General features: G+C 39.0%; 42 protein-coding genes and 1 tRNA gene. 21 read left to right on the top strand and 22 right to left on the bottom strand.

Going from position 1 to position 50,337, the window contains the following annotated elements; all coding sequences use genetic code 11:
• The first annotated feature begins 7 nt into the window (after positions 1-7).
• Positions 8-90, top strand: a tRNA-Tyr gene (locus tag Q0983_RS13340).
• A 167-nt stretch (positions 91-257) separates the two neighbouring features.
• On the opposite strand, the gene Q0983_RS13335 is transcribed toward Q0983_RS13340, so the two are convergent.
• The 4 genes from Q0983_RS13335 to metK all read right to left on the bottom strand — a co-directional run bounded on the left by Q0983_RS13335 (position 258) and on the right by metK (position 4,965).
• Positions 258-1,145 carry an arsenite methyltransferase gene (locus tag Q0983_RS13335; protein ID WP_299554104.1) on the bottom strand — a complete coding sequence of 296 codons (888 nt, stop codon included), beginning with the start codon at positions 1,143-1,145 and terminating at the stop codon, positions 258-260.
• 47 nt (positions 1,146-1,192) lie between these two features.
• On the bottom strand, positions 1,193-1,519 hold the full coding sequence (locus tag Q0983_RS13330) for a metalloregulator ArsR/SmtB family transcription factor (RefSeq protein ID WP_299554101.1): 327 nt from the start codon (positions 1,517-1,519) through the stop codon (positions 1,193-1,195).
• Positions 1,520-1,637: 118 nt separating this feature from the next.
• Positions 1,638-3,449: a hypothetical protein gene (locus Q0983_RS13325; protein WP_299554098.1), complete on the bottom strand. Its 1,812-nt coding sequence runs from the start codon at positions 3,447-3,449 to the stop codon at positions 1,638-1,640.
• Between the two features lie 262 nt (positions 3,450-3,711).
• Entirely contained in the window at positions 3,712-4,965 is a 1,254-nt protein-coding gene (gene metK / locus Q0983_RS13320) for a methionine adenosyltransferase (protein WP_299554095.1), read from the bottom strand.
• A gap of 624 nt (positions 4,966-5,589) precedes the next feature.
• On the opposite strand from metK, the gene ilvD reads away from it, so the two are divergent.
• The 11 genes from ilvD (at position 5,590) to Q0983_RS13265 (ending at position 18,779) form a co-directional block, all read left to right on the top strand.
• Positions 5,590-7,272 carry a dihydroxy-acid dehydratase gene (ilvD, locus tag Q0983_RS13315; RefSeq protein WP_299554093.1) on the top strand — a complete coding sequence of 561 codons (1,683 nt, stop codon included), beginning with the start codon at positions 5,590-5,592 and terminating at the stop codon, positions 7,270-7,272.
• Positions 7,273-7,321: 49 nt separating this feature from the next.
• On the top strand, positions 7,322-9,055 hold the full coding sequence (gene ilvB / locus Q0983_RS13310; RefSeq protein ID WP_299554090.1) for a biosynthetic-type acetolactate synthase large subunit: 1,734 nt from the start codon (positions 7,322-7,324) through the stop codon (positions 9,053-9,055).
• Between the two features lie 37 nt (positions 9,056-9,092).
• Positions 9,093-9,626: an acetolactate synthase small subunit gene (ilvN, locus tag Q0983_RS13305; protein ID WP_299554087.1), complete on the top strand. Its 534-nt coding sequence runs from the start codon at positions 9,093-9,095 to the stop codon at positions 9,624-9,626.
• A gap of 67 nt (positions 9,627-9,693) precedes the next feature.
• Entirely contained in the window at positions 9,694-11,169 is a 1,476-nt protein-coding gene (gene ilvC, locus Q0983_RS13300; RefSeq protein ID WP_299554084.1) for a ketol-acid reductoisomerase, read from the top strand.
• A 132-nt stretch (positions 11,170-11,301) separates the two neighbouring features.
• Complete coding sequence (ilvA, locus tag Q0983_RS13295) at positions 11,302-12,567, top strand: threonine ammonia-lyase IlvA (RefSeq protein ID WP_299554081.1); 1,266 nt, start codon at positions 11,302-11,304, stop codon at positions 12,565-12,567.
• Positions 12,568-12,717: 150 nt separating this feature from the next.
• Positions 12,718-13,242: an azurin gene (locus Q0983_RS13290; protein ID WP_299554079.1), complete on the top strand. Its 525-nt coding sequence runs from the start codon at positions 12,718-12,720 to the stop codon at positions 13,240-13,242.
• 157 nt (positions 13,243-13,399) lie between these two features.
• Positions 13,400-15,019 (top strand): c-type cytochrome, encoded by a 1,620-nt coding sequence (locus tag Q0983_RS13285; RefSeq protein ID WP_299554076.1) that lies wholly within the window; start codon positions 13,400-13,402, stop codon positions 15,017-15,019.
• 11 nt (positions 15,020-15,030) lie between these two features.
• On the top strand, positions 15,031-15,984 hold the full coding sequence (locus tag Q0983_RS13280; protein ID WP_299554073.1) for a PmoA family protein: 954 nt from the start codon (positions 15,031-15,033) through the stop codon (positions 15,982-15,984).
• Positions 15,985-16,023: 39 nt separating this feature from the next.
• Entirely contained in the window at positions 16,024-16,875 is an 852-nt protein-coding gene (locus Q0983_RS13275) for a sugar phosphate isomerase/epimerase family protein (protein WP_299554070.1), read from the top strand.
• A 107-nt stretch (positions 16,876-16,982) separates the two neighbouring features.
• The gene (locus tag Q0983_RS13270) at positions 16,983-18,005 is read left to right on the top strand and encodes an AraC family transcriptional regulator (protein WP_299554067.1); all 1,023 of its coding nucleotides are present in this window, start codon (positions 16,983-16,985) and stop codon (positions 18,003-18,005) included.
• Between the two features lie 21 nt (positions 18,006-18,026).
• Positions 18,027-18,779: a ThuA domain-containing protein gene (locus Q0983_RS13265; protein ID WP_299554064.1), complete on the top strand. Its 753-nt coding sequence runs from the start codon at positions 18,027-18,029 to the stop codon at positions 18,777-18,779.
• 76 nt (positions 18,780-18,855) lie between these two features.
• Here the strand turns inward: Q0983_RS13265 and Q0983_RS13260 are convergent, their stop codons facing one another.
• The 18 genes from Q0983_RS13260 to Q0983_RS13175 form a co-directional block, all read right to left on the bottom strand.
• Positions 18,856-20,814 (bottom strand): plastocyanin/azurin family copper-binding protein, encoded by a 1,959-nt coding sequence (locus Q0983_RS13260; RefSeq protein WP_299554061.1) that lies wholly within the window; start codon positions 20,812-20,814, stop codon positions 18,856-18,858.
• A gap of 16 nt (positions 20,815-20,830) precedes the next feature.
• Positions 20,831-22,738 (bottom strand): family 16 glycoside hydrolase, encoded by a 1,908-nt coding sequence (locus tag Q0983_RS13255; protein ID WP_299554057.1) that lies wholly within the window; start codon positions 22,736-22,738, stop codon positions 20,831-20,833.
• A 351-nt stretch (positions 22,739-23,089) separates the two neighbouring features.
• Positions 23,090-24,463 carry a nucleotide pyrophosphatase/phosphodiesterase family protein gene (locus Q0983_RS13250; RefSeq protein ID WP_299554054.1) on the bottom strand — a complete coding sequence of 458 codons (1,374 nt, stop codon included), beginning with the start codon at positions 24,461-24,463 and terminating at the stop codon, positions 23,090-23,092.
• An 8-nt stretch (positions 24,464-24,471) separates the two neighbouring features.
• On the bottom strand, positions 24,472-25,683 hold the full coding sequence (gene eboE / locus Q0983_RS13245) for a metabolite traffic protein EboE (protein ID WP_299554051.1): 1,212 nt from the start codon (positions 25,681-25,683) through the stop codon (positions 24,472-24,474).
• Positions 25,683-26,843, bottom strand: a complete 1,161-nt coding sequence (locus Q0983_RS13240; RefSeq protein ID WP_299554049.1) for a 3-dehydroquinate synthase — start codon at positions 26,841-26,843, stop codon at positions 25,683-25,685. Before Q0983_RS13240 ends, eboE begins: the two co-directional genes overlap by 1 nt.
• A 2-nt stretch (positions 26,844-26,845) precedes the next feature.
• Positions 26,846-27,736 (bottom strand): UbiA-like protein EboC, encoded by an 891-nt coding sequence (gene eboC, locus Q0983_RS13235; protein WP_299554046.1) that lies wholly within the window; start codon positions 27,734-27,736, stop codon positions 26,846-26,848.
• Between the two features lies 1 nt (position 27,737).
• On the bottom strand, positions 27,738-28,646 hold the full coding sequence (locus Q0983_RS13230; protein WP_299554043.1) for a TatD family hydrolase: 909 nt from the start codon (positions 28,644-28,646) through the stop codon (positions 27,738-27,740).
• A gap of 11 nt (positions 28,647-28,657) precedes the next feature.
• Positions 28,658-29,464: an EboA domain-containing protein gene (locus Q0983_RS13225; RefSeq protein ID WP_299554040.1), complete on the bottom strand. Its 807-nt coding sequence runs from the start codon at positions 29,462-29,464 to the stop codon at positions 28,658-28,660.
• Between the two features lie 12 nt (positions 29,465-29,476).
• Positions 29,477-29,836 carry a transmembrane 220 family protein gene (locus tag Q0983_RS13220; protein WP_299554037.1) on the bottom strand — a complete coding sequence of 120 codons (360 nt, stop codon included), beginning with the start codon at positions 29,834-29,836 and terminating at the stop codon, positions 29,477-29,479.
• Positions 29,837-30,097: 261 nt separating this feature from the next.
• The gene (locus tag Q0983_RS13215; protein WP_299554034.1) at positions 30,098-31,540 is read right to left on the bottom strand and encodes a Gfo/Idh/MocA family oxidoreductase; all 1,443 of its coding nucleotides are present in this window, start codon (positions 31,538-31,540) and stop codon (positions 30,098-30,100) included.
• A gap of 12 nt (positions 31,541-31,552) precedes the next feature.
• Complete coding sequence (locus tag Q0983_RS13210) at positions 31,553-32,476, bottom strand: TIM barrel protein (protein ID WP_299554030.1); 924 nt, start codon at positions 32,474-32,476, stop codon at positions 31,553-31,555.
• A gap of 3 nt (positions 32,477-32,479) precedes the next feature.
• Positions 32,480-33,817 carry a Gfo/Idh/MocA family oxidoreductase gene (locus Q0983_RS13205; RefSeq protein WP_299554027.1) on the bottom strand — a complete coding sequence of 446 codons (1,338 nt, stop codon included), beginning with the start codon at positions 33,815-33,817 and terminating at the stop codon, positions 32,480-32,482.
• Positions 33,818-33,827: 10 nt separating this feature from the next.
• Entirely contained in the window at positions 33,828-34,781 is a 954-nt protein-coding gene (locus Q0983_RS13200; RefSeq protein ID WP_299554024.1) for an SUMF1/EgtB/PvdO family nonheme iron enzyme, read from the bottom strand.
• Between the two features lie 12 nt (positions 34,782-34,793).
• Entirely contained in the window at positions 34,794-35,591 is a 798-nt protein-coding gene (locus Q0983_RS13195; protein ID WP_299554022.1) for a DUF1080 domain-containing protein, read from the bottom strand.
• A 9-nt stretch (positions 35,592-35,600) separates the two neighbouring features.
• Complete coding sequence (locus tag Q0983_RS13190; RefSeq protein ID WP_299554019.1) at positions 35,601-36,203, bottom strand: gluconate 2-dehydrogenase subunit 3 family protein; 603 nt, start codon at positions 36,201-36,203, stop codon at positions 35,601-35,603.
• Positions 36,200-37,903: a GMC family oxidoreductase gene (locus tag Q0983_RS13185; RefSeq protein ID WP_299554017.1), complete on the bottom strand. Its 1,704-nt coding sequence runs from the start codon at positions 37,901-37,903 to the stop codon at positions 36,200-36,202. The genes Q0983_RS13190 and Q0983_RS13185 overlap by 4 nt, the downstream gene beginning before the upstream one ends.
• Positions 37,904-37,923: 20 nt before the next feature.
• A complete protein-coding gene (locus Q0983_RS13180; RefSeq protein WP_299554015.1) occupies positions 37,924-38,553 on the bottom strand; it encodes a gluconate 2-dehydrogenase subunit 3 family protein in 630 nt (209 codons plus the stop codon).
• A 4-nt stretch (positions 38,554-38,557) separates the two neighbouring features.
• Positions 38,558-40,285 carry a GMC family oxidoreductase gene (locus tag Q0983_RS13175; RefSeq protein ID WP_299554013.1) on the bottom strand — a complete coding sequence of 576 codons (1,728 nt, stop codon included), beginning with the start codon at positions 40,283-40,285 and terminating at the stop codon, positions 38,558-38,560.
• 139 nt (positions 40,286-40,424) lie between these two features.
• On the opposite strand from Q0983_RS13175, the gene Q0983_RS13170 reads away from it, so the two are divergent.
• The 9 genes from Q0983_RS13170 (at position 40,425) to Q0983_RS13130 (ending at position 50,158) form a co-directional block, all read left to right on the top strand.
• Entirely contained in the window at positions 40,425-41,468 is a 1,044-nt protein-coding gene (locus Q0983_RS13170) for an AraC family transcriptional regulator (protein WP_299554011.1), read from the top strand.
• Between the two features lie 97 nt (positions 41,469-41,565).
• On the top strand, positions 41,566-42,531 hold the full coding sequence (locus tag Q0983_RS13165; protein ID WP_299554009.1) for a sugar phosphate isomerase/epimerase family protein: 966 nt from the start codon (positions 41,566-41,568) through the stop codon (positions 42,529-42,531).
• A gap of 26 nt (positions 42,532-42,557) precedes the next feature.
• Entirely contained in the window at positions 42,558-43,766 is a 1,209-nt protein-coding gene (locus Q0983_RS13160) for an MFS transporter (RefSeq protein ID WP_299554007.1), read from the top strand.
• 35 nt (positions 43,767-43,801) lie between these two features.
• Positions 43,802-44,950, top strand: coding sequence for a Gfo/Idh/MocA family oxidoreductase (locus Q0983_RS13155; protein ID WP_299554005.1), 1,149 nt, complete (start codon positions 43,802-43,804; stop codon positions 44,948-44,950).
• 32 nt (positions 44,951-44,982) lie between these two features.
• Positions 44,983-46,035 carry a sugar phosphate isomerase/epimerase gene (locus Q0983_RS13150; RefSeq protein WP_299554003.1) on the top strand — a complete coding sequence of 351 codons (1,053 nt, stop codon included), beginning with the start codon at positions 44,983-44,985 and terminating at the stop codon, positions 46,033-46,035.
• A 110-nt stretch (positions 46,036-46,145) separates the two neighbouring features.
• Positions 46,146-47,864, top strand: coding sequence for a GMC family oxidoreductase (locus tag Q0983_RS13145; RefSeq protein ID WP_299554001.1), 1,719 nt, complete (start codon positions 46,146-46,148; stop codon positions 47,862-47,864).
• A 12-nt stretch (positions 47,865-47,876) separates the two neighbouring features.
• Entirely contained in the window at positions 47,877-48,581 is a 705-nt protein-coding gene (locus Q0983_RS13140; RefSeq protein WP_299553999.1) for a gluconate 2-dehydrogenase subunit 3 family protein, read from the top strand.
• 96 nt (positions 48,582-48,677) lie between these two features.
• Entirely contained in the window at positions 48,678-49,397 is a 720-nt protein-coding gene (locus Q0983_RS13135; RefSeq protein WP_299553997.1) for a DUF1080 domain-containing protein, read from the top strand.
• A gap of 5 nt (positions 49,398-49,402) precedes the next feature.
• Complete coding sequence (locus Q0983_RS13130; protein WP_299553995.1) at positions 49,403-50,158, top strand: DUF1080 domain-containing protein; 756 nt, start codon at positions 49,403-49,405, stop codon at positions 50,156-50,158.
• Positions 50,159-50,337: the final 179 nt, after the last annotated feature.

Genomic DNA, 50,337 nt, shown 5'->3' with positions numbered 1-50,337 from the left:
CGGTTTTGGGAAGATACTCAAGCGGCCAACGAGGACAGACTGTAAATCTGTTGGTTTTTACCTTCGCAGGTTCGAATCCTGCTCTTCCCACATTAACTCGAAAAGTCTGCACGGAAGTGCGGACTTTTTTATTTCAAAATATCCGGGAACTGGTTTCGGATTATATTTTCAGGATTGGGAAATAAGGATATGAAACCCTGCTCTTCCCATAAATAAAAAAGGAAGCTAAACAGCTTCCTTTTCTTTATGAAACATAATTAACAACAACCACTTCCGGGGTCACAACAAGCCTCTTGCAATTTGGGTTGCTCTCCTTTAGACTTGTTAGTTTTAGTGCCGGGTTTTTCTGCATAAACGGTAATACTGAAAATACCAACACCGCTGTTATTAAAGTTTTTCACTGCTTCTTCGGAAAGATATTTAGTAAGAATATCATCAGGAATACGAATAGGTTTTTCTTTTTGAAGCGTTATATTCCGGAAGCCCTGACCTTTAATAAATTGTAAGTACTCATCTTTTTGAATAGCTCCGGCAACACATCCGGCATACATTTCGGCATCCTGTTTTAAAGCCTCCGGTAGATCGCCCACCAAAACAATATCGGAAATACTAAAATGGCCACCGGGTTTTAGTACTCTAAAGATCTCTTCTATCACTTGTTGTTTGTTTGGAACTAAATTCAAAACACAGTTACTTACAACAACATCGGCTATAGCATCATTTACAGGCATATTATCTATATCTCCTTCTCTGAATTCCACATTGTTATACTTCAGTTTTTCGGCATTGGTACGCGCTTTTTGAATCATGGTAGGTGTAAAGTCTATACCGATCACTTTGCCTTCGGCGCCTGTTTCATGCCTGGCAACAAAGCAATCGTTACCAGCCCCGGAACCTAAGTCTATTACAGTATCTTCTTTATTTATTTGTGCAAATTCTGTAGGTAATCCGCAACCCAGGCCCAGATCGGCATCCGCTACATAACCTTCGGTTTTTGAATAATCGTCCATCATGATATTATAAACTTTATTTGATGGGGTGGTGGCGCCGCAACAGGATGAGGCATTTTCTGCTTTTCCCTGTTCGGCAATTTTGGAGTATCGTTCTTTAACGATAGCCTTTAACTCTTGTTCTTTTGTATTCATAACTTTATCTGTTTATTGCAATTTTGCGATTAAATAATTCAAATTTTTTAACAACACCCGGAAGAGACATCTAAATTTAAAAACTCAGAGATCACGGCTTTCATAGAACTCCATTGGTCTTTGTTGATGCAATAACAAACACTGGTGCCTTCAATATTTCCCTGAATGAGCCCTACATTTTTTAATTCTTTTAAATGTTGTGAAATGGTAGGTTGGGCCAATCCGATTTCGTCTACCAGATCTCCGCAAATACAAGTGTTTATTTTAAACAAGTGTTGCAGGATAGCAACTCTGGCAGGATGCCCCAGTACTTTGGCTAATTGCGCAATGTCGTTTTGCAGATTGGTGAATTTTTCAGACTTGGTAACACCCATGGACCACTATATTTATTTATTGCAATATTACGATTAATATTTAGATTGGCAAAAAAATTGACAAGAAAAAAGGCTCTGTTAAATTAATAACAGAGCCTTTTTTGATGTATTAATTGTCTTAAAGTTCATCTCTTAATACATGAATAACACCACTAATAGTATGAGGATTACCGTTATAATCTTCATAAGTACCACTAAAGTTAATGTCTATGTATTCCCCAACATCACCTAAAGCCGTGACATTATAAATAATATTATTATTGGTTTGCGAAATACCAATACATTCACCAATATTTATACCGGTGTCATCCTGTACCTGGTAATCCAAATTATCATAAGTTCCGGTATGTGGTGCATCATTTAAGTTTCCAAACAGATAAAAACAATCATTACTTCCTGCTTCTCCCTGACCGGAAATGTTTAAGTTGTTACCGGTACCATTGGAATTGTCGGTTTCACCAAAAGTTGCATTAATATTAGTAGCAATTAACACATTTTCACCGGAATCACCGTCAATATTATATTGAATGAATTCAGTAATGGTATTACAGGACATTAAGTTACCCAGATTGGTTTCCGGGGTGCTGAATGTATAGTTTATTTGTCCTGTGGTTTGCAAATTATCGGTGTCAATAGCTTCTATTGAAAAGCTGTCAGATGTTGAACAACGTAACATATTAATTTCAAAAGTACCATCTTCAACAGTATCAAAGAATTGTTGGTCACCGTAAGTTAATACCACATAACCATTGGTAATTGGGTTTTCGTTACAGTCGGCAAATGTTCCGGTTACTGTTTCATGAATAATATTCGACGTTTCATCAACAATAACCGCTAAAGTATCATCAGAACTAAATGGCCCGATAGTACCAGTGAAAATAACATTCGATCCGCAGATGGCAAAATCATAAATGTTGATCTCTAAAGTTTCACCGCTAGGCACCAATCCGCAAACTTCACCTAACTCATTGGTATAACCACTTCTGGTCCCGAAAGTAGCACTTGTAATGGTTACTTTTGTATTGGCAAAAGCTGTTTCATCCACGTTCATTACAGTAACGCAAAGGTTAGTGGCTTCGGCCGGAATATCGCAATTCCAGAAAGAAAAATGAGCCACCGTACCAATGTAGTGGTTTCCAACTAAGGTAGCTTCACCTTCTTCTATCCAATACCCTTTGTCTTCATCAAAATACCAAAGCGGAATGGTGTTTGGCGCCATGGATAATAAACTGGCATCCACAGGGATTTTAATTTCGGCTGAACTGCCTTCAGCAATGTTTAAATCTTCCCCACCGCTTCCTCTTAATTCAACGGCCAGCATGCCCAAAGTCTGAAGCATCCGTTCTTCGTTATCTTCATTTTCGGCATATAACATCCCGGGCATCTGAAGTTCAACAGTTTCGTCGGTAGGGTCCAGGTGATGAATGATCACGTCTAAACTACCGGAATAAGGAGAACCGTCTTCTTTGATATAATCTCCTTCTAAACTTACCGAAGCCCCATTGGCTATGGAAATGGTCTCCTCGGTTCCGCTGGTAGTAGAGCCTGCAACGGTTTCTTCTAAAAGCATAATAGTTACCTTGTTAACGCCGTTTGAAGGTGTTAACGAGCGTGACCCATGAATGTAACCGTCTTTTTCCGCCTTTATATAAGCGAAACGTTCGTTGACCTGAGCATCTTTAATAATAAAAACACCATGCTCGTCTGTTAGAACGTTATCGTTACCAATTGAAATTGTCGCATTTTCAATGGGATTTTGATTGCTGTCGATAACATTACCAATAAAAGTCCGGGTAATTTCACTTCCGAAATTCTCATGAAAGTCAGATGGTGTGTCGTTGTTGTTCTGTGCGTCATTAGGTAAACGGTCTTTGTTGCAAGACACCATAATACCTATGAAGCATAGCATTAAGAATAGTTTTGTTTTCATAATCATAATGATTTGTAGGTTAAAAAATATGGGTGATGACTGCCTAAGCAGTCATCTGCTTATGTAACAGTTAGCTAAAAGAAATTCCTACCCTTGAAGTGAAAAAAAAGAAAAAGCTGTCTAAAAGAGACATAAAACTGTCATTCTGAACTTGTTTCAGAATCTCATTACTCCTGTTATAGGTAATATGAGAACCTGAACCGAGTTCAGGTTGACAAAAATTATGATTTTTAGACAGCTCTTGGAATATGTTCTTTGGATTTTATAGCCCGAAAACTTTCTTTACTTTATCTACATAATCCAGTTTTTCCCACGTGAACAACTCAACATCCAGCGTCACACTGTTTCCATTGGCTTGTGAAAAAGTTTTAGAAACAACTTCATTGGTACGCCCCATATGGCCATAAGCTGCAGTTTCGCTGTACATTGGCGAACGTAATTTTAAGCGTTCCTCAATGGCGTAAGGGCGCATATCAAAGATTTGAGATACCTTTTCTGCTATACCTCCTTCAGTTAGGTTAACTTTTGAAGTTCCGTAGGTGTCAATAAAAATCCCCATAGGTTCCACAACCCCGATTGCATAACTTACCTGAACTAATATCTCATCAGCAACGCCTGCAGCTACTAAGTTTTTAGCAATATGACGTGTGGCATAAGCGGCACTTCTATCTACTTTACTTGGATCCTTTCCTGAAAAAGCACCCCCACCGTGAGCACCTTTTCCTCCGTAGGTGTCCACAATAATTTTTCTTCCGGTTAAACCGGTGTCGCCATGCGGGCCACCTATTACAAATTTACCGGTTGGATTGATGTGGTATTTAATATCATCGTTAAACAGGGCTTGAGTTGCCTTAGGCAGTTTAGCTACCACACGCGGAATTAAAATATTTTGAATGTCCTCTCTGATTTTAGCCAACATAGTATGATCATCGGCAAACGCATCGTGTTGTGTGGAAACAACAATAGCATCAATACGTTGCGGAATGTTGTCATCACTATATTCAATAGTAACCTGGCTTTTAGAATCGGGTCTCAAATAGGTGATGTCTTTATTCTCACGACGTAGATCCCCCAGTTCTTTTAAGATACGATGCGAAAGGTCTAAAGCCAAAGGCATATAATTTTCGGTTTCGTTAGTAGCGTAACCAAACATCATACCCTGATCGCCGGCACCTTGTTCTTCTTTAGTACCGCGGTCCACTCCCTGGTTAATATCCGGAGATTGCGGATGTATCGCTGAAAATACCCCACAGGAATTGCCATCAAACATATACTCGCCTTTGGTATAACCTATTTTGTTAATAGTCTCTCTGGCAATTTTTTGAACGTCTAAATACGTTGTAGACTTTACTTCACCGGCAAGTACTACCTGTCCGGTAGTTACCAAAGTTTCACAGGCTACTTTAGATTCTACATCAAAAGCTAAAAAATTATCAATAAGGGCATCACTAATTTGATCAGCTACTTTATCCGGGTGTCCTTCAGAAACACTTTCCGAAGTAAATAAATATGGCATTTTTTAAAATTTACGAGTAGGATTTGACGAAAACGTCTCAGGAAGTTAACACTGCCTTTAGCATTTTTGTTTATGCTGAACTTGTTTCAGTATCTGCTTATACAAGGTTCAACATAAAGAGGTTGCAATCAGTCAAATCTTTCCTCTATTATTGTGAGCGCAAAATTAAAAAAATTAAAGGAAAGACAAATCAATTTTTATTTTTTTAATCTAATTTTTGGTTAAAAGATTTTAATTATAAATATTTGTGGTGTTCAAGTATGAAAAACCAGTTTTTAAATATCATTTCTATTATCGTCATTGTGATTATATCGCAACGATAGGGAGTGCTATTTAAATAAATATTATACAGATGAAGCCTTCCTATAATTACGGAAGGTTTTTTTTATGATTTTTTTTAAGTATTGGGCATCATAAAAATATGAAGTTAAATTGTTGTAAATCAAAATAGTAAGGTCTTTTTTGAAGCAGTGGATTTAACCTTGATTTACATAAGAAAATGTATGAAAAAAGCTAAACGTTTATTTTCGTTGACCATAAATTAGCATTTTTTGTTAAAACTCTTAAAATCATTGAAATATCACTATAAAAACTGAATAAGATTTAAAATTATTTATAAAAAACATGAGCGAACTTAACAAATACAGTAAAACAGTTACTCAGAATCCATCACAACCTGCATCTCAGGCCATGTTATATGCTACCGGTATGACAGAGGAAGACTTAAAAAAGCCTCAAATAGCAATAGGAAGTACCGGATATGACGGGAATCCATGTAACATGCATTTGAATGATATAGCTGCAGAAATTAAGAAATATATAAATGAAACCGGTCAGGTTGGGCTAACATTCGGTACTATCGGGGTATCTGACGGCATTTCAATGGGTACACCCGGCATGAAGTATTCTTTAGCTTCCAGGGATATCATTGCTGATTCTATGGAAACTGTTGTAAACGGGATGGCCTATGACGGATTAATAGGCGTAGTTGGCTGTGATAAGAATATGCCCGGAGCAATTATAGCCATGCTTAGGCTTAACAGGCCTTCTATTATGGTTTATGGCGGAAGTGTTGCTTCAGGTAAATATAAAGGACGCAAATTAAATATTGTATCGGCGTTTGAGGCTTTGGGACAAAAAATAGCAAGCGAAATCGATGAGGCAGAGTATAAGGAAATTATCAAAAGATCTATTCCCGGAGCGGGAGCCTGTGGCGGTATGTATACAGCCAACACTATGGCTTCTTCAATAGAATGTATGGGAATGGCATTACCTTATAACTCATCTATCCCGGCTGTAAATCCAAATAAACTTACCGAAGCGGAACGTACGGCTCAGGCCATGAAAAATCTTTTGGAATTGGATTTAAAACCAAAAGATATTGTAACCAAAAAGTCTATTGAAAATGCCATTACCTTAGTAAATGCTCTTGGAGGTTCTACCAATGCGGTATTGCATTATTTGGCGATAGCTTATGCAGCCGATATAGAATTCACTTTAGAAGATTTCCAAAGAATAAGTGACAGAACACCGCTTATTGGGGACTTAAAGCCTTCAGGAAAATATTTAATGGAAGATGTTCATGGTATTGGTGGAACACCTAAGATCATGAAATATTTGTTGGACAAAGGGTTCTTACATGGGGACTGTATGACGGTAACCGGTAAAACCTTAGCTGAAAACCTTGCAGATGTGGAGGCTATGGAGTTTGAGGAGCAAGATGTATTATACAGTTTAGATAAAGCTTTAAAATCGTCCGGAAATTTACAAATATTAAAAGGTAACCTGGCTGAAGAAGGTGCAGTTGCAAAAATTTCAGGAAAGGAAGGTTTAAAATTTGAAGGGAAAGCAGTTGTTTATGACAGTGAACCTGAAGCTAATGAGGGTATCTCAAATGGGGAAGTGGAAAAAGGAAATGTCGTCGTCATTCGATATGTCGGGCCAAAAGGAGGTCCCGGAATGCCGGAAATGCTTAAGCCTACCTCTATGATTATGGGTGCTGGTTTGGGTAAATCCGTGGCATTGATCACAGACGGCCGTTTCTCAGGAGGAACACACGGGTTCGTAGTAGGACACGTAACTCCGGAAGCACAAGTAGGAGGGGCCATTGCATTGGTTGAAACCGGTGATATTATTACCATTGATGCTGTAGATAATACTATTACCTTAAATATTTCTGATGAAGAAATGGCCGGTAGAAAAGCAAAATGGCAAGCACCTCCATTAAAACACAATAAAGGCATATTATTCAAATATGCCAGATCTGTTGCATCGGCATCAGAGGGTTGTGTTACTGATAAATATTAAAAATCGTAAAATGCCTTACGCTTTTGCAAAAGGCAAAAAGTTATAAAAAATGAATACTGAAACCAAGGAAGCCAACAAAACGGCAACTACTAAAACAGAGCGTATCACTGGGTGTGAAGCCATCATAAGATGTTTAATAGCAGAAGGCGTAGATATTCTTTATGGTTATCCGGGAGGTGCAATTATGCCGGTTTATGATGAATTATTCAAATATCAAGGTAAAATTCATCATGTATTAACGCGTCATGAACAAGGTGCTGCGCATGCAGCCCAGGGTTATGCCAGAATTTCGGGAAAAGTGGGGGTGGCCATGGCTACGTCCGGCCCCGGAGCTACCAATTTAATTACAGGAATTGCTGATGCCCAAATTGATTCTACACCAATAGTGTGTATTACAGGTCAGGTCCCATCACATTTACTGGGAAGTGATGCTTTTCAGGAAACCGATATTGTTGGTATTTCCACGCCGGTAACCAAATGGAATCACCAGATCACCAAAGCGGAAGATATACCGGAAGTCATAGCTAAGGCATTTTATATAGCCAAAAGCGGAAGGCCTGGACCTGTCTTGATAGACATTACCAAAGATGCACAATTTCAGGAGTTTGATTTTGCTTATGAAAAATGTACGGGTGTAAGGAGCTATAAACCGGTTCCTAAAACTGATATTACGGCTCTTAAGGCTGCTGCAGAATTAATTAATAATGCCAAAAAACCAATGATTGTTTGGGGGCAAGGGATTATTTTAGGAGAAGCTGAAGAGGAGCTTAAAGCAGTCATTGAAAAGACCGGAGTGCCGGCTGCCTGGACTATTTTAGGAGCGTCTGCTATACCAACATCACATCCCTTAAATGTGGGTATGGTTGGTATGCATGGAAATTATGCGCCTAATAAACTAACCAACGAATGTGATGTACTTATTGCCATCGGTATGCGTTTTGACGACCGTGTTACTGGTGATTTGCGAACCTATGCCAAGCAAGCTAAGGTGATTCACTTTGATATAGATCCGGCTGAAATTGATAAGAATGTAAAGACCGATGTAGCAGTTCTTGGCGACGCCAAAGAGAGTTTAGCGTTATTGTTAAATGAAGTAAATGCTAATTCTCATGAAGATTGGCTTCAGGAGTTTAAAAAGCTTTATGAAGTTGAGTATGAAAAAGTAATTAAAGCAGACTTGCTCCCTGAAAAGGAAGGTTTAACCATGGGAGAAGTTCTTAAAGAGATCAATACCCAAACTGAAGGGAATGCTGCGATTGTGTCCGATGTGGGGCAACATCAAATGATTGCCTGCAGATATGCCGAATTCAACAAAACCAAAAGTAATATTACGTCGGGTGGATTAGGTACTATGGGCTTTGCATTACCGGCTGCTATAGGCGCCAAGATGGCTGCCCCGGAACGTGAAGTGGTGGCTATTATTGGAGACGGTGGTTACCAAATGAATATTCAGGAATTGGGCACTATTTTTCAGCAGGAAGTACCTGTAAAAATTGTAGTTTTGAACAATGAATTTTTGGGCATGGTACGTCAGTGGCAACAGCTGTTCTTTGATAAGCGTTATGCGTCTACGGAAATGACCAATCCGGACTTTGTGACCATTGCAAAAGGATATCATATTGACGCCAGGCGTGTCACAAAGCGCGAAGAATTAGCCGATGCTGTTAAGGAAATGATTGCTTCAAAATCATCATACTTTTTAGAGGTTTGTGTGGAAAAAGAAGACAATGTATTCCCAATGATCCCGGCTGGAGCTTCGGTATCAGACATAAGATTAAGTTAACTAGAACATAGACGATAGAATAAAGAACAAAGATAAAATGAGCGAAGAAATAAAAACATTCACCATATCTGTTTATACCGAGAATACTATCGGGTTGTTAAACCGTATATCAGCTATTTTTCAGCGAAGACATATCAATATAGAAAGCTTAACCACATCGCAATCTGAGATTGAAAATGTGAACCGATTTGTCATTGTAGTCAATATGACTGAAACACAGGCCAAAAAAATAGTTGGACAGATAGAGAAGCAAGTAGAAGTAATAAGGGCTTACTACCATACAGATCATGAAACTATTTTTACAGAATCCTGTATGTTCAAAATTAAGTCTGACTTACTATTTGAGGAACCTCAAATCCAAAATATCATTAAAGAAAGTGACACCAGGATCGTAACCGTGAACAAAGAGTTTTTCGTTTTGGAAAAGTCAGGCAGGCGTCATGAAATTGAAGCGTTGCGCAGAGATCTAAACGCGTATGGGATCATGCAATTTGTGCGTTCCGGTAGAATAGCGGTTACCAAAGACGAAATGAAAATAACAGAGTTATTAAGCGAATTTAAAAATCAATAATAAATTAAATTAAACAAGCATCCCGATAGCGGATGAAAAACAAGTATTAAAACAAGAATATTAAAAAATGGAAAATTATTTTAACACACTTACGCTAGCAGGTAAATTAGACCAATTGTCTAAATGTAGATTTATGGATGCATCAGAGTTTGCAGATGGTGTAAATGCATTAAAAGGCAAGAAAATAGTAATAGTAGGTTGTGGGGCCCAAGGATTAAATCAGGGCTTGAACATGAGAGATTCCGGATTAGATATCTCTTATACATTACGTGAAGCAGCAATCAAAGAAAAACGCGCTTCTTATGTAAATGCCACAGAGAATGGGTTTAATGTTGGAACTTATGAAGCGTTAATTCCAACCGCAGATTTAGTATTAAATCTTACTCCGGATAAACAACACACCAATGTGGTTAATGCCGTAATGCCTTTAATGAAAAAAGGAGCCACTTTATCTTATTCTCATGGTTTTAATATTGTTGAAGAAGGTATGAAAATCCGTGAGGATTTAACAGTTATCATGTGTGCACCTAAATCACCGGGTTCTGAGGTACGTGAAGAATACAAAAGGGGATTTGGAGTGCCAACGCTTATTGCAGTTCATCCGGAGAATGACCCGGAAGGAAAAGGTTTAGCACAGGCTAAGGCTTATGCGGTGGCAACCGGAGGAGACAGAGCAGGTGTTTTAGAATCATCTTTCGTTGCTGAGGTTAAAAGTGACTTAATGGGAGAGCAAACCATTCTATGTGGGTTGTTACAAACAGGGTCCATTTTATGTTTCGATAAAATGATTGAAAAAGGTATTGACCCGGGATATGCTTCTAAATTAATTCAATACGGTTGGGAAACTGTAACCGAAGGTTTAAAATACGGTGGTGTTACCAACATGATGGACAGACTTTCTAATCCGGCCAAAATTAAAGCATTTGAATTATCTGAAGAATTAAAGGATATCATGCGTCCGTTATTCCAAAAGCATATGGATGACATTATGGAAGGTGTTTTCTCCAGTACTATGATGGCAGATTGGGCTAATGGCGATGCGAACTTACTGGGGTGGAGAGCAGCTACTGCTGAAACCGCTTTTGAAAAAACACCGGCTGGTGATGTTGAGATTTCAGAACAAGAGTACTATGACAATGGTGTGTTAATGGTAGCATTTGTTCGAGCAGGTGTTGAATTGGCTTTTGAAGCTATGATAGAATCAGGTATTATAGATGAGTCTGCTTACTACGAGTCTTTACATGAAACACCGCTTATTGCCAATACTATTGCAAGAAAGAAATTATATGAAATGAACCGTGTGATCTCTGATACCGCTGAGTATGGATGTTATTTATTCGATCATGCATGTAAGCCTTTATTAGAAGATTTCATGAAAGGAATTGATGTAGATGTTATTGGAAAGCCTTATGCTAAAGATAACGGAGATGGTGTAGACAATGCCAGATTAATTGAAATTAATGCTGTATTAAGAGCACATCCGGTTGAAAAAATTGGAACCTTCTTAAGAGAGTCTATGACTGCTATGAAGCCTATAGTTTAAGAATTAAAAACTCTAAATATAAACCTCATAAGTCTTTGGCTTATGAGGTTTTTTTGTTTTTAATATTTTTGGTGAGAGTACAATTACGTAACTTGCACATCAGTAAATTTAAAGCTTACAAAAGTTATGACAATGCATAAGGAAAACATAATTTATTTTCCTGATATTAAGGATGTCAAGTTAGCAGCAGAAACTATTAAAAAGGTATCGGCAGTTACACCTTTAAGCTATGGTTTAAGGTATTCCAATAAGTTTGATGCGAATATATTTTTTAAGAGAGAAGACCTGCAGCAGGTTCGTTCTTATAAAATAAGAGGGGCCTATAATAAAATAAGTTCATTATCAGATAGTGAATCAAAAATTGGTGTAGTTTGTGCCAGTGCCGGAAATCATGCACAGGGAGTAGCCTTATCATGTAAATTGTTGGAGATAAAAGGGACTATTTATATGCCAACGCCAACGCCAAAGCAAAAGGTGGAACAGGTGAAAATGTTTGGTGGTGAATTCATTGATATTAAGTTGGAAGGTGATACGTATGATGATGCTTATCATGCAGCCGTTTTAGAAAGTGAGCAATCCGGGAAAACATGTATTCATCCTTTTGACGATAAAAAAGTGATAGAAGGTCAGGCCACTATTGGTTTAGAAATCATGGAACAAGCAGAAGCACCCATTGATTATATTTTCATTCCGGTTGGCGGTGGCGGATTAGCAGCAGGGTTATTGTCGGTTTTTAAAACATTGTCTCCAGGCACTAAAATTATTGGAGTAGAGCCCGAAGGCGCACCCTCTATGTCTGTTTCCATCAGAAATAATGAGAATACCGAGCTGAAAGAAATCGAAAAATTTGTTGATGGTGCTGCTGTAAAACGTGTTGGCGATTTAACCTTCCCTATTTGCAATGCTTATTTAGACGATATGATCACCGTTCCTGAGGGTAAGATTTGCGAAACCATTCTGGAACTCTATAACAAAGATGCCATTGTGGTGGAGCCTGCAGGTGCCTTGAGTACCGCAGCACTGGATTTTTATGCGGATAAAATTAAAGGTAAAAATGTGGTTTGTTTGGTAAGTGGCAGTAATAATGATATTACCAGAACTTCTGAAATTCAGGAACGCGCTTTACTATACGCTAACTTAAAGCACTATTTTATTGTGAAGTTTCCTCAAAGAGCAGGAGCTTTAAAAGAATTTGTAGTGGATATTTTAGGGGAAGATGATGATATCACTTATTTTGAATACGCCAAAAAAACTAATAGGGAAAACGGTACAGCAGTAGTGGGCATTCAGTTAAAATCCTCTAAGGATTTGGAACCGCTGATCGCAAAAATGAAAGAGCATAATTTTTATGGTGATTATCTAAATGACAAACCTGATCTGTTTCAATTTTTAGTTTAGACAAATCGTTTATTTTCATTAATGTGCTATTTTTTTGTGATTTTTTTCACTGAAAAATACTGTACTCAAGTATTGGTTTATATTTTTATATTTGAATATCTAAATAGGATTTGGAGTTAATACATTATTTAAACAATTAAAAACACTAAAATGAGCAAACTAAAAATGATAGTGGTTTCCATGATTTTCTTAGGATTATTGGCAAGCTGCGGAGGTGAAAAGAAAAAAGAAAAGGAAAAAGAAGGATTTTCATATGAAACGAAATCTGATGCTAAAGAAGAAGTAAAAGAAGATTCCAATGAGGCTAATATTGTGCTGGTTGGGGATGATTTAATGAAGTTTGATAAAACCGAAATTAAAGCCAAGGAGGGTCAAAAAGTAAAATTAACATTACGTCATAAAGGGAAGATGGATATCAATGTTATGGGACATAATGTAGTTATTCTTAAACAAGGTGTAGATGTTGCTACTTTTGCTGGTAAAGCGGCCACTGCAAGGGATACAGAGTACATTCCTGCCGGTTCTGAAGGCGATATTATTGCGCATACCAAGTTAATTGGTGGCGGACAAACCACGTCTATTGAGTTTGAGGCCCCGGCAGCAGGAACTTACGACTTTATTTGTAGTTTCCCGGGACATTATGCTATCATGAAAGGAAAGTTTATTGTGGAGTAAACACCTGTTTAAATTATATAAAGAAAAGAGGCTCATTTGAGCCTCTTTTTTTATGTTCTTTTTCAAAATATTAAGTTTAAAATCTTGTGGCGGGATATATTAAACATTTTTATTTCAATCATAGCTTAACTTTAGCCATTATTTAATAACGTTGAATATGAAAAAGCTAAATAAGTTAATTTATCCTTTATTGTTGATTACACTAGTGGTCTCTTGTAAAAAAGACTCAAAAAAGGAACGGGTTTTTTCAGAATGGGAAAAAACCATAATCAAAAACACAGATAACACTGTAAAGGTTTATGGCCGTTATGCTGCCATTAAACTTCCAATAAAAACAGGGGTTACGTTATGGAATCCCACAGCTATTATTGCAGGTCCGGAAAATGTAATTTATGCTGCAAATTATACCGGAGAGATATATTCACTTTATGATACGGATGGCGATGGTCTTGAGGATCACGCAAAACTCTATTGCGATGTAAAGAACGACAGTCTCCGCTACCCAACAAGTATAGCCTTTAAGGATAACAAAATGTATGTGGCAACAACCCAGGAAATAAGGGTGTATGAAGACACAAATGAAGACCAGGTTGCGGACAACAGTTATACTTTTTTTGACGATTTTCCCTGGACTTTACATTATTGGGACTGGACCTTTGGTCTTGATTTCGATTCAAAAGGTAATTTGTTTGCAATTCTCTGCACAGATCAATTGAATAACATAGCTGCGCCTGACCCAAATAAATTAAGAGGCTCCATTTTAAAAATTGCTCCAGATGGTAAGTCTTATGAAAGATTTGCCACCGGACTACGGTTTGCATATGGGTTGACATTGAATGATGAGGACGAGGTATTCTTTTCAGATAACCGTGGTAATGAAAATAAGTATGAAGAACTCAATCATGCCGTTCAGGGAAATTTCTATGGCAATAATCCCAAAAAATATCCTGATCAACCCAAAGTTACAGAACCTTTGGTAAAACTAAAATATGGTTTTTCACCAGTAGGGATCGTCTTTAATCCAAAAGACAATGATTTTGATGGGACTGCCGGTGATTTGTTCGTTTCTTATTGGGGGCCTGATGGCCAGTGGAAGGAAGGTTCCGTGTCACGGATTCGTATGACTAAAAAAGAAAATGGAGAATATGAAGCTAAGGAATACCCGATAGCAGATAAAATTGAAAAGCTTTCCGATTTGGATTTCGATGCTAATGGCGACCTATACTTATCTCAATTTGGAACTGAAGGACGTATGCATGTGCCCTATAAAGAGCCTATGGGGGCTATTTATAAAATGGTGGTTGCCGATTGGATAGAACCAGACGACCCCAAAGAAATTTCTGCGGTTATAACCGGTAATGTTACCAAAGGAAAAAGTCTCTTCAAGCAAAGAGCTTGTGCTACATGCCATTCCATAAATGGAAGTGAAGAGATGCTGGGACCGGATTTATTGGGGATAGGAAATCTTTTGACCAAAGATCAAATCATCGAATCTATAGTGGATCCCGATAAAAACATTAAAACTGGTTTTGATCAGATGCGAATCGACACAAAAGACGGTACATCTTATTTTGGAAGAATGTATACCAGTAATACTGAAGAAGTTGTTCTGGTAATAGCTGGAAACGAAAAAGTCTCTATCAAAACCTCAGATATAGAATCAAGAAAATTTATTGATAAATCCCTTATGCCACCAGGGTTATTGGGAGGCTTAAACGATGAGGAAATCCGTGATTTGGTTGGGTATATGCAAAGTTTAAAACTGGATGCTGAATAGCACAAAATAATATGAGACGTCTATTCTACATACTTTTTATAACCGTTGTTATATGCCATATTAGTTGCACCAGTAGGATCGACATTGTTGAATCTGAGCTTTCCACTTCGGTGAAGCATGATGGTAAGTTGTTATGGACCTTAAATCATGACCCATTAAAAGGAAAACCATTTTTTCATCCACTCGCTAACACAGATGGAACCACATTTACAGATTTACCAAAGACAGATCACCCTTGGCACCGCGGACTCTGGTTTTCATGGAAAATTATAAATGGCGTTAACTATTGGGAAGAAAAAGGATATACCGGGGTTCCTGTTGGAGGTTATACCAGGCTACTTTCAAATGAACGACAGGTTTTTAATGATAAATCCATTGAGTTTGTTCAGCATTTAGAATATGCGCCTTCCATTGATTCGGATGCCCTTTTGAAAGAAACCCGAACCATTGTGGTATCGGTGCCCGATAGCGCAGGAAACTATACCATAGATTGGTATGGTGAATTCACCGCCTTAGGTCTTGATCTTTTATTGGATCGGACCCCAATTGCAGGTGAGCCTAATGCCAAACCCTATGGCGGTTATGCCGGATTATCTGTTCGTATGAATAAAAACATGTTAAAAGGGGCATTTTTAAGCGGTAATGGTGTTGAATTGGAAATTGCAGATGCTTTAGAAAAAGGAAACAAGGATGCATTGCACGGACAATCGGCTTCATGGATGACATATCAAAATGAGGATGGCGGAAGCCTTTTGTTCATGGATCACCCATCAAATCTAAATTATCCTTCAAAATGGTATATAAGCCCTGATATGCCCTATTTCAGCCCGGCAGTAATCTATGAGAACTCTAAAGAACTAAAATCCGGAGAATCTTTGAAGCTAAGTTATAGGATTTTGGTTTCACCAAATGGTCTAAATCGTGATTTGGCCAATGAAGCATGGCAGAAGTGGACTTCTAAATAAAAGTGATCAGATATATTTACTAATTAAACAATAAACATTATGGCTATTAAAATAGGATGTTTTGCACTAATCAATCCGTTTCAAACATTAGAACAGCAAGCAGATCAAATACAAGCATGGGGTATAGAATATGCCGATGTAACAGATAATGCCGACGGGGCTTGTTTAGGGTCTCATTTCGGATTTAATGCCGTGGCAAGTTTAGACGCCAACGCCTTTGATATTAGGCGTTTGTTTGAATCACGAGGTATTACATTAACCAGCGTATGTGCGCATGCTACATTATTAGATCCTGCGGCACCATGGCGTTATGGAACATCCCAGATCGTAAAAGCCATCAGAATGGCAGCGTCAATTGGAATCAAGCATGTAATCACTACTGAAGGAGATGCACATACATCTTTTGGAGAAAATTTAACTGATGATGAAGCGATTTTCACCATACGTGAAAAGCTCTATGAGCCATTAAAAATGGCCCAGGATTACGGGGTCCAAATTCTACTGGAACCACACGGAAAATACACAGATTCCGTGCAACATATGGAGCGCATTATTGATGCCTGTAACTCCGACGCTTTGGGAGTCAATCTGGATACGGGAAACCTTTGGTTAGGAGGAGGAGACCCTATTGACATGATCAATAAATTAGGAGATAGAATAGAGCATGTACATTGGAAAGACCTACCGGCAGAATATATAGAACAAAGGGGGAAGGCGTTCGGTTGTGGGATGTCTCTAATTCCTTTAGGGTCCGGGGTTATTGGGATTGAGGACGTTTACAAATCATTAGTTGAAAGTGGGTTTGACGGTTATACTACACTGGAAGTAGCGGGTGAAGAAGCCGTAAAAGCCAGTTACGACTATCTTAAAAAACTTGAGCTCAACAATTAAATAGCGGGGTTTTTGATTAGTATTAATTAAAGAGAATTGTTCTCTTTTTTGTAAATTGAAAGGTCTTACTAAATGAATTAATTACTAATTAGGATCTTTTTGATTTAATGAAAAAAAAGAAGGACAGATATGAAGATTTCTATATGATGTATCAACCGGATCGGTGTGAGCCCCTGGATAATGCAGCTAATTCAGGACAATTGAAAATGCAGGCACTTCGGAGGGCAGATTATCCCGGGATTGACCTTCCCGATCATGTTTTGCCGGGCGTTTATAGCATTGGATATTGGGATGCAAAGATAAATCAGAACTGGGGGTTGGATTGGCATAGAAATGAGGGCATAGAGTTTACATTTTTAGAATCGGGAAACTTAACATTCTGTAGAGGAAGTAATGAACAATATGAACTGACTTCAGGTGACTTTACAATAACCAGGCCGTGGCAACCTCATAAATTAGGGGATCCTAATGTGGCCATAAGTAGATTGTACTGGATAATTATTGATGTTGGTGTCAGGCAGCCACATCAGGATTGGCAATGGCCCGATTGGATCATTCTTGCCAAAGAGGATCTGGATTTTTTAACCAAGGTGCTTAGGCAAAATGAAATGCCGGTTTGGAAAACCAATAAAAAAATTAGAAGTTATTTTACTGAATTGGGAAGGTGCCTGGATAGGTGCGATGTCACTATACCGCATTCCAAATTGAACATTTTAGTGAACGAATTACTTCTGGAACTGGTTGATTTGTTCAAAAAAGATAAAATAGCTTTGGATGAATCGCTTATTATTAATAAAAGAACCGTAGAGATATTTCTAAAGCACCTTGAAACGGACTATGCACGTTATTGGTCGCTTGACGATATGGCGGATTACTGCGGATTGGGAATGACCAGTCTCTCAAAGTATTGTAAAGAATTGACAAATATGACCCCTGTGAATTACCTGATCAATTTAAGGTTGGAAGCTGCTGCGAGAATGTTAAAAGCAAGGGAACCTAAGAGTATATCCGATATTTGTTACGATTGTGGATTTTCCAGTACTCAGTATTTTGCTACGGTTTTTAAAAAAAGGTTCAAGTGTTCACCAAGGCGTTATAAATTGGGGTTCACGGAAGAAGTAAGTTACTAAGGTAATCACTTGATTTTTGTTATGAATTATTTATTGAGACTAATAATCTGTTCAATTTTACTAGGCTTTTTCTTTAGCTGTGTAAAAAAGGACGAAGGAAAACTACGTCTGATCGTTCTTACCGGAACTAATAACCACGATTGGAAAGCCACCACAAAACAATTAAAAACCATGTACAATGAATCGGGGCGATTTGAAGTACATGTAACCGAATCTCCGGATACTTTAGGCTATAATGATTTTAAAAAGTTTGATGTAGTTTTGAGTAACTGGAATCCATGGCCGGAGAACAAGGTGGATTGGCCCGATACAACAAAACAGGGTTTGATGAAATACATAGAAAGCGGAGGAGGCTTTGTATTGTTTCATGCGGCCAGTGCTGCCTTTTATGACTGGAAGGAGTTTCATGAGCTGATTGGTGGTACATGGTTCGGTAGGACCAGGCATGGAAAAATTACGGATCATGAGGTGATCATTGATGATAAAGACCACCCTATAACGAAAGGTCTAAGCAATTTCCGGATTAAAGATGAGCTTTGGGTAGAAATGAAGTTACAGGATTCAGTAAATATTTTGGCATCATCTTTCTCAAAAAAAGACAACAACGGAAGAGACATGATGGAACCTGTCATGTTCTGGAATCTTAAAGGAACCGGCAGATGCTTCTATAATGTTCTGGGACACAATGTGGAAGCTTTAGAAAATGAGCACTGGAAAAAAATCATGTTGAGAGGTACGGAATGGGCCGCCACAGGGAAGGTGTCAAATTTTTAACAAATACCATTTCCATAAAACAAAAAGAGGCTCTAAACGGAGCCTCTTTTTTATGAGTCACTATAGAGAATTAATTTTATTTCACAATAAGTTTGGTTAACATGGTTAGGTAATGGCCAGGGAAAGTACAAACAATCCAGTATTCACCCGGTTCATCAGGGGAGGTGAAATAAATGGTTTCGGAGTCTTCAGGGCCAACCGTGCCGGAATGGGCCAGTACTAAATCACTAAATGGGACATAGTTTAAATCCGGACCGTCAAGACCTAAGCCTAAAGCTTCCTGTCCAACCTTAAGCGCAATGTCTTTTCCTTGTTTACTTGTGATCACTACGTTGTGGATCATATCGTCATTGTTGTTAAGTGTAAACTCAATTTTACTATTTCGGCTAATCGTGATTTCTTCAACATCGTATTTTAAACCGGGAACGGTACCAATTGATATTTTTTCATCGGCGCCATCCTCTCCCCATTCATGTGGTATGGACGTAACGCGTTTAGGTTGCTCTACTTTTTTATCCGATTTTTTCATTTCCATCTGCATCGATCTCAACTCACCACCCGGCACTTCATTCAACGTATAATACGCTTTTTTATGTAATAATGTTTCGCCTGAAGTAGCCTTTAAACCAGGAATTTCCAATTGATGGATAAACCCTAACCGCATACCATGAACGACTAACTTCACTTTTAAGCCATCATCAGATACTTCTGCCTTATGAACCATGGCATTTTGTTGATCAATGATTGGGCTACCATAAGTTTTATGATATTTATAAGTAAAAGTGACCATTTTGTAGTTAGAAATATCTTCAGCCTGAGTTTTGTTGATGGGTTTAGTGAATTCCAGTTCAAAACCGTCATCAAGGGCTTTCATGGTTTTAATTTCAAATGGCGTTTTACCGGTCCAAACCAACCGCTGTAAACCGTACTCGTCTGTTCCGGTAGATGCCCAGCCTCTACTGGTCATACCAACAAACATACTATTATCACTACCCCAAACCATTCTTAATACACCGGAAGAGAAACCTTCCACAAAAGGGAATGCGGCACCTTGATAGACACCGTTTACCTTTTCCATATAAACGCGCATGATCTTACTATGCCCCTGGTCACCCACAAATTGTTGCCCGCTAAACGGACCAAACTTTCCGCCACTGGTATCATATAAAACATCGGAGGTAGAAATACCTAAAATAGTATGTGGGAACCAAATAGCCGGAGCTTTTAACTCCGGTACCTTTTCAGCATATTCGTATAAAGTTAAACCTGAATTATCTTCGATGTCCCCCGGTTTTAGTTTTAGAGGTGATTGCGGATCGTCAGACCATTTTAAACCGGCTGGATGTCCTCCAAAATCACCAACCTCTAAATGCGTCATTCTTCCTGATCCTACCCAGTCACCCTGGTTCTCGGTAAAGAAGTAGTCGCCTTCAGCATTAATGCCAAACCCCGCCGGTGAACGTAATCCGGTAGCAATTGGTGTCATTTTGCCTTCAGGTGTGATCTTTAACATCCACCCGCGCCATCTTACTGTGCTTTGGCCGCCGTTGGTCCAAGACAAATTTAAGGTGACTATCATATCTCCATTTTTATCAAATTTAGGTCCGTATGAGTAGTCGTGGTAGTTACCCGATAACGGCCATGAGAAAATAGTTTTGTATGTATCGGCTTCATCATCACCATCTTTATCTTCCAATCGGGTTAGCTCTCCACGTTGAGATAAATAAAAGGCGTTGTCTTTATAGGCTAAACCTAATGCTTCGTGCAGGCCATGAGCATATAATTTGAAATTAGGTGTTTTGCTATACGGATTTTCAACCAGCCAAACTTCCCCACGTCTTGTAGATACGCCTAGTTTGTCATCATCTGTTAAGGCTAAACCGCCTACTTCCAATTTGATGTCCTTTGGAATTTGGATATCTTCTATTTTATAGAACTCGGCTTCTTTTTCTACGATAGATTTTGATTGACCAAAAGCAATTTGACCAATACAAAAACATAAGATTACAAATGAAAGTTTTGTTATTCTTTGCATGATTAATTGTTTTTAGTTACCAGATTATACTATAGTTAATGGTGCTGTCACCTTTGGGGATTTCAACCAGTAATTCATCGTTACCGTCAATATTTCTAATAATGGGTTTTAAATCGTTTCCAGAGAAATCTATATAAAAACTTTCGTTATTAACAACATATGTGTTATTAGGTAAGGCTTTAATACTTTCACCATCGGCAAGTTTGTGCCAAAGGTTTTTGCTTTTGGAAACTGTAATCGATTTATTCAATTGACGAGAGCCTTCAGGTACTGAAAAGCTATTGGTTATAGTTGTTTTTCCAATTTGATATGAGAATGAAGGCATTCTTGAAGCATCCAGTTCATAACCCAATTGCTTGATGCCTTTATTTTCAACTAAGGGCATTGGCCATACGGCATTTTCATCTTCAAGCTTAGCAAACTCCAGATCACCATGCATTGATATTGAAAAACCAATAGGTTCTCCTAATTGCTTGTATCCTCTAGATAACCACATATGAGTGGTGTTTAAAAACGAACCATCCCATACTCTTAAAAGCGAACCCGTTGCCAGATTGTAGGAATAGTGAATGCCTTGGGGTGTGCCTACAGAAATACAATGGGTGTGTTTCTCATCTTCATGGTTTACAAAACTGCGCTGCATTACGGGTTTGTCTTCAGGTTCTACAATGATACCCTTAAGAGGGTCAAATACACCTTCCCCTTTTTTAACCCCTTCCTGAATGGAATATTTTTGCATATTGGGGCCTTCAACATGTAAACTAAAACCTCTAGCCCAGGGAGCATGTTGGTTATAAACAATCTTAAAAGGGATATCGCCCTGTTCTAAAGTGATGGTTTTTATATTGGCTTTATCCATGCCACCTCTTATATTCAAGAACTTTTTGTTGTTGAGATATAACTCTGAAATACCGTTTGCATGCCCATCGAACAAATATTTTCCGGTTTCAGGAACTGATAAAGTACCTGTATGAACCACCATTTTTTTGTCTCTGCTTTTGGTGACGTCCGTAAGAGTAAAACCATCAATTTTTTCTTCTTTTTCTTTAACGATGGTATCTAAATTAACAGGTAAATTTTTAACACTTTCATATGCTGTTCTTGTAATATTTGAAAGGACAAATTTATTGCCTTCGTATAATTTGTATTTGATGTTTTTAAAGGCCACCGGACCGTGATCTCCCTGGATCATTAACGGACCTCTTGGTTTTTCATCGGCATGGGTGCCTCCGCCTCGGGTAGGACCACTCAATTCTACATTTTCATGTATTAAAACACCGTTTAACCAAACTTCTTCAAACCAGGCATTTTTGGTTTTTTTACCGGATTCGTCAAATTTTGGGGCATGAAAAATGACTTTTAAATGTTGCCACAATCCCGGCGCTTTAGCAGCATTAACTCTTGGGGAATACCCCTCATAACCTTCTTTTCCTTTTTCAGCATCTTTATTCCAACGCTGATAAATACCTCCCATATCAACATACTTGGGTTTTTTAACGTTCCAGCTGTCAAATATTTGAACTTCATAACGTCCCTGAAAATAAAGGCCTGAGTTAGATTTTACGGGCACCATGACATCCAGTTCTAACTCGATGTCCCCATGCTCAAATGGGGTGAAAAGGTTTTTATTATTTCCCTTTTCCTGATCATTCTTATTTAACAAAATTCCGGTGCCCTCTTCAGTAAGGAATGTTTTTTCCTTGCTTCTGTCTGCTATGACATTGCCCACTACCGTCCAGTTGGCGCCTGTGGGCTTAAAAACCGAAAGGTCTTTGAGATTAACTTTGGTGAATGGTAAGTAATCAGGTGTTTTTTTCTTGACTTCTTTTTTTACTTGTGTTTTCTCAGGTTCTTTTTTATCCTTTTCACAGGACATAGTAAAGACGAGACAGAACACCAGTAAGACATACGAAACGTGTTTCATCGGTTTATAGTTTAGTTGTTTTAATTCTTGGTTAACAAATATCAAGACTTGTTAAATCTAAGGTTATTTATTTAAAAACGGGATAAAAAAGGAGGTGTTATTCTTCTTAAAAACACGGTCTAATATAGTATTGGTGTTTTTTTAACTCCTGTTTTTTAAGCAGGCCTGTTTAATTAATTAACCATTAGAGCTCTTGTGAATTATTCAAATATTTGACTTGCAGAAAACTAAGTGGTATAAATATTTAAACAAGATTCAAACGAAAAGCATACGAAGATGTGAAATTTAAGCGAAAATTTTGTACACAATTATTCACTGAAATATATTAAACACTCTAACTGCTTAAGGATTTTAGTTGTCAAAAATGTGATTCATAATAATTTTGCATACGTCCACCGCTTCAACCTGTTGATTTCCCGGTTCGCTATTTTCGCTCGTAATCAGCAACGGGTAATAGTCTTCTCCTATATTGGGGGTGCCATGAGAACCTTTTATTAATGTAGCATCAAGCGGAATAACGTCCAACATGGTTCGAAACCCAAGCTTCTTTTTCAATAGTTTAAAAGCTATTCTGAAGAGCATCATCTTCTTTTTGGGATCCGTAAAAAGCTCTACAGGATCATATCCCGGCTTTTTGTGAATATCTACATTTCTGGCAAAATCAGGAGCTTTTCTATCGTTCAGCCAATAGTAATACGTAAACCAATAGTCTTTTTTTGCTACCACGACCAAATCTCCGGATCTGTGGTGGTTTAAATGGTGTTTGGTTTGTCCTTCGGTATCTAAAACCAAATCAATTTCAGGGCAATTTTCAAGCAGTTTCTTTATACCCCCAAACTTGCTTTTATCATTTATGTAGACATGAGCCACCTGATGATCGGCCAGGGCAAATGCCTTGCTAATACCAGGATCAAGTATCTCTAAACCATTTTCCTCTCTGATCTTAATATAACCATGCTCTCTTAAAAGACGATTAATATGAAAAGGCGCCTTCACAAGATTGATGCCATATTCTGAAAGTAAAATGACTTTAACACCTTTGGATTCATAGAAACTGATGAGATCTTCGCAAACTGTATCCAGTTCCAGGAGATCTTTTAAAATAACGTCCTCGTCATTATACTTTTGCAAAACATAATCTAAGTGGGGAAGATAGATAAGCTGTAATGTAGGTTCATGCCAGTCATGAACTAATTTTGAAGCATCGGCAATCCATTTTGTAGACTTTATGGTTGTGTTTGGTCCCCAAAAGTTGAATAGCGGAAAAGTGCCTAATTTATCCTGAAGCCTATCACGTAATCCTTCAGGTTTTGAATAACAATCCGGTTTCTTTTGTCCATCTGCTCTATATTGAGGCCTTGGGGTTACATTAAAATCCGAATTAGAATACATATTGTACCACCAAAACATATTGGAACAGGTGAATTCCGGATTGATGGCCTTAGCCATGTCCCAAATTTTAGGGGATTCCACTAAATGATTTGATTGTCGCCATAACTTGACTTCGCACTCTTCTTTAAAATACCAGCCATTGCCAACAATGCCATGGTCTTTGGGCCACTTTCCGGTTAAGTAGGTGGATTGTACTGAACAGGTTACGGCCGGTAAAACAGGTTTGATTTTGGAAACCTGTTTCTTTTCAATCCATTGTGTTAAAAAGAGCTCTTTATGCTTTAATAAAGCACTGGATAAACCTACAATATTAATAACAACGGTTTGATTCATGCCCTGGTTTAGTTTGATAATTGATTGGTTAACCATTCCAATTCTCTGATTACGGAACTGGTTATGTCTGTTTGTAAATACTCCGGTAAGATAGACCAGGTATAAGTTTCAACCTCGAGATGTTGACTATAAGGATTGTCTTTCCAAAGTTTTAAGGCGTCGATAATCTCATCCTGGGTAGACTCAAGTACTTGAAAATCCGAAACGAAAATAGGTACATGAAAATGGGTTCTGATCTCTTTAAAATTAGCGCCATTCATAAGGTCTATACCTTCGGATAAGTCTGAAAAATGGACCAAACTGTCATCATCAAGTTTCACTACAGATTGATGTAAATAGACAGGTTCATCAAATTGACGTAGATAAGATTGTTGGGTACTAACGGATACCGTATCCGACTTTTTGCATTTTATAGCCGCACTAATTTGAACCTTTCCAATGTTGATGCCGGCATTTTGGAAATTGGAAATCACAAACTCAGGACGTTCATAAGCCAGGGCAAAATGGCATACATCGTAGCAAATTTGAATGTGGTCTAAAATGTGGGTTTTGGCAATTTCAGAACTACAGTTTAGGGCACTTTGAACTGTCGAAAGGCCTTCTTTTAGCAAGTGGTCGTTATAGAAATCAAGAACCTCCTTAGTGTTTTCAAGAAAGCCATCAGGTTCAGGTTCTAAATCAAGATGCAAAAGTTTGCCTGTTGTTTTTTTGATATCCACTAACTGTAAAACAACCTCCATAAGGGACTGACAGGCTTTTTGAGTGGTATTTTTTACTTCGTCCTGGGTATTAAACCAGTATTTATAAGATAACGGTGAAGTGGAGACACTCCCTTCCATATTTTCCGGAAGCAAATAAGCCAATATGGTCATAAGATCCCTGGTATAATTTACACGTTCTTTTGTAGTCCAATCGGGTGTGTGAACCTGGTCCTTTATAACCGTATTGTGAAATTCCCCATACGGGAACCCATTCATGGTAAAAACATACAAACCATTAGAGTCTAACCAGGTTTTAAAATTTGCAAGATTGTTGTCCTGCAACAGCACAGAAGCACTTTTTTGAGACAAACGCAAACCAATCCCAAAAGATTTGTTTGGGCTTAGTTGATCTTTAATCTTAGTGGTGTGATTTTTTAAATTGCCAAAGATTTCATCCCACGTTTCGCCGGGGTGGATGTTGGTGCAGTAGGTAAGATGCGCTTGATTCTCAATAGTCATTAGATCTCCGGTTTTTCATTGCTGTATTTGCTTATATAGTCTATTGAAGCCAAAACAAGGGCTTTATCCATTTCATGAACTTCAAATCCCGTGCCTAAAGCTTTGAGGAGCATAATGGTAAGTTTGCCTCCCAAATGCTCCCTGAATTCTTCCAGTCCGTTGATGATTTCACTACCCATTTCATTATAGGTAATATGAAAGCCTAAATTTATAATACAATCCAGGATGCGATTAAGTTCCGGTTTAGTTAAATAGCCTTTTAGATGGGAATAGGTACTGTCCAAGGCAATACCGGTAGCTACCGCCTCGCCATGGCGTATTTCATAATTAGATAATTGTTCCAGTTTATGCGCGGCCCAATGGCCAAAATCCAAAGGTCTTGATGACCCTTGTTCAAAAGCATCTCCGGAGTTTTGAATGTGCTTCATATGGAGGTCGGCACAGCGATAGATCAGTTCATTCATGGTGTCCTGATCTCTGGTGTTCAGCAATTCAATTTGACCTTCTATCCATTGAAAAAAATCACAATCTTTGATCAACGATACTTTTAAGGCTTCGGAAATGCCCGAACGCCAATCGCGGTCATGAAGAGTAGAAAGGAAGGTATCGTCATTGATTACGGCATAGGGAACCGCAAAACTTCCAACAAAGTTCTTTTTTCCAAAATAGTTGATCCCATTTTTAACGCCTATACCTGAATCATTCTGCGATAAAACGGTTGTTGGTATTCTAATGAGCCTCACGCCTCTGTGTGCTACGGCAGCAGCAAAACCCACAACATCAAGTACCGCGCCACCACCAATGGCAATAACATAAGAATGCCGATCTATGCCATGATCATTGATACTTTCTAAAATGGACTTAATATAAGACTGATCGTTTTTGGATTGTTCACCTCCCGGAATCTCTAAAATAGGCTTGCGCAATTCCAAATCATTGTCATGGTGTTTAAAATAGTCGGCAATGGCACTTTTTAAATAGGGATGAGCCCGGGTAACGCCTTGATCCGCGACTACGATGGCCTTGGTTCTTGTTCCTGCATGGCCTGAAAGCAAATCCACAAGAATAGCATTATCCGTTTCAAAAAGCTTACTTGTGAATATAAGATTAAAGTCAAATTTAACCTGAAAGGACTGTTTTATAATTTTGGTATAACTCATTATTAAGTAACCGGGAATTTTTTTGATAAAAATAATGAAATTGGAAGTAAGCACAGCACTAATACGGCCATTGTTATTGAGCTAAATCCCGCAACATAACTTGCGTTTAATGGAATGAGTGAAAGGACTCCAATCTTTACAGCTTTCATTATTAATTTTGGGTTGTTTTTTATAATGGCCTTTAACTTGGCAAAGGCATTGATCCCGTACCAGAACAATAAAAAGATAAAGGCGTTTTCAATAGAAAATGGAAAGTACTGAGATATGAGCCAGAATCCAACAATAATAGAGGCATCCAGTACCATAGCCAGCGCTATGGCCATTTTATTTTTGCCTTTGGTTTCTTTTTGGGCTGTTAGCGTTATGGCCGAAATAAAAAGAACGGGTAATATGCCTATTAAATAATAGTTAGGTTCCAGATCAGGTGCAATACTCATTCCTAAAATAAGATTGAGACCACGACAAAGCCCCATGTTTATTGGTCCAAAAAATGCGTGGTGTTTTCCATGTTTGTCGTATAGTAATGCAGAGCACATGGTAGCAAGGGCTATATATCCGCTAAATGCGGAAACACAAAAGGCAGCTATAATAGCCATGGCAAAAAGTGTTAACCCCAAATTTCTAGCTTGTCTTAAGCTGAGTTTTCCTGAAGGGATCACACGTTCCGGGCGGTTAATTTTGTCCTGTTCAATATCGAAAACATCATTAAAAACGATACCGCCTCCATACAACCCAACGGTAGCAATACATAATAACACGATTTGAAAAACAACCTCCTGATTAAGGACATCCAAAACTAAATACCCTGCAATGGCAATGCCTGCCAAGATATCCGCGATAGCCGTAATAATGTTTGCTGGTCGCGTAATGAGCAACATGGCAGACCACCTCATACTAATCTGTTTTAGCGCTTCCTTTAAAGCTGATTTCTTTAGGTGTCTGACCTCTTAATATGGTATTGCCTTCATGAAGATCGGCCTGGTTAACGATCGTATCCTTAATCCAGTCCGATTCATTAAACTGTCCGCTTTGTCCATATATGGTAAGAGCATTTTGATAGCAGGTGAGATGAATGTCTGCTTCAGAAACGCCTTTTTTTCGCATTAAGGCAGCTGTTTTCGGAACGGAAAGCGGGTCACTTACGCCCCAGTCTGCAGAGCTGTCAACAATAATTTTTTCCGAACCGTATTGTTGTACGATCGCTACCATACGCTTTTTGCTCATCTTTGTTTTAGGGTAAATAGTAAAAGCCGCCCAATATCCGCGATCGCGAACGTGTTTGACAGTTTCTTCATTATTGTGGTCAATAACCACCAGGCCAGGGTCTATACCGTGTTCATCAATGACATCCATGGTACGGATGGTACCATTTTTTTTATCGCGGTGCGGTGTGTGGATCATGACCGGTAAATCAAAATCCTTAGCTAATTCCAGTTGTTGCCTGAAATATTTGTCTTCGGCATCGGTTTGGTCGTCGTATCCTATTTCTCCGACGGCTACTACACCTTCTTTCGCTAAAAATTCAGGTAGAATTTCTATAACCTGTTCTGCTAAAGCTTCGTTATTGGCTTCTTTAGAATTCAAACCAATGGTACAATAATGTTTAATGCCAAACTGCGATGCTCTAAAGCGTTCCCAGCCTACAAGTGTACTAAAGTAGTCCTTAAAAGAACCTACATTCGTACGTGCTTGTCCGAACCAAAAAGCGGGCTCTATAACGGCTACAATGCCTGCGGCTCTCATATTTTCATAATCATCAGTGGTTCTGGAAACCATATGGATGTGTGGATCTATATAATTCATAATGTTTTTCTTTAAATAGTTTTACCAATGTTATCCCAAAATTCAGGAGAAACGGACGCGTCACTTTTGGCTAAAACCGCAGTAATGGCCTCTTTTTCTATCCCGTCAATCTGTCTTTTTGAAATTAACGCTATTATATCTTTACGGATGTATCCGTTGATCATACGCCAAATTTCAGGAGAGACCTGCCTGCCTGCTGCCCAGCGTTCTTTTACATAATCTTGAAGCATGTCTCCCAGCTTTTTGTTTTTACCTTCATCTACAAACTGAACGGTGTAGAGCTTCCGGTCCATAAAAAACGATTTTAAAATGAGCTGGTTCCATGCATCATCTTCCAAGTAGGTTTTAGGGTAGGGATTTCCGGAGGCTATGGCATCAAATACGTTCGCCATATTGGTACGAATGCCTTCTGCCACCTGAGGGTTAAAATGGGAAGCATTCCCGAGTAAATATAATCCTTTATAAAGAGCTATTTGTTCTCTCATTTCGGCTATTTCAAAGAATTCTATAAGGATATTTTGGTTAACTGAAGTGTCTAACGAAAGCATTAATAACACACGGGCCAGATCCTGTCTGGACCAGGCTGATTTACCGAAACCGGGATAAATGTCTTCTAAAGCGGTTAATTCCTCAGCACTCCAGGAGGGAATTTCCGTAGAAACAAAGCGGGAGGCCAAACTAAAAAAGACCTTAAACTTATGACTGGTATCAAGGTCAGAGACAATATTCATTTTAGACTGAACCCAGCTCAACTCTTTAGGAGTCAATTTTGATTCGGCCAATGCTATGAATGCTTCTTGTTTTTGATTAGAAATCATAAGCTGGTTTCTTTATTTTTTTAACTGATAAAGCACCCCTAATGCTGCTATCAGGAGTCCTAAAAATTCCCGAGATCCTTCTAAATAGGGTTTTTCATAAACCATTTCGCCAAAGATCTCTTCCTTGTTTTCGGTCTGTAAATAGTCTAAAAACAAAGAAAAGTGAAAGCCTGCATAGGCTAATAGTAAAACGGCTACCAGAAGCAAGGTGTATTTTGGAATAGTTCTGTAATTAGAATAAAGACAAATACCGGCTACTAAAGCATATACTAAAAACCAAATGATGCCATCCGGGTCATTTAACTGCACAATGGCAAATAAAATAAAGATGATGAATAAAACGATATTGGTTATTTTTCTGGATCTTTTCACGACTATTAAGTTCAATTTTGCTTACTACATTAGAATCATTTTTATCCTGCATAAAATAAGATTAAGGTAGTCTGATTTCAGGCTTAAGATAAACTCTATAAAATTAATGATTTTTTGAGAGTCCGGATATAGCTTAATGCATTAAATATGCACTAAGTAGTACTGCTAAAATAATAAAGCGGTACGGAAAAAATGTTCAATATTATTCACTGAAAATATTAAAACATTTTTTTGGGTTCTTATGGCAATTTGATGCCAATACTACAGGCTCCAACCTGCCCTGTAATGACGTCTTACAAATTGGTTAGCAGGTTCAAAATTGGTTATTTTCATGTTCTTACCATCCCAAAGTAATTTTTTTCTTCCGGGATAGTCAAAACGATTTCTGGCGTTCTTTTTTCTGATACCGTAGCTTCTGATGGCTAAATTACCCATAAGGATACTTTCGGTGAGCGGACCGGCAAAATCAAATGAAGAGGTTAGTTTTTTATGCTTCTTACTTCTATAACCTTCTTTACAAGCCTCCACCCAGGCAACTTGATGCCCGTTTTCCGGCAACGGGTCTTCTTTTTTCTTTTTCTCTTTAAAAGTTTGAACCTTGCCGTCGTTAAAATAAATTTTTGGTTCTCTGCCATAAACACCACAGGTCATGATGCCTTTTTCGCCAAACATCATAACACCATTGGCTGAATTACCGTCTCCTATAGGGTGATCGGCAGGAATCAAATCCGGGTGGAAGGGACGTAATCCACCATCGGTCCAGGTCATCTTTGTATCTACCGGGTTTTTCTTAGACGCTTTAAAAGTGAGTTGGGTTCTTGATGATGGCGGACAAGAATCCGGTAAATGTTCCGGAGTCCAGTCTCTGGTAAATACGGCACCAACGCTACTTTCAACCTCGGTTGGGTATCCTAACCCTAGTACACGGTAAGGTGGATCAATTAAATGACAACCCATATCTCCAAGGGCACCGGTGCCAAAATTCCACCAACCACGCCATTTAAACGGGTGGTATTGCGGATGATAATCTACCATTTCGGCAGGACCAATCCATGAATCCCAATCCAGTCCGTCCAATAAGGCCGGTCTATCGGTTTTTGCTCTGATGCCCTGCGGCCAAATAGGACGATTGGTCCAAACATCGACTTTATGTACATTGCCAATTTTTCCTTTGTCAAACCATTTGATCATTTGTGCCACACCGTCACCGGAAGCCCCTTGGTTTCCCATTTGGGTTACTACCTTATATTTTCTGGCGGCTTCAGTAAGCATTCTGGCTTCATAAATATTATGGGTCAGTGGCTTTTGAACATACACGTGTTTCCCCATTTTAATAGCAGCCATGGTAATGACAGCATGAGTGTGGTCTGGTGTAGAAACTGTGACCGCATCAAAGTCTTTTACTTCGTCAAATAACTTTCTGAAATCTTTGTATTTTCTGGCTTTCGGGAATTTTTTAAAAGCTTTTGAAGCACGATTCCAATCCACATCACAAATGGCTGTAATATTTGAAACCCCATTATTCCAGCTATTAACGGCATCTGAAAATCCTTTACCGCCACCACCGATAACGGCTATATTCAATTTGTCGCTGGGCGGGATATAACCCTGCCCTAGAACATGCCTGGGAACAATACTTATTCCGGTAGCAACGAGTGCCGTATTCTTAATAAAAGTTCGTCGGTTTGTTTTAGGCGATTCCATAAACGTTTGATTTTAAAAATTGGATGTTTCTCTATAAGCATTAATAACGGCCAGTTCGCCTTCTTTTCCCTGCATGGAATTGCCGTGTTCCATCCCTAATACACCATTAAAGCCTTTATCGTGAATATGCTTAAAGATATTTTTATAGTTGATTTCCCCTGTAGTAGGCTCTTTTCTTCCGGGATTATCACCAATTTGGAAATAGCCTATTTCATCCCAGGTAAGATCAATGTTTCTAATGATATGGCCTTCCGTTTTTTGAAGGTGATAGATGTCGAATAAAATTTTACAGGCCGGGCTATTGACGGCCTTGCAGATCATATAGGTTTGATCCGATCGTTGTAGATACAAATCAGGGGAGTCCGATAAAGGTTCTAAAACCATAGTCAATCCGTGGGGTTCTAAAATGTCTGCACCGCGTCTTAAGGCTTCAATAACATGGGCATCCTGAATACCGATGGGTAGTCTTCTCTGAAATGCGCCCGGAACTACAGTAAGCCATTTGGCATTGATCCGTTTAGCTACTTCCACGGCTTTTTTGCAACCGTTTAAAAAGATATCAAGATGTTCCTGTTTTCCGGCTGCTAAAGTGTTATTTAAATTGCCCCCTTTTTGAATCACAAAAACACCCATAGTCATGTTGCGTTTCGCCAAAGTGTCTCCTATTTTGGTTTGAAGCGCCACATCGCGCTTCATCATGCCATTATCTTCAAAAGCAGTAAACCCCTGATCTGCCATAAAATTAATCTGGTCAATAAGGTCATCACCTGCATGATGTTTGAACATTCCGAAATGGGGTGCAAATTTCATTTTAAATGTATCTGAAGAAAATGAAGTTTTGCTATCAGATTTTGCCATGGCATTGACTCCTGATACACCAAGGCCTGCTATGGAAGCCGCAGCAGCACTTTTTTTAATAAACGATCGTCTTTCCATGATTTAGGATTTTATAAAGTTGGTTTTACCGGGAGTTGGGATGGGGTAGTTTCCATGTTTATCACAAATTGTTGGAGTTAAACTGTCCCAGCTAAGTGTGTCTTCGTCCGGCACAATTTGATAATCAGAATTCATAGCTTGTTCCCAGGTAATTTGTTTTCCTGAATAGGTTGCCATTCTTCCTAAAATAGCAGTCATGGTACTGTTAGCCCCATAGTCACCGTTGTTAATATAATCTCTTTGACCTCTTATGGCCTGAAAGAGTTGGTCGTGTTCAATTTGATAGGGGCTGGGGTCATCTTCACCATTATGGTCATAAATAATGCTTCCATCCAGGGATTTTAGAGTGGCATAAACTTTTCCCTTAGTATTGGAAGTTCCTTTAGTCCCTTGAAAATTTTCTGCAACTCTGGTTAAGCAACCGCGTTGGTGTCTGCATTGACTGGAAACAATAGCACCGCCGGGGTATTCAAACTCCACAAAATGATGGTCGAAAATTTCACCGTGGTCCTTACCATTTCTTACCTGTCGGCCGCCCATGCCCTGAGCTCTAACAGGAAGTTCGCCAATAAACCAATTGGCAACATCAATGTTGTGAATATGCTGTTCTAAAATATGGTCGCCACACAACCAATTAAAATAATACCAGTTACGCATTTGGTATTCCATTTCAGTCCATTGTTCTTGCCTTGGTCTTACCCAAACACCGCCACTATTCCAATACACCTGTCCGGAAGTGATTTTTCCAATAGCGCCGTTTTTAATTTTTTCGTAAGCCGCCAAATAGCTTTTTTGATAACGCCTTTGAAGTCCAACAACAACATTTAATTGTTTTTCTTTAGCCATTTTAGCTGCTTTCAAAACTTTTTTTATCCCGACAACATCAGTCGCCACGGGTTTTTCCATAAACACGTGCTTCCCCTGGGAAATGGCATATTCAAAATGCTGGGGCCTGAACCCGGGAGGCGTGGCAAGAATAACAACATCAGCTTCGTCAATGGCTTTTTTATAGGAACCAAAACCCGAAAATTGTTTGGTTGGAGGCACGTCAATTTTTCCGGAATCGAAAATTTTTGAAAGATTGGTTAAAGATTTTTCCAGGTTATCTTTAAAGGCATCAGACATGGCAACCAATTTAACGTTATCATCAGCTTTGAGTGCCTGAACGGCTGCTCCAGTACCTCTACCACCACAGCCTACGACGGCCAGTTTTAACATTTTTTCTTTTTTTGAACCAGAGTTTGAAGCCATTAAAACCGACGGAGCCAGCAATACGCCTCCGGTAATTAATGATGATTCTTTTACGAAGCTGCGTCTTGATATTGATTTTTTTTCTTCCATAATGTTGTGTTTAAATTCCGAAATCTTCAATGGCATCCAGCCAATATTTTTTTATATCCTCTTCTGAAGGTTGCACTTTGGGCCTCACTATCCGAAAGCCTACAAAGGCTGCATCCGTATGCCACCAATTACTCTTTGGTATTTGGGGGTCACGTTGTTTCCAGTCTTGTTTGGAGCCTTGTCTTGAAGTACAGCATAATTTGTCGGCCGTATCTTTCCAGGAGCCACCTCTTAAAACCCGTGGATATAGTTCCGTAGGCATATTTATGGGATTCTTTTTTGGCGAATTTTTGTAGAAAGTAGGGCTATACTGGTCATACACCCATTCTGACACATTGCCCAAAAGGTCATGAATACCTAAAGTATTAGATTGCTTTTGTCCTGTCTTTTGATACTTCTCCTGGCTATTCTTATGGTACCAGGCAATGGCTTCCAGGTTATTTGTTTGGTCTGTTTGTCCTTTTTTGCAGGCATATTCCCATTCAGCCTCCGTAGGCAACCTGTAGAATATCCCGGTTTTTGAAGTTAACCATTTGCAGTACATAATGGCTGCATATTGGGTCATGTTTACTGCAGGCGATTTTCCTTTGCCCATATTGAAGCTCATATCAACATAAGGAGGCGTCGCGCCGGAAACGGCATCAATGCCCAAAGATTTCAGCTTGCTTTCTTCAATAAATTGTTCCGGGCCAAATTCGCCAAAAACGAAAGCGTCGTATTGCTCCCAGGTGATTTCTTGTTTTCCAATCCAGAAATCATCAATTGCTACTTCATGACTTGGCTTTTCGTCAGCTTTTCGTTTCGGATCATTGGTACCCATGGAAAAACTACCGCCTTTTACGGCAATCATTTCAAAAGAAAGTTCCGGGGTTTTTAATTCTTGAGTGTAATTTTTAAATGATTGCGCATTAATACTAAGTGTGGCAATTAGAAAAAAAAATATGGTGAATCTCAAATTTACCATGCTACATAACTTTTATAGTTCTAAGATCTCAATGTTTTTGAATTCAACCGGATGACTTTCACTTTGTAAAGAAATGTAGCCGCTTTTAAGTGGTTGGCCTTCTAATGATTTCCAGTACTCCATATTATGATTTATATTACCGCCACCATATTGCGGTTTATAATAACGTATGACTTCTTCGCCATTTATAAAATGTTTAATGATAGAGTCATTTCTCACTTCAACTTCAACATGTACCCATTGTTCACCATGATATGTTTTTGAAGCTGAGCTTATGCAATGCGCTGTTTTTAATTCGCCATCCATTTCAACATTCGTTCCGGGCGTACACAAATTGGCTGTAGTACGCTCATCAACGCCATTGCCACCTAGCAGCTGTACTTCAATGGATACGGGAAAGTTTTGATCTAAACCTATGTTATTAGGGTCTTCACAATGAAGCATAATGCCACTATTCCTATTAGCCCAATCTGCACCATCTGATAATTGATTTCCGGTGAAACGGTAATCCATTCTGAAGCGGTAATTTGAAAATGGCTTTTTGTAATAAATATGCCCGAAAGTATCATTAAAAGTATCCTTGTAGTTTTCATAGTTTACTTTCAGGGCACCATTTTCAACAATAAAGGTGTTGTTGTAATTATCACCTGCAGCATGTCCCTTGATTTTAATGATCCAATCGTTAAGGTCTTTGCCGTTAAAGAGCTTTACCCAGTTTTCTTTTGGTTCAACAGGGGTTTGTTTTTCTTTGTTTTTGCAACTGGCTAGCAAAGCAATGCAAAAAGCTAATAATACTAATTTTCGTGTCATATTTATTGTTTAACCTTGTAAAGACCAGGCTTTGCCACCGGTAGCTTCATTAACATCAATACAACCTTTTTGACCTCCGGGAACCGGGTTATAAGCCAGTATAGTTTCGCCTACCAGTTCACTATTTTTATAAGCCCAAACTGCTTTGGCTCTTAATCCGGCAAGTGCGCTATAAGCCAGTTTTTGCTCTTTGTTATAACCCTGACGGTCTTCAGGTTTGGTTTTTAAATATTTGGCCAATAGGGCATCATATGCTTCGGTTTTTAGATCGGAGATCTGGAATTCCGGATCTTTGCCTTTAGTTAATTCGCCAACTACAGTTTCAATTTCCTTTTTAAACTTGGTTTGTTCTTTTTCTTCATACGATTTAAAAGCAAGCAGATCGATAAATTCCGGAACATTTACTTCCAGGGCCCCCGGAGTTTTTTCTGTTTTTGGAAGGATGAGGTCCACTAGATTCTTTACAACAATACCCTGATCTATAGATAAAAATTGAGGGACCCATTTTTCAACTTCGGTGGTACAGCTTTGTAATATGCTTAAAGCACTTGGTGCCATGGCAGCATATCCTAAAGATAATCCTATATTTTTTAGTGCATCTCTTCGTTTCATGAATTCTGTGCTTTAAATTGTTTAATAGCATGACTGGCAGCTCTGGCAGTAAGTGCCATATAAGTGAGTGACGGATTTTGACAACCCGATGAGGTCATACAGGCGCCATCGGTAACATATACATTTGGTACCGTATGAATTTGGTTATACTTGTTCAGTACAGATGTCTTCGGATCTCTTCCCATTCGGGCAGTTCCCATTTCATGAATACCAATACCGGGAGCAGCAACTTTATTTCTGATAACAATATCTTTACAACCTGCTTTTTCCAACATATCCACGGCTTGATTGATCATGTCTTTGCGCATGGCATATTCATTCTCTTTCCATTCGGCATCAAAGGTAATGGTTGGTAAGCCCCATTGATCCAATTTATCGTAATCCAATGTCATTTTATTGTCATGATATGGTAAGCATTCGCCAAACCCTCCTAAAGCTAAACGCCATCCACCGGGTTCGAGTATTTTTTCTTTGAATTCGGCACCATATGCTAATTCTTTAATCGTTTCGGAATAGTCCCCTCTGCTACCTTTTCCCTGGTAACCATAACCTCTCAGGAAGTTTTTATTTTCAGTGACTTTATCGCCCAGGTTAACAAACCGGGGAATGTAAAGCCCGTTAGGTCTTCTCCCGGAATAATATTTATCTTCAAACCCGTCAAGGCTTCCTGAAGCTCCCGCCCCTAAATGGTGATCCATAATATTATGCCCCAATTCACCGGAATCATTTCCTAATCCGTTAGGAAATCTGTCCGATTTTGATTGCATTAATATGGAAGCCGATGCCATGGCAGAGGCACAAACAAAAATAATATCCGCTTTAAATTCTAACTTTTCTTTGGTCTCTGTATCAATAACCTTGACACCACTTGCTTTTTTCTTATCAGCATCGTAGATGATTTGATAAGCAATAGAGTTATGCCTTAAGGTCATGTTGCCCGTGCGTTCGGCCGCAGGTAATGTAGATGAGTTACTACTAAAGTACGCTCCAAATGGACAACCACGACTGCATCTGTTGCGATACTGACATTTACTTCTGCCTTCCCTGGGTTTGTCACTCGTGATATGCGCTACACGCCCAATGGTTAAAAGACGTCCGTCATCAAATTCTTTGGAAAGACTTTCTTTTAAATGCTCTTCTGCGCAATTAAGCTCCATGGGCGGTTCAAAAACACTATCTGGTAAATGTGGTAAACCTAAGGCTTCACCACTAACACCAATGTATTCTTCTACATAACTGTACCAGGGCACTAAGTCTTTATAACGAATGGGCCAATCTACACCGTGCCCGTCGCGTTTGTTGGCACCAAAATCCAAATCACTTAAACGATAACTTTGTTTACCCCACATAATGGAGCGTCCACCAACGTGATAACCACGCATCCAATCAAAACGTTTAGCTTCATTATAAGGATGATCGATATCATCAACAAACCAATGCTTAACTTCATTTTTTACCGTATAACCGGTTCTGGCTTGTTTAAGTTGTCTTGCTTTCTCTTCGGGTGTGGTATTCCCTCTTAGTTCCTGATCCCAGGGGTCGAGATTCATAGTTGGGTAATCTTCTATATGTTTTACCATTCTACCTCGCTCCAAAACCAGGGTTTTAAGGCCTCCTTCACATAGTTCCTTGGCAGCCCAACCTCCTGTAACACCGGTGCCAATAACTATAGCATCGTATTTCTCTTTTACTTCTTCCATAAATAGTTTAATTCCTTTGTTTATAAAGACCAGGCTCTTCCATTGGTGGTTTCTTCTAAAGAAATACACCCCTGGTAAACCCCGGGAACGGGATCGTAAGCTAAAACACTTTCACCTATTTCTTCCGATGTGCAATATCCAAAAATGGCATAATATCGAACGGTTAACAGAAATTTATAGATGTGATAGGTTTCGGCTTCATTCTCCGGAACGTTCTTTACATTTAGTTTTTGTTGGTTTATTATTTTTTTTGACTCCGCTTCCGAAAGATCGAAATAAGAATTTAAAATTACACTAAAATCTTCTTTTTTAACATCAGATATGGGTTTGTTTAGGTCTTGTATAGTCTTTTTTGAAAAAAGTTCAGCGCCTTTTTTAAATTGTTTCTTATTTGACTCTGATTCGATATCAAGAAACATAAGGTCTATAAACTGGGGGATATTAACATCGAGTGCGCCCGGAAGCTCTGTTTTGGGTAACATGATATCAACCAGGTGCGTAACCATGTGTTTCTCATCTTCTGATAGAAATAGTGGTATCCAGGTTTCAGTCTTTGCGGTACAAGATGAAAGTATGTTTAAAATAGCAGGCGTAGCTACGGCGTACCCTATACCGGCAGTTAAATTCTTTAAAGCGGTTCTTCTGTCCATAAGCCTAACTGTTTTTATTCTTTTTGAATTGTTTGGCGGCATGATTAGCAGCACGCGCTGTAAACGCCATGTAAGTGAGTGATGGATTTTGACACGCCGATGAGGTCATAAAAGCACCATCAGTTACATACACGTTTTTACAGGTGTGTACCTGGTTGTACTTGTTTAACACAGATGTTCTAGGGTCATGACCCATACGAGCCGTTCCCATTTCGTGTATACAAGCTCCGGGTATAGCTTTCCCCAGGTAGCCTCTAACATTTTTATAGCCTGCTGCCTTTAGCATGGCAACGGCTTGATCACGCATATCTTCACGCATTTTTAATTCGTTCTCTTTAACTTCAGCATCAAAGTCGATGGTAGGTAGACCCCATTCATCTAACTTATCGTAATTAAGAGTCATTTTATTGTCATGATACGGTAAACACTCACCAAAACCACTCATGCCTACGGTCCAGGGACCGGGTTTTAAAATTTTATCTTTTAAATCTTTTCCAAAACTTAATTCGGCAATAGCATGTTGCCAATTGGTTCTACTCGCACCACCCTGGTACCCATAACCGCGAACGAAGTCTTTTTGCTCAGTTTTTTTATCACCTAAATTTCTAAACCTTGGGATGTAGAAACCGTTAGGGCGTTTACCTTTATAATATTTATCTGTGTAACCATCTACTTCTGCTGAAGCTCCAACGGCATAGTGGTGGTCCATTAAATTGTGACCGAGTTCCCCGGAATCATTACCTAATCCGTTAGGGAACCGTTCTGATTTGGATTGCATTAAAATGGCTGTAGACGCTATGGCCGAAGCACAGCAAAAAATGATATCAGCTTTAAAGAATAATTTCTCTTTGGTTTCTGCATCAATAACTTTTACACCTGTTGCCTTTTTGAGTGAGTCATCATATACAATTTCATGCACGATAGAGTGCGGTCTTAAAGTCATATTTCCGGAGCGTTCTGCAGCAGGTAGCGTACAGGAATTGCTGCTAAAATAACCACCAAAAGGACAGCCACGAATGCATCGGTTACGGAACTGACATTTACTTCTTCCTTCATGTGCTTTGTCTCCGGTTATATGTGCCACACGCCCAATAGTTAAAAGGCGTCCGTCTTCAAAGTTGCTGGCAATGTTTTCCTTTAAATCCTCCTCCACACAATTAAGCTCCATTGGTGGCTCTAGTTTTTGATCCGGAAGTTGAGATAATCCTAAATTTTCTCCTGAAACTCCTATATATTCTTCAACTTTGTCATACCAGGGTGCTATATCTTTATAGCGCACGGGCCAGTCTACGCCATGACCGTCTTTTTTGTTTGCTTCAAAATCCAGGTCGCTTAACCGGTAAGATTGTTTACCCCACATGATGGAACGACCGCCAACATGATAGCCTCTTAGCCACAGGTATTCTTTGGTTTCATTGTAAGGGTGTTTTAGGTCGTCTACAAACCAGTGTTTGGTTGCTGGCCCGGTCAAGGCACCATTCCAAAGTTTACTTTGTTTGTGTTGGTTTTTTATGTCGTCCGGGTGTTGTTTTTCACGATGTTTAAAATCCCAGGGATCCATATACATGGTTGGGTAATCATCAATATGTTTAACCATCCGCCCGCGTTCTAACACCAACGTTTTCAGGTCGTTTTCGCAAAGTTCTTTTGCTGCCCAACCCCCACTAACACCAGTTCCGATTACAATTGCATCGAATTGTTCTGAGCTTTCTGTGACTGAATTACTATTCATGAAAATTGAAATAAACTATAAATTAGAATGTGATAAAGAAATATATCTAAAATTGCTAAAAGCGTTGAAAATAGCAATAATTTTTATATTAAGTGGAAAAATAGCTATTTTGCACTATAATAATGTTTAAAATATTTCAGTGAAAATAAACGTACAAGAAATTGAACCTTATGAAGCCGATGGTGTGGTGTACCATGCGGATACCTGTCTGCCGTTAATTGATGCCTATGAGCGAAAAAAATTAAAGTTCAAAGCGCTTGCCAGACACACCTATCCCGGTGACAGGTTAGATGAAAACACACTTGGGTTAAACAGTATTGGTTATTGGGATGCCAATGAACCTCAGGATTGGGGGTTGGATTGGCATAGGAATGAGGGTATTGAATTTCATTTCCTGGAGTCCGGGACCATGCCTTATGCCCAGGAAAATAAGGAAGTTTTATTAACACCAAATCACTTGACCATTACGCGTCCGTGGGAGGCACACAAAGTAGGGGACCCCCATATTGGCATGGGTAAATTTTACTGGGTTATTATTGATTTGGGGGTGCGCAGGCCACATCAGGAATGGGTTTGGCCGGATTGGATTACCTTAACTAAAGATGACTTGTCCAGGCTTACCACTATTTTAAGGCATAACGAGAAGTCTATTTTGAAGACAGACCAACGCGTCAGAGATTGTTTTAAGCGGATTAACGCAGCTGTAAATACTGATAAAAATGGTAGCAATGCTTCAAAGATCCGTTTGTTAGTAAACTACCTTCTCATTCTTCTTTTGGATATTTTAGATAATGAAAATATTGAATTGAATGAATCATTAACAGATAGCTCCCGAAGTGTTAAATACTTCTTGAAGGAATTGGATAAGAATTTAGCCGAAAATTGGACCATTGAACAAATGTCACAATCTGCAGGTGTTGGGTTGACCAGGTTTACGCATCATTGTAAGCAATTAACTAACTTAACGCCAATGCGTTATCTGACGATGCGGCGTTTGGAAATGTCTAAAAAGATCCTTCGCAAAAACGACTATTTAACCGTTAGTGAAGTGGCTTATATGTGTGGGTTTACCACCAGCCAATATTTTTCTACGGTATTTAAAAAGCACGAAAAGTGTTCGCCTAATGAATACAGGAGGTTGCATTGTGTTGATGAGTCATTAACGGCGTATCCGGAAATTTAGAAGTTATGTTTAAATTCTTTCACTGAATAAAAATAAACACCGGATAGATTTTATTTGTATATTTTCACGTGTTTACCAATAATAACTAACTAATAGGATGAAACGACGTGATTTTATATATAAGGCTGGTCAAACCGGATTAGCCTTATCAGTACTTGGTTTGGCCTCTTGTAAAAATTCTTCAAAAAAAACCGGTGAAGTGGTTGAAACAGAACCTCTTGTAAAAGAAGATCCTGCTTTGTTTTTTAAAATTTCTTTAGCGCAATGGTCGCTTCACAGGGCTTTAAAAGGTGGTCAAATGGATAATTTGGATTTTGCTGCTAAAGCCAGAAGTTTTGGCTGTGAGGGTATTGAGTATGTTAATCAATTCTTTAAGGATAAAGCTAAAGATACCGCTTATTTAAAAGAAATGAATTCCAGAGCCGATACTGAGGGGCAACAAAACGTATTGATTATGATTGATGGTGAAGGTGCTTTAGCACATGCTGATGAGAAAAAAAGATTGAAGGCTATTGAGAACCATTACAAGTGGGTAGAGGCCGCACACTTTTTAGGTTGTCACGCCATACGTGTGAATTTAGCCGGAGCAAATGATTATGATGAGGGTATTAAAGCAGGCATTGATTCTTTAACCAGGTTATCAGACTTTGCAAAAGGTTCAGATATTAATGTGTTGGTAGAAAACCATGGAGGATTCTCATCTAATGGTGCTTGGATGCATAAGGTGTTTTCACAAGTGAAAAATGAGAATTGCGGAACATTGCCGGATTTTGGTAATTTCTGTATAAAAAGAGAAGATGGCAAATGCTCAGAGATGTATGATAAGTATAAAGGTATGAAAGAGTTGTTGCCGTTTGCCAAAGCGGTAAGTGCAAAGTCTCATGTTTTTGATACGGATGGCAACGAAACTAATATAGATTATCACCGCATGATGAAGATGGTTAAAGAAGTTGGGTATACCGGTTTTGTGGGGATTGAGTTTGAAGGAAGTGATGTGTCTGAAGACAAAGGAATAGAGCTAACTAGAGATTTGCTAATTAAGGTTGGCAAACAACTATCATAAATTACTAACTAAACTAAATATTTATTATGGAGCATATTAATAAGAACAGGTTATTCGTAGCGTCCTGTATTTCGCTGATAGTAACAGCAATGACTTTCGCAATTCGTGCGGGAATCTTAGGTCAGTTGGGAACAGATTTTCAATTATCGGATACCGAATTAGGTTGGGTTAACAGTATGGCCTTTTTAGGCTTCCCGATAGCTACCATTTTTGGAGGGCTTGTGTATAACTCACTTGGTGCCCGAAAATTGATGATTATTGCCTTTGTATCACATATTCTGGGGTTATTGTTAACCATTTTTGCCGGAGGTTTCTGGACATTGTTAATCTCCACGTTCTTTATTGGTTTTGCTAATGGTTCGGTTGAAGCTGCCTGTAACCCGCTTATTGCAGATATGTATACTGATAACCGAACTACGATGTTGAATAAATTTCATGTATGGTTCCCGGGAGGTATTGTAATAGGAGCTTTAGTGTCTAAGTTTATGACTGACTTTGGAATGAGCTGGCAGCTGCAAATTGCAAGTATGATAATTCCAACTTTAATTTACGGATTCTTATTCTTAGGTCAGAAATTCCCAAAAAGCGAAAATATCGAATCTGATACTAAAGTGAACTTAAAAAGTTTACTGTCGCCATTATTCATTTTTATGGTGATCTGTATGACGCTTACGGCAACCACTGAATTAGGGACTCAGCAATGGGTTGAAAAAATTCTTGGGAATTCCGGAGCCAGTCCTATGTTAATTTTGGCTATGGTTACCGGTTTGATGGCGGTAGGACGCTATTTTGCAGGCCCCATTATCCATAAGTTAAACCCTCCAGGCGTGTTATTTGCTTCGGCTATCATTTCTGCTATAGCTATTTATTTAATGAGTTCTGCTACCGGCGGTATGGTATACGTAGCTGCTATTTTATTTGCTGTTGGAGTTTGTTATTTCTGGCCAACTATGATTGGGTTTGTCAGTGAATATACGCCTAAGACAGGTGCTCTGGGGATGTCCTTAATTGGTGGAGCAGGTATGTTTGCAACCAGTATTTGGCAACCGGTTATTGGCTCCTGGTTAGATAAAGCCAAGGCAACAGCTTTGGATGCCGGAGCTTCGGTAGAGCAGGCAGAATTGATGGCAGGACAGGAAACCTTGAGTAACATTGCCATTTTTCCAATGGTTTTAGTAGTACTGTTTGGGATCCTTTATACGCAAAGAAAGAAACTTGAGGCAAACCGCATTTAGTTTATAAATCTTAAAGTAAAATTTTAAAATAAAATATGTCAAGAAAATTAAGAATGGGAATGGTCGGTGGCGGCACCGGCTCATTCATTGGTGATGTGCACCGAAGAGCAGCGTCTATTGACGGAATGATCGATTTGGTTTGTGGTGCTTTTAGCAGTAGTGCCGAAAAATCGATTGCTTCCGGAAAAGCATTGTATCTGAATGAAGATAGGTGTTATGGAAGTTTTGAGGAAATGATCATGAAGGAAAAAGAACTTCCCGAGGATGTTCGTATGGATTTTGTAGCTATTGTTACGCCTAACCATATGCACTTTCCACCGGCAAAAATGGCTTTGGAAAATGGATTTCACGTGGTTTGTGATAAGCCAATGACCCTAACCTTAGATGAGGCTGTTGTGTTGGAAAAAATAGTTGAAAAAAGTGGTAAACTGTTCGCTTTAACGCATAACTATACGGGAAATTCGTTGGTGAAACAAGCCAAAGCCATGGTAGATAATGGCGATTTGGGAAAGATCAGAAAAATCCAGGTGCAGTATTTACAAGGTTGGTTGTCAACAGCCGTTGAAGCTACCGGTCAAAAACAAGCTTCCTGGAGAGTAGACCCGAAACGTTCCGGTATTGGAGGTGCTTTAGGTGATATTGGTACGCATGCCGAAAACCTGGTGGAATACATTACCGGATTGAAAATAGATGAATTGGCAGCAGACCTTGGCAGGTTTGGTGAAGGACGCGTTTTAGATGATGATGGAAATGTATTGATAAGAATGGAAAATGGCGCCAAGGGCACCATGTCTTTTTCACAAATTGCTTTAGGTGAAGAAAATAATTTAGCCATAAAGTTGTATGGTGAAAAAGGCAGTTTGGAATGGCATCAGGAAAACCCGAATCAATTAATCACACACTGGTTAGAAGACCCGGTAAAAATCTATACACCTAACGGTAACGATTTATATCCGGAAGCATTGGCGGTTTCCAGAATTCCGGCAGGACACCCGGAAGGGTACCTGGAAGCTTTTGCTACCATTTATAAAAACTTCGCAACGCATTTATTAGCTGTTTTAAACGGAGAAACTATTGAGAACCCGGATTATCCAACCGCTAAAGATGGCGTTAGAGGGATGCAATTTATTTATGCATCGGTAGAAAGTGATAAGAACAATGCCGCCTGGACCAAGCTGGGCTAACTTAACGACTAAAAATAAACTAATCAACAAATATGAAAACAATAAAAGGACCTGCAGTATTTTTAGCCCAATTTGTAGGTAGTGAAGCACCATTCAACGGTTTGGACGGTATGTGTCAATGGGCAGCCGATTTAGGGTATAAAGGCATTCAAATCCCAACATGGGAATCCCATTTAATAGACATTGAGAAGGCCGCTGAAAGTCAGACCTATTGTGATGAGTTGAAGGGAAAAGTAAATTCTTATGGATTGGAGATTACCGAGTTATCAACCCATTTACAAGGACAATTAGTGGCAGTGAATCCTGCTTATGATTCTATGTTTGATGGTTTTGCTCCGGAGCATGTTAGAGGAAACCCTAAAGCCAGAACCGAGTGGGCCATTGATTTTGTTAAAAAATGTGGTACGGCAAGCGGGCGATTAGGCTTAAAAGCACATGCTACGTTTTCAGGAGCTTTAATGTGGCATACCGTGTATCCCTGGCCACAACGGCCAGCTGGATTGGTGGAGATGGGCTTTAAGGAATTAGCAAATCGTTGGACACCGATTTTAGATCATTTCGATGAACATGGGGTTGATGTATGCTATGAGATTCACCCTGGAGAAGATATTCACGATGGTATCACGTACGAACGTTTTTTAGAAGCAACAGGAAACCATTCACGTGCCAATATTCTATATGATCCGAGCCATTACGTATTACAACAATTAGATTATTTATCTTTTATAGATATCTATCATGAAAGAATTCGTTCATTCCATGTAAAAGATGCGGAATTTAATCCAACAGGCCGGCAAGGTGTTTATGGTGGTTATGCCGATTGGAAAGACCGTGCAGGAAGATTCAGAAGTTTGGGTGACGGTCAGGTGGATTTTAAAGGCATATTCACCAAGCTTACCAAATATGAAGTGGATGTTTGGGCAGTGATGGAATGGGAATGTTGTATCAAATCTTCTGAACAGGGAGCCAGAGAAGGTGCGCCATTCATTCAAAAGCATATTATAGAAGCAGCTCAAAGGAGTTTTGATGATTTTGCCGGCGGTGATATTGATGAAGATTATTTAAAAAGTGTTTTAGGAATTTAGTTGAAAAGAATTCCCCGAGGCTCTGCCTCGGGGTTTTCATAGAAATTGTCATCCCGTCCCGATAGCTATCGGGATTCGGGATCTAAGTAACAGTAAATATAGGTTTAACCATGCAGATAAAAGAGTCCCCGGAACAGTTTGATGCCATTATTGTTGGTTCTGGAGCCGGTGGCGGTATGGCAACAAAAATACTGTCAGAAGCCGGGTTAAATATTGCTGTTATTGAAGCTGGACCTTTTTTTGATCCAGCCAACCCTAAAACACGGACCCAACTCAAATGGCCTTATGAGTCACCAAGGAGAGGCGCCTCAACTACCAGGCATTTTGGTGATTTTGATATGGCTTATGGCGGATGGGATATTGAAGGAGAACCCTATACGCATAAGGATGGAACTGAATTTGAGTGGTTCCGTTCCAGGATGTTAGGAGGTAGAACAAATCACTGGGGGCGTATTTCTTTACGTTTCGGGCCAAAAGATTTCAAACGAAAAAGTATTGATGGTTTGGGTGATAATTGGCCTATTTCCTATGAAGATGTAAAACCTTATTATGATAAAGTTGACAAGTTAATAGGGGTATTTGGGAGTAAGGAAAATTTACCTAATGATCCTGATGGGTTCTTTTTACCGGCACCAAAACCACGGTTGCATGAACTCTATTATATTAAAGCAGCCAGAAAAGCGAATGTACCGGTTTACCCTTCAAGACTATCTATTTTAACAAAGCGGATAAATAATGAAAGAGGTGTTTGCTTTTATTGTGGGCAATGTAGCAGATCATGCAGTGTCTACGCCGATTTTTCTTCCGGGTCTTGTTTAATCTTTCCGGCGCAAAAGTCAGGTGGGCAGATCAGGTTGTATACAGATTCCATGGTAAGGGAAGTAGTTACTGATGATTCAGGAAAAGCTACCGGGGTTATTTTTATAAATAAGAATGATCGTAAAGAATATAAACTAAATGCAAAGGTTATTGTGCTTGCGGCATCAGCCTGTAGTACCGCTCGTATTTTATTAAACTCTAAAAGTAAGGTCCATAAGGACGGCTTGGGAAACAGTAGTGGTTTGATTGGCAGGTATTTACATGATTCCACGGGTGCTGATAGGGTTGGGTTTGTGCCGGCCTTGATGGATCGTAAGACTTATAATGAGGACGGTGTGGGTGGTATGCATGTGTATTCGCCCTGGTGGGGAGACAACAAAAAACTCGATTTCCCAAGAGGCTACCACCTGGAGATGTGGGGCGGATTAGGAATGCCATCCTATGGTTTTGGTTTTGGAGTTAATGCATTAAACAAATTTATAGGTGAGAAAGTTGGTGGTTACGGGAATCAGTTGCGAAAGGATGCTAAGAAGTTCTATGGGGCTATAATTGGATTTTCCAGTAGAGGGGAAAGTATTCCTATGGAAAGCAATTATTGTGAAATTGACTCTGATACCGTTGATGAATGGGGAATTCCTGTTTTACGTTTCCATTATAAATGGACGCAGCATGAAAGATTACAGGCAAAACATGCTCATAACACTTTTGAAGAAATATTTGATCATATGGGAGCCATACCATTAGGGGCAAAGCCCGATGCCGAGACTGATTATGGTTTGGCGCCTCCTGGTTCGATCATTCATGAAGTGGGGACAACACGCATGGGGAACGATCCTAAAAAATCGGTTACTAATGAGTATCAGCAATTACATGATGTGGATAATGTATTTATAGTTGATGGCGGCCCGTTTGTATCACAAGCTGATAAGAACCCTACCTGGACCATCATGGCATTGTCGTGGCGAACCTGTGATTATATCGTAAGTGAATTAAAAAAACAAAACATTTAGTAATTTAGTGTCATGAACAGAAGAGACTCCATTAAATCCATACTGTTAGGTTCATTGGCCGGAGGTGTAGCGTTACAAGGTTGCTCTACAGAGGCACCTTCTGATGTTGGGCCTAAAGAAATTACCTTTCCGGATTATGGCAGGACCCCAAAGGAACAATTACGGGATAAGGAGCTTTTAAATAAAGTGTTTTTCAATGAACATGAATTAGCAACCATTGCGGTTTTATGTGATATTATCTTGCCAAAGAGTGAAAATTTTGGATCTGCTACTGATGCTGAGGTGCCTACATTTATCGAGTTTATAGTTAAGGATATTGAAGCCTATCAGTTGCCTCTAAGAGGAGGTATTATGTGGTTGGATAGTTACAGTAATAAGTTATATAATAAAGCATTTATTAGCTGCACAGAACAAGAGCAATACAATATATGTGATCAAATAGCATATCCTGAGGAAACAGAACCTGAATTAAAACCGGGAGAACATTTCTTTACTACTATGCGCAATTTGACGTTAACCGGATATTATACCTCTAAAATGGGAATTGAAGCGCTTGGTTACAAGGGTAATACGGCGAATGTTTGGGATGGTGTGCCTGAGGACGTATTAAAAGATCATGGTTTGGAATATGAAACGGAATGGTTGGCAAAATGTATAGACCAATCCAAACGGGCTGATATTGCTAAATGGGATAATGACGGCTATTTGATTACTTAAATTTTTGAACGCTCAACGGAAGGATTGTATGAATGTTAAATGCCAGTACAGAACTTAGTCAAAGCATGACCTTTAAAAGAAAATAAAAACGAAAACATGAGAACCTTACTTTACATCCTGCTTACTATTGTTGCTTTTTTGTCGTGTAAACAAAAAGAAAATAAAACAGATGAATTAAAAGTTCAGGAGCCTCCGCAAACAGCATGGAAAGTTCTGTTTGATGGCACTTCCTTTGATAATTGGCGTGGGTATTTGAAGGACGACATGCCTTCCGCATGGTCTATTGAAGATGATGCCATGGTACTTATTTCAGCTGATAATTCCGGAAATATTATCACTAAGAATACCTATACCAATTTCATATTATCTTTAGAATGGAAAATTTCAGAAGGTGGTAACAGTGGTATCTTTTGGGGGATACATGAGAACGAAAATTTAGGCCAGCCTTATGAAACCGGACCTGAAATTCAGGTGTTGGATAATGAAAGGCATCCGGATGCTCAGGCAAATCCCAAGTATCATCAGGCAGGTGCTTTATATGACATGGTGCAGCCGTCTAAGGATGTTTGCAAACCGGCGGGTGAATGGAACCTATGTGAAATACAGATTGACCATTTAAAAAATTATGGTTCTGTGACCTTAAATGGAACAAAGATCGTGGAATTCCCGGTACACGGACAAGCGTGGGATGCGTTGGTTGCAAATTCAAAATTTAGCGATTGGAAGCATTTTGGGAACTATCATACGGGACATATTGGGTTACAGGATCACGGTGATAAAGTATGGTATAGAAATATTAAAATTAAAGAATTGTAAAACGTATGAATAAGCTATTTGTTAGTGTTTTAGCACTGGGACTTTCCTTTATGGTTTGTAAAGGGCAGGAGAAAAAAGAGCAATTGATAGACCCAAAACTTACCGAAGTATGGGAGCCTAAAGTACCTAAGGTCACTCCCGGTAAAGACCATACGGCTCCAAGTGATGCCATTGTATTATTTGACGGTTCTAATTTTGATAACTGGATTAATGGTAAGGGAGCAACTGCAGAGTGGACATTAAATGCAGATGGCTCTATGACCGTGAAGCCCAAAACAGGCGGTATTAGAACCAAACAAACCTTTGGTAGCATGCAGTTGCATATTGAATGGCGATCGCCTGAAAAAGTGGAAGGTAAAAGCGGTCAGGGACTTGGTAACAGTGGTGTGTTCATTCAGGGGCGTTATGAAATTCAGGTATTAGATAATAATGATAACGAAACCTACTCTAATGGCCAGGTAGGGTCTGTTTATAAACAATCCATTCCATTAGCTATGGCATCCGTTCCAACAGGCGCGTGGAATAGTTACGATATCATTTACCATCAGCCCGAGTTTGATGAACAAGGAAAAGTTACAAAAAAAGCTACCATTACCGTTCTGCACAATGGGGTTTTGATACAAGACCATTTCGAAATTCAGGGGCCTACAGTTTACAGAGGCGAACCAAGCTATAAAGCTCATGGTAAAGGCCCTATTTTTTTACAAGATCACGGTGATTTAGTGAGTTACCGTAACATTTGGATAAGAGAATTAAATTAAGAGAATACAACTTTAATAAATTGAAAGCGCGGTAATTACTGCGCTTTTTTAATACGAAAACTTAGGATTGATTACATTTTTTAAAATAAATCAATCAAAAAAAAGCATTTTCAATAATTTTTTAAAAAACTAACATGGTGTGTGCAGGTTTTTAAAAATAAAATTATAGTTTTACCTCA

This window comes from Seonamhaeicola sp., from assembly GCF_028281565.1.
In the GTDB taxonomy this organism is placed as follows: Bacteria; Bacteroidota; Bacteroidia; order Flavobacteriales; family Flavobacteriaceae; genus Seonamhaeicola.
This window is presented reverse-complemented; position numbering and strand designations above follow the sequence as displayed.

What these genes read in the sequence shown, in the direction of transcription:
- Q0983_RS13335 (WP_299554104.1), bottom strand. Translation starts at nt 1,145, where the DNA reads ATGAATACAAAAGAACAAGAGTTAAAGGCTATCGTTAAAGAACGATAC.
- Q0983_RS13330 (WP_299554101.1), bottom strand. Translation starts at nt 1,519, where the DNA reads ATGGGTGTTACCAAGTCTGAAAAATTCACCAATCTGCAAAACGACATT.
- Q0983_RS13325 (WP_299554098.1), bottom strand. Translation starts at nt 3,449, where the DNA reads ATGAAAACAAAACTATTCTTAATGCTATGCTTCATAGGTATTATGGTG.
- metK (WP_299554095.1), bottom strand. Translation starts at nt 4,965, where the DNA reads ATGCCATATTTATTTACTTCGGAAAGTGTTTCTGAAGGACACCCGGAT.
- ilvD (WP_299554093.1), top strand. Translation starts at nt 5,590, where the DNA reads ATGAGCGAACTTAACAAATACAGTAAAACAGTTACTCAGAATCCATCA.
- ilvB (WP_299554090.1), top strand. Translation starts at nt 7,322, where the DNA reads ATGAATACTGAAACCAAGGAAGCCAACAAAACGGCAACTACTAAAACA.
- ilvN (WP_299554087.1), top strand. Translation starts at nt 9,093, where the DNA reads ATGAGCGAAGAAATAAAAACATTCACCATATCTGTTTATACCGAGAAT.
- ilvC (WP_299554084.1), top strand. Translation starts at nt 9,694, where the DNA reads ATGGAAAATTATTTTAACACACTTACGCTAGCAGGTAAATTAGACCAA.
- ilvA (WP_299554081.1), top strand. Translation starts at nt 11,302, where the DNA reads ATGCATAAGGAAAACATAATTTATTTTCCTGATATTAAGGATGTCAAG.
- Q0983_RS13290 (WP_299554079.1), top strand. Translation starts at nt 12,718, where the DNA reads ATGAGCAAACTAAAAATGATAGTGGTTTCCATGATTTTCTTAGGATTA.
- Q0983_RS13285 (WP_299554076.1), top strand. Translation starts at nt 13,400, where the DNA reads ATGAAAAAGCTAAATAAGTTAATTTATCCTTTATTGTTGATTACACTA.
- Q0983_RS13280 (WP_299554073.1), top strand. Translation starts at nt 15,031, where the DNA reads ATGAGACGTCTATTCTACATACTTTTTATAACCGTTGTTATATGCCAT.
- Q0983_RS13275 (WP_299554070.1), top strand. Translation starts at nt 16,024, where the DNA reads ATGGCTATTAAAATAGGATGTTTTGCACTAATCAATCCGTTTCAAACA.
- Q0983_RS13270 (WP_299554067.1), top strand. Translation starts at nt 16,983, where the DNA reads ATGAAAAAAAAGAAGGACAGATATGAAGATTTCTATATGATGTATCAA.
- Q0983_RS13265 (WP_299554064.1), top strand. Translation starts at nt 18,027, where the DNA reads ATGAATTATTTATTGAGACTAATAATCTGTTCAATTTTACTAGGCTTT.
- Q0983_RS13260 (WP_299554061.1), bottom strand. Translation starts at nt 20,814, where the DNA reads ATGCAAAGAATAACAAAACTTTCATTTGTAATCTTATGTTTTTGTATT.
- Q0983_RS13255 (WP_299554057.1), bottom strand. Translation starts at nt 22,738, where the DNA reads ATGAAACACGTTTCGTATGTCTTACTGGTGTTCTGTCTCGTCTTTACT.
- Q0983_RS13250 (WP_299554054.1), bottom strand. Translation starts at nt 24,463, where the DNA reads ATGAATCAAACCGTTGTTATTAATATTGTAGGTTTATCCAGTGCTTTA.
- eboE (WP_299554051.1), bottom strand. Translation starts at nt 25,683, where the DNA reads ATGACTATTGAGAATCAAGCGCATCTTACCTACTGCACCAACATCCAC.
- Q0983_RS13240 (WP_299554049.1), bottom strand. Translation starts at nt 26,843, where the DNA reads ATGAGTTATACCAAAATTATAAAACAGTCCTTTCAGGTTAAATTTGAC.
- eboC (WP_299554046.1), bottom strand. Translation starts at nt 27,736, where the DNA reads ATGAGGTGGTCTGCCATGTTGCTCATTACGCGACCAGCAAACATTATT.
- Q0983_RS13230 (WP_299554043.1), bottom strand. Translation starts at nt 28,646, where the DNA reads ATGAATTATATAGATCCACACATCCATATGGTTTCCAGAACCACTGAT.
- Q0983_RS13225 (WP_299554040.1), bottom strand. Translation starts at nt 29,464, where the DNA reads ATGATTTCTAATCAAAAACAAGAAGCATTCATAGCATTGGCCGAATCA.
- Q0983_RS13215 (WP_299554034.1), bottom strand. Translation starts at nt 31,540, where the DNA reads ATGGAATCGCCTAAAACAAACCGACGAACTTTTATTAAGAATACGGCA.
- Q0983_RS13210 (WP_299554030.1), bottom strand. Translation starts at nt 32,476, where the DNA reads ATGGAAAGACGATCGTTTATTAAAAAAAGTGCTGCTGCGGCTTCCATA.
- Q0983_RS13205 (WP_299554027.1), bottom strand. Translation starts at nt 33,817, where the DNA reads ATGGAAGAAAAAAAATCAATATCAAGACGCAGCTTCGTAAAAGAATCA.
- Q0983_RS13200 (WP_299554024.1), bottom strand. Translation starts at nt 34,781, where the DNA reads ATGGTAAATTTGAGATTCACCATATTTTTTTTTCTAATTGCCACACTT.
- Q0983_RS13195 (WP_299554022.1), bottom strand. Translation starts at nt 35,591, where the DNA reads ATGACACGAAAATTAGTATTATTAGCTTTTTGCATTGCTTTGCTAGCC.
- Q0983_RS13190 (WP_299554019.1), bottom strand. Translation starts at nt 36,203, where the DNA reads ATGAAACGAAGAGATGCACTAAAAAATATAGGATTATCTTTAGGATAT.
- Q0983_RS13185 (WP_299554017.1), bottom strand. Translation starts at nt 37,903, where the DNA reads ATGGAAGAAGTAAAAGAGAAATACGATGCTATAGTTATTGGCACCGGT.
- Q0983_RS13180 (WP_299554015.1), bottom strand. Translation starts at nt 38,553, where the DNA reads ATGGACAGAAGAACCGCTTTAAAGAATTTAACTGCCGGTATAGGGTAC.
- Q0983_RS13175 (WP_299554013.1), bottom strand. Translation starts at nt 40,285, where the DNA reads ATGAATAGTAATTCAGTCACAGAAAGCTCAGAACAATTCGATGCAATT.
- Q0983_RS13165 (WP_299554009.1), top strand. Translation starts at nt 41,566, where the DNA reads ATGAAACGACGTGATTTTATATATAAGGCTGGTCAAACCGGATTAGCC.
- Q0983_RS13160 (WP_299554007.1), top strand. Translation starts at nt 42,558, where the DNA reads ATGGAGCATATTAATAAGAACAGGTTATTCGTAGCGTCCTGTATTTCG.
- Q0983_RS13155 (WP_299554005.1), top strand. Translation starts at nt 43,802, where the DNA reads ATGTCAAGAAAATTAAGAATGGGAATGGTCGGTGGCGGCACCGGCTCA.
- Q0983_RS13150 (WP_299554003.1), top strand. Translation starts at nt 44,983, where the DNA reads ATGAAAACAATAAAAGGACCTGCAGTATTTTTAGCCCAATTTGTAGGT.
- Q0983_RS13145 (WP_299554001.1), top strand. Translation starts at nt 46,146, where the DNA reads ATGCAGATAAAAGAGTCCCCGGAACAGTTTGATGCCATTATTGTTGGT.
- Q0983_RS13140 (WP_299553999.1), top strand. Translation starts at nt 47,877, where the DNA reads ATGAACAGAAGAGACTCCATTAAATCCATACTGTTAGGTTCATTGGCC.
- Q0983_RS13135 (WP_299553997.1), top strand. Translation starts at nt 48,678, where the DNA reads ATGAGAACCTTACTTTACATCCTGCTTACTATTGTTGCTTTTTTGTCG.
- Q0983_RS13130 (WP_299553995.1), top strand. Translation starts at nt 49,403, where the DNA reads ATGAATAAGCTATTTGTTAGTGTTTTAGCACTGGGACTTTCCTTTATG.